At 67.5% G+C, this 55,485-nt stretch carries 60 protein-coding genes (2 of these 60 cut by a window edge); 28 read left to right on the forward strand and 32 right to left on the reverse strand.

Features of this window, described 5'->3' with window-relative positions; translation table 11 throughout:
• On the reverse strand, positions 1-243 hold the beginning of the coding sequence (locus tag JW805_17370; GenBank protein MBN2973780.1) for an acyl-CoA dehydrogenase family protein. Its footprint begins 918 nt before the window's first position; the window shows 243 of its 1,161 coding nt (coding positions 1-243); it begins with the start codon at positions 241-243; its stop codon lies off the left edge, out of view.
• Positions 244-459: 216 nt separating this feature from the next.
• Here JW805_17370 and JW805_17375 point away from each other — a divergent pair, with 216 nt between their 5' ends.
• From JW805_17375 to JW805_17385, 3 genes are all read left to right on the forward strand, one after another.
• The gene (locus tag JW805_17375) at positions 460-1,473 is read left to right on the forward strand and encodes a quinone-dependent dihydroorotate dehydrogenase (protein MBN2973781.1); all 1,014 of its coding nucleotides are present in this window, start codon (positions 460-462) and stop codon (positions 1,471-1,473) included.
• Positions 1,474-1,646: 173 nt separating this feature from the next.
• Positions 1,647-3,296 carry a gamma-glutamyltransferase gene (gene ggt / locus JW805_17380; GenBank protein MBN2973782.1) on the forward strand — a complete coding sequence of 550 codons (1,650 nt, stop codon included), beginning with the start codon at positions 1,647-1,649 and terminating at the stop codon, positions 3,294-3,296.
• Positions 3,297-3,443: 147 nt separating this feature from the next.
• Positions 3,444-5,246 (forward strand): long-chain fatty acid--CoA ligase, encoded by a 1,803-nt coding sequence (locus JW805_17385; protein ID MBN2973783.1) that lies wholly within the window; start codon positions 3,444-3,446, stop codon positions 5,244-5,246.
• A gap of 28 nt (positions 5,247-5,274) precedes the next feature.
• Here the strand turns inward: JW805_17385 and JW805_17390 are convergent, their stop codons facing one another.
• The gene (locus tag JW805_17390) at positions 5,275-6,285 is read right to left on the reverse strand and encodes a hypothetical protein (protein ID MBN2973784.1); all 1,011 of its coding nucleotides are present in this window, start codon (positions 6,283-6,285) and stop codon (positions 5,275-5,277) included.
• A gap of 116 nt (positions 6,286-6,401) precedes the next feature.
• On the reverse strand, positions 6,402-7,484 hold the full coding sequence (locus JW805_17395; protein ID MBN2973785.1) for a hypothetical protein: 1,083 nt from the start codon (positions 7,482-7,484) through the stop codon (positions 6,402-6,404).
• Between the two features lie 136 nt (positions 7,485-7,620).
• Between JW805_17395 and JW805_17400 the strand changes: the two genes are divergently transcribed.
• From JW805_17400 to JW805_17455, 12 genes are all read left to right on the forward strand, one after another.
• Positions 7,621-8,895, forward strand: coding sequence for a multidrug effflux MFS transporter (locus tag JW805_17400; protein ID MBN2973786.1), 1,275 nt, complete (start codon positions 7,621-7,623; stop codon positions 8,893-8,895).
• A gap of 46 nt (positions 8,896-8,941) precedes the next feature.
• Positions 8,942-9,286: a hypothetical protein gene (locus JW805_17405; protein MBN2973787.1), complete on the forward strand. Its 345-nt coding sequence runs from the start codon at positions 8,942-8,944 to the stop codon at positions 9,284-9,286.
• A gap of 149 nt (positions 9,287-9,435) precedes the next feature.
• Positions 9,436-10,017 carry a YdeI/OmpD-associated family protein gene (locus JW805_17410; GenBank protein MBN2973788.1) on the forward strand — a complete coding sequence of 194 codons (582 nt, stop codon included), beginning with the start codon at positions 9,436-9,438 and terminating at the stop codon, positions 10,015-10,017.
• A gap of 19 nt (positions 10,018-10,036) precedes the next feature.
• Positions 10,037-10,318, forward strand: a complete 282-nt coding sequence (locus JW805_17415) for a hypothetical protein (protein ID MBN2973789.1) — start codon at positions 10,037-10,039, stop codon at positions 10,316-10,318.
• A gap of 72 nt (positions 10,319-10,390) precedes the next feature.
• A complete protein-coding gene (locus JW805_17420) occupies positions 10,391-11,293 on the forward strand; it encodes a protoheme IX farnesyltransferase (GenBank protein MBN2973790.1) in 903 nt (300 codons plus the stop codon).
• On the forward strand, positions 11,290-11,427 hold the full coding sequence (locus tag JW805_17425; GenBank protein MBN2973791.1) for a hypothetical protein: 138 nt from the start codon (positions 11,290-11,292) through the stop codon (positions 11,425-11,427). Before JW805_17420 ends, JW805_17425 begins: the two co-directional genes overlap by 4 nt.
• On the forward strand, positions 11,427-11,951 hold the full coding sequence (locus tag JW805_17430; GenBank protein MBN2973792.1) for a cytochrome c oxidase assembly protein: 525 nt from the start codon (positions 11,427-11,429) through the stop codon (positions 11,949-11,951). Before JW805_17425 ends, JW805_17430 begins: the two co-directional genes overlap by 1 nt.
• A 351-nt stretch (positions 11,952-12,302) precedes the next feature.
• Positions 12,303-13,172, forward strand: coding sequence for a cytochrome c oxidase subunit 3 (locus tag JW805_17435; protein ID MBN2973793.1), 870 nt, complete (start codon positions 12,303-12,305; stop codon positions 13,170-13,172).
• Between the two features lie 7 nt (positions 13,173-13,179).
• Positions 13,180-13,548, forward strand: coding sequence for a DUF983 domain-containing protein (locus JW805_17440; protein MBN2973794.1), 369 nt, complete (start codon positions 13,180-13,182; stop codon positions 13,546-13,548).
• Positions 13,545-14,156, forward strand: a complete 612-nt coding sequence (locus tag JW805_17445) for an SURF1 family protein (protein ID MBN2973795.1) — start codon at positions 13,545-13,547, stop codon at positions 14,154-14,156. Before JW805_17440 ends, JW805_17445 begins: the two co-directional genes overlap by 4 nt.
• 182 nt (positions 14,157-14,338) lie before the next feature.
• The gene (locus JW805_17450) at positions 14,339-15,739 is read left to right on the forward strand and encodes a threonine synthase (protein MBN2973796.1); all 1,401 of its coding nucleotides are present in this window, start codon (positions 14,339-14,341) and stop codon (positions 15,737-15,739) included.
• Positions 15,740-15,850: 111 nt separating this feature from the next.
• A complete protein-coding gene (locus JW805_17455) occupies positions 15,851-16,726 on the forward strand; it encodes a class I SAM-dependent methyltransferase (GenBank protein MBN2973797.1) in 876 nt (291 codons plus the stop codon).
• Between the two features lie 185 nt (positions 16,727-16,911).
• Here the strand turns inward: JW805_17455 and ftsH are convergent, their stop codons facing one another.
• The 7 genes from ftsH to JW805_17490 all read right to left on the reverse strand — a co-directional run bounded on the left by ftsH (position 16,912) and on the right by JW805_17490 (position 26,519).
• Entirely contained in the window at positions 16,912-18,828 is a 1,917-nt protein-coding gene (gene ftsH, locus JW805_17460; GenBank protein MBN2973798.1) for an ATP-dependent zinc metalloprotease FtsH, read from the reverse strand.
• Positions 18,829-19,218: 390 nt separating this feature from the next.
• Complete coding sequence (gene tilS, locus JW805_17465; protein ID MBN2973799.1) at positions 19,219-20,229, reverse strand: tRNA lysidine(34) synthetase TilS; 1,011 nt, start codon at positions 20,227-20,229, stop codon at positions 19,219-19,221.
• 66 nt (positions 20,230-20,295) lie between these two features.
• On the reverse strand, positions 20,296-21,258 hold the full coding sequence (locus tag JW805_17470; GenBank protein ID MBN2973800.1) for a tetratricopeptide repeat protein: 963 nt from the start codon (positions 21,256-21,258) through the stop codon (positions 20,296-20,298).
• An 86-nt stretch (positions 21,259-21,344) separates the two neighbouring features.
• Positions 21,345-22,328 carry a helix-turn-helix domain-containing protein gene (locus JW805_17475; protein ID MBN2973801.1) on the reverse strand — a complete coding sequence of 328 codons (984 nt, stop codon included), beginning with the start codon at positions 22,326-22,328 and terminating at the stop codon, positions 21,345-21,347.
• An 85-nt stretch (positions 22,329-22,413) separates the two neighbouring features.
• Positions 22,414-24,690 carry a phosphoenolpyruvate--protein phosphotransferase gene (ptsP, locus tag JW805_17480; protein MBN2973802.1) on the reverse strand — a complete coding sequence of 759 codons (2,277 nt, stop codon included), beginning with the start codon at positions 24,688-24,690 and terminating at the stop codon, positions 22,414-22,416.
• Between the two features lie 48 nt (positions 24,691-24,738).
• Positions 24,739-25,434, reverse strand: coding sequence for a hypothetical protein (locus JW805_17485; protein MBN2973803.1), 696 nt, complete (start codon positions 25,432-25,434; stop codon positions 24,739-24,741).
• A 65-nt stretch (positions 25,435-25,499) separates the two neighbouring features.
• Positions 25,500-26,519, reverse strand: a complete 1,020-nt coding sequence (locus JW805_17490; GenBank protein ID MBN2973804.1) for a nitronate monooxygenase — start codon at positions 26,517-26,519, stop codon at positions 25,500-25,502.
• Positions 26,520-26,685: 166 nt separating this feature from the next.
• On the opposite strand from JW805_17490, the gene JW805_17495 reads away from it, so the two are divergent.
• The 4 genes from JW805_17495 to JW805_17510 all read left to right on the forward strand — a co-directional run bounded on the left by JW805_17495 (position 26,686) and on the right by JW805_17510 (position 29,970).
• Entirely contained in the window at positions 26,686-27,990 is a 1,305-nt protein-coding gene (locus JW805_17495; GenBank protein MBN2973805.1) for an amino acid permease, read from the forward strand.
• A complete protein-coding gene (locus tag JW805_17500; protein MBN2973806.1) occupies positions 27,990-28,406 on the forward strand; it encodes a YjbQ family protein in 417 nt (138 codons plus the stop codon). The genes JW805_17495 and JW805_17500 overlap by 1 nt, the downstream gene beginning before the upstream one ends.
• Before the next feature lie 91 nt (positions 28,407-28,497).
• Positions 28,498-28,974, forward strand: a complete 477-nt coding sequence (locus JW805_17505; GenBank protein ID MBN2973807.1) for a hypothetical protein — start codon at positions 28,498-28,500, stop codon at positions 28,972-28,974.
• Positions 28,975-29,187: 213 nt separating this feature from the next.
• Positions 29,188-29,970 carry a hypothetical protein gene (locus tag JW805_17510; GenBank protein ID MBN2973808.1) on the forward strand — a complete coding sequence of 261 codons (783 nt, stop codon included), beginning with the start codon at positions 29,188-29,190 and terminating at the stop codon, positions 29,968-29,970.
• Between the two features lie 53 nt (positions 29,971-30,023).
• Here the strand turns inward: JW805_17510 and JW805_17515 are convergent, their stop codons facing one another.
• Positions 30,024-30,470 carry a peptidylprolyl isomerase gene (locus JW805_17515; protein ID MBN2973809.1) on the reverse strand — a complete coding sequence of 149 codons (447 nt, stop codon included), beginning with the start codon at positions 30,468-30,470 and terminating at the stop codon, positions 30,024-30,026.
• A gap of 156 nt (positions 30,471-30,626) precedes the next feature.
• Between JW805_17515 and mgtE the strand changes: the two genes are divergently transcribed.
• From mgtE to JW805_17530, 3 genes are all read left to right on the forward strand, one after another.
• Positions 30,627-32,030, forward strand: a complete 1,404-nt coding sequence (mgtE, locus tag JW805_17520) for a magnesium transporter (GenBank protein MBN2973810.1) — start codon at positions 30,627-30,629, stop codon at positions 32,028-32,030.
• A 31-nt stretch (positions 32,031-32,061) separates the two neighbouring features.
• Positions 32,062-32,469 carry a DUF1489 domain-containing protein gene (locus tag JW805_17525; protein MBN2973811.1) on the forward strand — a complete coding sequence of 136 codons (408 nt, stop codon included), beginning with the start codon at positions 32,062-32,064 and terminating at the stop codon, positions 32,467-32,469.
• Positions 32,470-32,622: 153 nt separating this feature from the next.
• Positions 32,623-33,222, forward strand: coding sequence for a peptidylprolyl isomerase (locus JW805_17530; protein ID MBN2973812.1), 600 nt, complete (start codon positions 32,623-32,625; stop codon positions 33,220-33,222).
• 7 nt (positions 33,223-33,229) lie between these two features.
• On the opposite strand, the gene JW805_17535 is transcribed toward JW805_17530, so the two are convergent.
• Positions 33,230-33,853 carry a TlpA family protein disulfide reductase gene (locus tag JW805_17535; protein MBN2973813.1) on the reverse strand — a complete coding sequence of 208 codons (624 nt, stop codon included), beginning with the start codon at positions 33,851-33,853 and terminating at the stop codon, positions 33,230-33,232.
• On the opposite strand from JW805_17535, the gene argH reads away from it, so the two are divergent.
• The 5 genes from argH to JW805_17560 are packed head-to-tail and all read left to right on the forward strand — an operon-like array spanning position 33,834 to position 38,416.
• The gene (gene argH, locus JW805_17540; GenBank protein ID MBN2973814.1) at positions 33,834-35,228 is read left to right on the forward strand and encodes an argininosuccinate lyase; all 1,395 of its coding nucleotides are present in this window, start codon (positions 33,834-33,836) and stop codon (positions 35,226-35,228) included. The two genes, JW805_17535 and argH, sit on opposite strands and share 20 nt — an antisense overlap.
• The gene (locus JW805_17545) at positions 35,225-35,458 is read left to right on the forward strand and encodes a hypothetical protein (GenBank protein MBN2973815.1); all 234 of its coding nucleotides are present in this window, start codon (positions 35,225-35,227) and stop codon (positions 35,456-35,458) included. The genes argH and JW805_17545 overlap by 4 nt, the downstream gene beginning before the upstream one ends.
• 4 nt (positions 35,459-35,462) lie before the next feature.
• Entirely contained in the window at positions 35,463-36,719 is a 1,257-nt protein-coding gene (gene lysA, locus JW805_17550; protein MBN2973816.1) for a diaminopimelate decarboxylase, read from the forward strand.
• 9 nt (positions 36,720-36,728) lie between these two features.
• Positions 36,729-37,472: a siroheme synthase gene (locus JW805_17555; protein ID MBN2973817.1), complete on the forward strand. Its 744-nt coding sequence runs from the start codon at positions 36,729-36,731 to the stop codon at positions 37,470-37,472.
• Positions 37,469-38,416, forward strand: a complete 948-nt coding sequence (locus JW805_17560) for a zinc transporter ZntB (GenBank protein ID MBN2973818.1) — start codon at positions 37,469-37,471, stop codon at positions 38,414-38,416. The genes JW805_17555 and JW805_17560 overlap by 4 nt, the downstream gene beginning before the upstream one ends.
• Here JW805_17560 and JW805_17565 read toward each other — a convergent pair.
• The 6 genes from JW805_17565 to fliR are packed head-to-tail and all read right to left on the reverse strand — an operon-like array spanning position 38,391 to position 43,416.
• Positions 38,391-38,984, reverse strand: a complete 594-nt coding sequence (locus JW805_17565; protein MBN2973819.1) for a response regulator — start codon at positions 38,982-38,984, stop codon at positions 38,391-38,393. The two genes, JW805_17560 and JW805_17565, sit on opposite strands and share 26 nt — an antisense overlap.
• Positions 38,985-39,044: 60 nt before the next feature.
• Entirely contained in the window at positions 39,045-39,581 is a 537-nt protein-coding gene (locus JW805_17570) for an NAD(P)H-dependent oxidoreductase (GenBank protein MBN2973820.1), read from the reverse strand.
• Positions 39,582-39,614: 33 nt separating this feature from the next.
• Positions 39,615-40,013 (reverse strand): flagellar protein FliS, encoded by a 399-nt coding sequence (locus JW805_17575; protein MBN2973821.1) that lies wholly within the window; start codon positions 40,011-40,013, stop codon positions 39,615-39,617.
• A gap of 2 nt (positions 40,014-40,015) precedes the next feature.
• Positions 40,016-41,437 carry a flagellar filament capping protein FliD gene (gene fliD / locus JW805_17580; protein MBN2973822.1) on the reverse strand — a complete coding sequence of 474 codons (1,422 nt, stop codon included), beginning with the start codon at positions 41,435-41,437 and terminating at the stop codon, positions 40,016-40,018.
• A 44-nt stretch (positions 41,438-41,481) separates the two neighbouring features.
• Positions 41,482-42,606 (reverse strand): flagellar biosynthesis protein FlhB, encoded by a 1,125-nt coding sequence (locus JW805_17585; protein ID MBN2973823.1) that lies wholly within the window; start codon positions 42,604-42,606, stop codon positions 41,482-41,484.
• Between the two features lie 12 nt (positions 42,607-42,618).
• Entirely contained in the window at positions 42,619-43,416 is a 798-nt protein-coding gene (gene fliR / locus JW805_17590) for a flagellar biosynthetic protein FliR (GenBank protein ID MBN2973824.1), read from the reverse strand.
• On the opposite strand from fliR, the gene JW805_17595 reads away from it, so the two are divergent.
• Complete coding sequence (locus tag JW805_17595; GenBank protein MBN2973825.1) at positions 43,415-43,585, forward strand: hypothetical protein; 171 nt, start codon at positions 43,415-43,417, stop codon at positions 43,583-43,585. The genes fliR and JW805_17595 overlap by 2 nt on opposite strands.
• Before the next feature lie 15 nt (positions 43,586-43,600).
• On the opposite strand, the gene fliQ is transcribed toward JW805_17595, so the two are convergent.
• The 14 genes from fliQ to JW805_17665 form a co-directional block, all read right to left on the reverse strand.
• Positions 43,601-43,870 (reverse strand): flagellar biosynthesis protein FliQ, encoded by a 270-nt coding sequence (fliQ, locus tag JW805_17600; protein ID MBN2973826.1) that lies wholly within the window; start codon positions 43,868-43,870, stop codon positions 43,601-43,603.
• Positions 43,871-43,874: 4 nt separating this feature from the next.
• The gene (gene fliP, locus JW805_17605; GenBank protein MBN2973827.1) at positions 43,875-44,717 is read right to left on the reverse strand and encodes a flagellar type III secretion system pore protein FliP; all 843 of its coding nucleotides are present in this window, start codon (positions 44,715-44,717) and stop codon (positions 43,875-43,877) included.
• Entirely contained in the window at positions 44,714-44,983 is a 270-nt protein-coding gene (locus JW805_17610) for a FliO/MopB family protein (protein MBN2973828.1), read from the reverse strand. Before JW805_17610 ends, fliP begins: the two co-directional genes overlap by 4 nt.
• Before the next feature lie 15 nt (positions 44,984-44,998).
• On the reverse strand, positions 44,999-45,283 hold the full coding sequence (gene fliN / locus JW805_17615; protein MBN2973829.1) for a flagellar motor switch protein FliN: 285 nt from the start codon (positions 45,281-45,283) through the stop codon (positions 44,999-45,001).
• A gap of 5 nt (positions 45,284-45,288) precedes the next feature.
• Positions 45,289-46,266 (reverse strand): FliM/FliN family flagellar motor switch protein, encoded by a 978-nt coding sequence (locus tag JW805_17620; protein ID MBN2973830.1) that lies wholly within the window; start codon positions 46,264-46,266, stop codon positions 45,289-45,291.
• A gap of 6 nt (positions 46,267-46,272) precedes the next feature.
• A complete protein-coding gene (locus JW805_17625; GenBank protein ID MBN2973831.1) occupies positions 46,273-46,944 on the reverse strand; it encodes a flagellar basal body-associated FliL family protein in 672 nt (223 codons plus the stop codon).
• Between the two features lie 17 nt (positions 46,945-46,961).
• Positions 46,962-49,331, reverse strand: coding sequence for a flagellar hook-length control protein FliK (locus JW805_17630; GenBank protein ID MBN2973832.1), 2,370 nt, complete (start codon positions 49,329-49,331; stop codon positions 46,962-46,964).
• Between the two features lie 103 nt (positions 49,332-49,434).
• Positions 49,435-49,863: a hypothetical protein gene (locus tag JW805_17635; GenBank protein ID MBN2973833.1), complete on the reverse strand. Its 429-nt coding sequence runs from the start codon at positions 49,861-49,863 to the stop codon at positions 49,435-49,437.
• The gene (locus JW805_17640; protein MBN2973834.1) at positions 49,856-51,187 is read right to left on the reverse strand and encodes a FliI/YscN family ATPase; all 1,332 of its coding nucleotides are present in this window, start codon (positions 51,185-51,187) and stop codon (positions 49,856-49,858) included. Before JW805_17640 ends, JW805_17635 begins: the two co-directional genes overlap by 8 nt.
• Positions 51,181-51,927: a hypothetical protein gene (locus JW805_17645; protein MBN2973835.1), complete on the reverse strand. Its 747-nt coding sequence runs from the start codon at positions 51,925-51,927 to the stop codon at positions 51,181-51,183. The genes JW805_17640 and JW805_17645 overlap by 7 nt, the downstream gene beginning before the upstream one ends.
• Positions 51,928-51,984: 57 nt before the next feature.
• Positions 51,985-53,004, reverse strand: coding sequence for a flagellar motor switch protein FliG (gene fliG, locus JW805_17650; protein ID MBN2973836.1), 1,020 nt, complete (start codon positions 53,002-53,004; stop codon positions 51,985-51,987).
• A complete protein-coding gene (gene fliF, locus JW805_17655; GenBank protein ID MBN2973837.1) occupies positions 53,001-54,719 on the reverse strand; it encodes a flagellar M-ring protein FliF in 1,719 nt (572 codons plus the stop codon). Before fliF ends, fliG begins: the two co-directional genes overlap by 4 nt.
• Positions 54,720-54,722: 3 nt before the next feature.
• Positions 54,723-55,091, reverse strand: a complete 369-nt coding sequence (fliE, locus tag JW805_17660; GenBank protein MBN2973838.1) for a flagellar hook-basal body complex protein FliE — start codon at positions 55,089-55,091, stop codon at positions 54,723-54,725.
• Positions 55,088-55,485 carry the 3' end of a sigma 54-interacting transcriptional regulator gene (locus JW805_17665; GenBank protein MBN2973839.1) on the reverse strand. The gene runs 898 nt beyond the window's last position, so 398 of the gene's 1,296 nt are visible here — the last part of the coding sequence; its start codon lies off the right edge, out of view; it ends in the stop codon at positions 55,088-55,090. Before JW805_17665 ends, fliE begins: the two co-directional genes overlap by 4 nt.

Raw genomic sequence — 55,485 nt, forward strand, 5'->3', positions numbered from 1 at the left:
CGCAGGCGTCGTCCGGCCGAGTTCGATCGCAATGCGCGCTTCCTCGGCCATCGTCAGCCCGAGCCCGCCATAGTCTTCGGCGATCGACAGGCCGAACAGGCCCATCGCCTTCATCTCGTCGATAATCTCGGGCGGCACGGCATCGTCTGCCTCGACCCGCGCCTCGATCGGGCGCAGGCGGTCGGCGACGAAGCGGCGGACCTGCGTGACGAGCGCGTCGAACGTCTCCGCATCGAGAGCCATGGCTGCATCCGCTCCTTTCGATTTGGTTCAGGACTATCGCTCGATCGAGCCATTTGCAACCGTACCCGATATTCGAGATGGCGGAATCTCGGCGGACTGTTCGACGGTGCACGCCGACGCCTCGGCGACGGGCAGGGCTCGGGCTGGCCAGCGCTCCAGCGGTCGCCGAAGAACGAGATGCTTCAAACCCCGCGCCATTGGTTCTAAGCCCGTCCCATGCGCTGGTATCACCCGCTCCTCTTCGCCCTCGACGCCGAACAGGCGCACCGCCTTACCATCCGCGCCCTGGCCGCGGCGGGGAAGCGGACCGGCAAGGTCGTGACCAGCCCGCGGCTCGCGAACATCGTCGCCGGCGTGCATTTCCCCAATCCGGTCGGGCTGGCGGCGGGCGCGGACAAGGACGGCGAAGCGGTCCATGGCTTCCACGGTCTAGGCTTCGGCAGCGTGGAGGTCGGCACGCTCACTCCGCTGCCCCAGGCGGGCAATCCGAAGCCGCGGCTGTTCCGGCTGGTCGAGGACCGCGGGGTCATCAACCGCATGGGCTTCAACAACGGCGGGTTGCAGGCCGCGCTCGACCGGCTGCCGCGCGAGCGCGCCGGGGTGCTGGGCATCAACGTCGGCGCAAACAAGGACGCGACCGATCGCATCGCCGATTATGTGACCGGCGTGGCCCTGGCGAGTCGCTGCGCCGATTACGTCACGATCAACATTTCGTCGCCGAATACGCCAGGCCTGCGCGATCTGCAGCATGGGCAGGCGCTGGCGGACCTGCTGGCGGCCGCGCGCGAGGCAGCGGCGCTTACCCCCTTGTTCCTGAAGGTCGCACCCGACCTGGAGCCCGCGCAGATCGACGAGATTGCCCGCGCGGCGATCGACCACCGTATCGATGCGCTGATCGTCAGCAACACGACGATCTCGCGGCCGGCGCTGCGGTCGGGCAATGCGGGTGAGGCGGGGGGGCTGTCCGGCGCTCCGCTTGCCACGCTGGCGGGGCAGCGCCTCGCTGACTTCCGCACCGCGACCGGAGCGCGACTGCCCCTGATCTCGGCCGGCGGCATCGCGCGTGCGGACGAAGCCTATGCCCGCATCCGTGCGGGCGCGAGTTTGGTGCAGGTCTATTCGGCCTTGGTGTATGAAGGCCCGGGCCTCGCACGGTCGATCGCGACCGGGCTGGACAAGCTGCTTGCCCGCGACGGCTTCGCCAATGTCGCGGACGCCATCGGCGCCTGACCGATCCTCCCCTTGCAGGGGAGGATCATGGGCGCTTGCACGCCTCCCGCACCGCGCTAGGGTCATGCCCCATGAGAGCATTCGTCCTAGCCCTGCTCCCGCTTGTCGCGTCCTGCGCGCCGGTTGCGGATCGCCCCGCCACAGCCTCCTCTAGCGCGACCCAAGCCCCAGGCATGGTCAGCGCCGCCGATCCGCGCGCGGTCGCGGCGGGTGTCGAGATCCTGAAGGCCGGCGGCACCGCCACCGATGCCGCGATCGCGACGATGCTCGCGCTCGGCGTCGTTGAACCGCAGAGCTCGGGCCTGGGCGGCGGCAGCTTCTGGGTACGCCACCGCGTCGGCGGCACCCTCGACACGATCGATGCGCGCGAAACCGCGCCGATGGCGGCAGGGCCGCGCCTGTTCTATACCGACGCGGGGCAGCCGATGGACCACCGCCAGGCCGTGCCCGGCGGCAAGTCGGTCGGTGTCCCCGGCGCGCTGCGCGGCATGGCGCTGGCGCATCGTTCGGGCGGCAAGCTTCCCTGGGCCCGGTTGTTTCAGCCGGCGATCCGGCTGGCGAAGGACGGGTGGCAGCTGACCCCGCGCTTCGTCGATGGTCTGGCCAGAAACGGCACCCACATCACGCCCGAGCTGCGCGCGATCTTCTCGCCCGGCGGCACCGCGCTGCCCGCCGGCAGCACCGTGCGCAACCCGGACATGGCCGCCTTCCTCGAACGCCTCGCCAGCCGGGGCGCCGACAGCTTCTACGTCGGCCCCGACGCGCAGAAGCTGGTGACGACCGTCCGCACGGCACAGCGCAACCCGTCGCAGATGACGATCGGCGACATGGCCAGCTACGCCGCCAAGCCGCGCGACCCGGTCTGCGTGCCGTATCGCAGCTACCGCATCTGCGGCATGGGCCCACCGTCGTCGGGCGGCATCACCGTGCTGATGATCCTGAAGCAGCTCGAACGCTTCGACCTGAAGGCGCTGGGCAAGGACAGCGCGACTGCCTGGCACTTGTTCGCCGAGAGCTCGCGCCTCGCCTATGCCGATCGCAACCTGTACATCGGCGACCCCGATTTCGTTCGCGTGCCCATCGCCGGCATGCTCGACCCCGCCTATCTCGCCAGCCGCTCGGCGCTGATTTCGCCTAACACGACCATGGCCAGCGTCACCGCCGGCACGCCCCCGGGTGCCCCGCCGCGCGTGCGCGCCGAACCCGCCGAGACGCCCGGCACGACCAGCCTGTCGGTCGCCGATCGCATGGGCAACGTCGTTGCGGTCACGACGACGATCGAGGGGGTCTATGGCTCCGGCCTGACCGTCAACGGCATCGTGCTGAACAACGAACTGACCGACTTCGACACCGTACCGGTCAAGGACGGCTATCTGGTCGCGAACCGGGTCGAAGGCGGCAAGCGTCCGCGCAGCTCGATGGCGCCGACGATCGTCTATGACGCGCAAGGGCGGGTCCGCCTGTCGGTCGGCGCGGCCGGTGGCCCGACGATCATCGCGCAGATCGCCAAGGCGATCATGGGCGTGATCGATTTCGACCTGTCCGCTCAGGACGCGATCGCCATGGGCCTGCTCTATGCACCCGGCCCCGGCGGGGTCGCGGAATCCGGCACCGAACGCGCCGCGATGGTGCCCGCACTCCAGGCGCTGGGCGAACGCGTGACTGTCGGCGGCCTCGGCCTCAAGGCGAACGCCGTCGAATGGGTCGGCGGCCGCTGGGTCGGCGGGGCGGACCCGCGCAGCGAGGGCGTCGCCGGCGACGAGACGGGATATGTCACCCAGATCAGGCGGTTCGGCAAGGACCCGACCCGGCCGCCGGAGTGACACACCCGTTCGTGCCGAGCTGGTCGAAGCACCGCCCTTCCACCCGCGAGCGATATGCGCGGGGCAGGAAGTCCGGCGCTTCGACAAACGCAGCACCAACGGATTATGACGAGAGAATATCGGCCCGAGCCGAGCCCAGGAGAGACCATGCCCGCCGCCCCCCGCCTCCTCGAACATTTTCCCAATCTGGTGACGATGTTCTTCACGCGCGCCGCCGAAAAGGGTGACGCCCCGTTCCTGTGGGGCAAGTCCGGCGGCACGTGGCATTCGACCAGCTGGGCGGAGGCCGCACGCCAGGTCGCGGCGCTGGCCACCGCGCTGAAGGCGGCCGGCCTGCGCGCCGGCGACCGCGTGATGCTGGTCAGCGAAAACCGCCCCGAATGGTGCATCTCCGACCTCGCCATCATGGCCGCGGGATGCGTGACCGTTCCGACCTACATCACCAATACCGAACGCGATCATCAGCATATCCTGGAAAATTCGGGCGCCTGTGCGGTCATCGTGTCGACGCAGAAACTGGCGAAGGTGCTGATGCCCGCCGTCCTGCGCTCGCAGGCGCGGATCGTCATCGGCTTCGACGAACTGAAGCTCGGCCAGCCGGGATCGATCGAATTCCACGACTGGCGGACGCTGATTGCGGAACATGCGACCGATCCGAAGACGATCGCCGATGCCGCGACGATGCAGCGTAGCGATCTGGCGTGCATCATCTACACCAGCGGCACCGGCGGCGCCCCGCGGGGCGTGATGCAGCACCACGGCGCGATCCTGCACAACATCGCGGGTGCCGCGCGCGTCGTGTCGGAAGATTTCGGCTGGGACGACGAAGTGTTCCTGTCCTTCCTCCCCCTCAGCCACGCGTATGAACATACAGGCGGCCAGTTCCTGCCGATCGGGCTGGGCGCGGAAATCTACTACAGCGAGGGCCTCGACAAGCTCGCCTCCAACATCGAGGAGGTTCGCCCGACGCTGATGGTCGTCGTGCCGCGCCTGTTCGAAGTGCTGCGTACGCGGATCAGCAAGGCGATCGAGAAACAGGGCAAGCTCAGCAATTATCTGCTCGACCGCGCGATCAAGATCGGCGGCAAGAAGGCAGCGGGCAAGCCCGGCTCGCCACTCGACCTGCCGATGAAGCTGGTGCTGGAGACGCTGTTCAAACCCAAGATCGGCAAGAAGTTCGGCGGTCGCATGAAGGCGATGGTCTCCGGCGGCGCGCCGCTCAACCCGGAAGTCGGCATCTTCTTCGAATCGCTCGGCCTGACGTTTCTTCAGGGCTATGGCCAGACCGAGGCCGCACCGGTCATCAGCTGCAATCGCCCCGCCGCCGGCCTCAAGCACGACACCGTCGGTCCGCCGCTGGCCGATACCGAGGTGCGGATCGCGGAGGACGGCGAGATCCTGGTCCGCGGCGAACTCGTCATGCACGGCTATTGGCGCAACGAGGACGAAACGGCGCGGGTGCTGAAAGACGGCTGGCTCCACACCGGCGACATCGGCGTGATCGACGACAACGGTCGGATCAAGATCACCGATCGCAAGAAGGACATCATCGTCAACGACAAGGGCGACAACGTCGCGCCGCAGAAGATCGAAGGCATGCTGACGCTGCAGAACGAGATCGTCCAGGCGATGGTCTACGGCGACCGCAAGCCGTACATGACCGCGGTCATCGTCCCTGATCCGGAATGGACGCAGGAATATTGCGCCAAGTCAGGAACGGGGTGCAATTTCGCCAGGTTGAAGGAAGATCATGGCTTCAAGGCCGCGATCGGTGCAGCGGTGGAACGGGTGAACAAGGACCTGTCGCAGATCGAACGCATCCGTCGCTTCATCTTGGCCGACGAACCCTTCGCGATCGAAAATCAGCAGCTGACCCCCAGCCTGAAGATCCGCCGCCATGTCCTGCGAGAGGTTTACGGCCAGCGGCTGGACGGGCTGTACAAGGGGTAGGGGCATCGGCCCCCTTCCGGCTCGCGCGTCAGAACGAATAGGACGACATCAGCAGCAGCCCGAGCTGCGACCGGCGTTTGAACCGCAGCGTATCGCCGGCCGGCAGCGGCTGATCCTCGACGATGCCGTTGCCCAGCGTCTGCGCGTTGATGTCGACCATCGCGCCGATCCCCAGGTTGAAGCTGTCCGTGCTCTTCGACGACCGGCGCAGGCCCACCATGATGCCGGTGCCGATCGCGTCGATCACATTGTCGGTGCCGGGCTGCAGCGCGACGAACGGACCGATGCCCCATTGCGCCCGCACCGTTTCACACGTCCGCTTCGGCGGATAGACGGTCGCCCCCTTATCCGCTTCGTCCGCAGCGGCCTGCGGTGTCGGCTCGCTCCATTTCTCGCATCGGTTGTGCAAGCCCAGGAAGTCGCTGGTATTGCCGTTCAGTCGGCTGTTGACGGGCGTGAACAGATAATGTGACTCGAGCACGAAGCGCGCGGACGAATTCTCGCTGCGGTTGACGCGGACGATGTTGTTGACCAGTTCCGCCTCGCGGATGCGCTGATATTTGCCGGTGTCGAGGGTATAGGCGATGCCGACACCGAATTCGATGCCGCCGAACTTGCGTTTGTTCTCGCCGTCGCGGATGTCCTCCTGGCTGTAAGGAGTCACGGTCGTCTTCTGACTGACGGTGGTGCCGTCCTTCGTCATACTCGTCTCGGTGGTGACGGTCGCACCGCTGCTCTCGGCCGCCTCGACCAGCGCGCTCGGCACGGGCACCGCCGGCGGAGCGGGTAGGATCGTGGCGGCGGGCAGGGCAGGCACGGGGGCCCTGAGTGCTGCCAGCCGCGCGCGTTGCGCGCTCAGCGCCGCCTGCTGCGCTGCCACGGCCTTCTCGCTTTCGGCGATCTCGGCCTGCAACGCCTTCGCCTGCAACGCCTCATATGTCGCGCGCGCGGCGTCGGCCTGCTTGCGCAACTCCGCGGCCGATGCATCCTGCATCGACGTCGATAGCGCCATCCCCAGCGCCAGGACAGAAACAGCCATGTTCGGTATCGCCCCCCGTTGAAACCGGAGGCGATGCTCTCAGATCGAGGCGTCCGACGACAGGAAAGACGGCTCCGTTTTCGCGCCGGAGTCGCGCCACTCCGGCGGCGGCCGCGCTATTTCAACAGCGTCGCCACATCGACGATGCGGACATCGTGCATCTGGTCGAGATATGCGTCCAGATACGGCTTGTGCGAGGTCCCGACGATCACCAGCGTGCGCACACCGGGTTTCATCCCGATTTCGCTTCGGATGTTCGCCGCCATGCGCAGGTTGCGGGTCTCCCAATAGCCGAGATACTGCCGGCCGTACCGGCCAGCCGACGGCTCTTCCAACTGGGCGCCGAAATCGGAGTCGAAGATCAGTTTGCCCTGGTCGGGCGCGTTCAGCCGGCGGTACATCGCCAGCACGCCGTCCCCGGTGCCGAGCTTTGCTTCCATCTGCGCGCTTTCGGCCTTGCGCCGTGCGCTGGACGGGTTTTTCCAAGCCGCCATGATTGCCTCGCCGGCGGCCTTGGCATCGTCGCCGTCCGCGCTGTCGGCGCTATGATCGTCCATCGCCCAGACACGCTCCAGCCCCAGGCGCGCGGCCAGCGGTGCCGCGATCAGCGTGGTTTCGTTGCGACGGATGCGATATGTCTCGAGCTGCTCGACCAGCGTCGCATCGAGCCCGTTGCCGGCCACGCGATCGACAGGTGCGAGGCGGAGCCATTGGACGAGCGCCGAATCGCGTTCCCCCGCCGCCAGAAGCGTTGCCGCCAGCTTGCGCCTGTCCGCCGGGGTTGGATCGGCCGGCCAGGTCGCCAGCATCGCCGTCGCTGCGGCATTGGCCGCGGGCACGTCGAGCCCGGTCGCCGCTGCCGCTGCCGACACGTCGGGGCAATAGGATTTCACCGTATCGGCATAGCGCGATGGAAAGCGGCGCAGCGTATCGCACTGCAGTCCGGACAGGGATTCGACCGCGATCGCCTGGGGCCGCCATGCCGCCAGTCGGTCGATGAGCGGCCCGAGCGTGGCTGGGTCGAACGTCTTGGGAAGTCCCGACAGATGCGTCGTGCCGAGCACCGCGACCGCGTTCGGCACGCCCTGCTTCGGCCCTTTGTGCGCCCGCGGGTCGAACCGCTGCGCCTGCACCGCGCCCGCCAGTGCAACCGTCGCCAGCGCCACGCCGACCACCCCGCCCCGTGTCCAAGACTTCATCGCATTCCCCCAACGTAGTGGTTTACGCATGCAATACACCTTGATCGAGCGCAAGCGATTTGCGGATCGTTGTGCGGCACAGCGGGTTAGAAAGGGTCGACCCGCCGGTCCTGCCTGCCTAGAGCCTTTCAGACCCATGATGACAACGCTTTCCCCCGACCAGCCGCAGATCAACCGGGCGCCGATCCCGTTCGCGGAATTCGTCGCGCTCGTCGCCGCGCTGATGGCGCTGACCGCGCTCGGCATCGATTCGATGCTTCCCGCACTGCCGGCGATCGCGGCCGACCTGGGTGTGGTCGAAGACAATCAGCGCCAGTTCGTCGTCACCGCTTTCATGATCGGCTTTGCCTTCGCGATGCTGGTCTACGGCCCGGCGACCGACCGGTTCGGGCGCCGGCCAGTGCTGGTCGTGGCGCTGCTCGGCTATGTCCTGACCAACCTGCTGGCCGCGTTCTCGGGCAGTTTCGTGCTGTTGCTTGCTGCGCGCGCGGCGTCGGGCGCGATGGTGGCGGGCGCGCGTACGGTGACGGTCGCGCTGGTGCGTGACTGCTACGCGGGGCGCGCGATGGCGCGGGTGATGAGCCTTGCCTTCATCTTCTTCATGGCCGCCCCCGTCCTTGCACCGACCTTCGGCCAGCTGATCCTGCTCGTCGGCAGCTGGCGCTGGATCTTCGGCGGCATTGCCGGCGCGACGCTCCTCATCCTGCTATGGTTCCTCGCCCGCATGCCCGAAACGCTGGCGGTGGAGGATCGCCGGCCGTTCACGCTGGGATCGCTCGGCACCGGCGCGGCGCGGATCGTGAAGGACCGTTATGCGCTCGGCTACACGCTCGCCGCGACCGCGCTGCAGGGCGCGTTGTTCGGCTTCATCGGGTCGATCCAGCAGATCGTGTTCGAAGTGTTCAAGGTCCCGAACCTGCTCGCGCTCGTCTTCGCCTCCGTCGCGGGCACGATGGCGATCGGGTCGTTCGTCAATTCGCGGATCGTGATGAAGCTTGGTACGCGGCTGATATCGCACACCGCGCTCCTCGGGTTCATCGTCTTCGCCGCACTGCACCTCGCCATCGCCCTGTCGGGAGCGGAGACGCTGACGAACTTCATCATCGTGCAGGCGCTCATGATGGCATGTTTCGGGCTTGCGACCTCCAATTTCTCGGCGATGGCGATGGAGAATATGGGCGACATCGCCGGCACCGCTGCGAGTCTCCAGGGCTTCATCTCGACATTGGGGGCCGCGCTGATCGGCGCCTATGTCGGCCAGCAATACAACGGCACCACCATTCCGCTCTATACAGGCTTCACCGTGATGGGCCTGACCGCGCTCGTCATCGTGCTGCTGGCCGAACGCGGGCGCCTGTTCCGCCCGGCCTATGACAATGCGATTCGTCGCGAGGCAGTGGAACAGGCCTGACCTCCCGCCGTTCGATCACGACGAAGCAATTTGTCGGAGACGGACGATGGGTGGTCATCAGGTACAGGCGCAGGGCGCAGGCGACGACGGGTTCGACGAGGACGGCTTCGACGAAAGCCAGCGTGCCGAAATCCTCGAGGCGACGCGTGACGGGCCGAGCGACGGCACGATCCTGACCGATATCGCTCCCGACCTGGGCGACGACCCGCTCGACGACGACGATACCGACGATCTCGAAATGTTGTCGGACGAGGTCGGCGAGGAGGACGAGGACGCGCTGGCCGACGAAGACGACCTCGAGGAAGACGCGCTCCAGGAGGATTTCGAGGACGACGCCGAGGATATCGACGAGGAACTGGGCGACGGCGACGACACCGCCCTGCGGCCGTAGGCCGATCGCCCATGCTCCGGTCCAGGCCGGGGCTTTTGGCGGGCGCAAGGCTTTGACGGCAAAGGCTGCGGCCTCCACGGGGGCAGACGTGGCACGTTTTGGTCCTTTGTCGCATTGACCGGATCGCGGGGTCGGCGCAGCATGCCGCCATGCCCCGCGACGCCAGAGTCGATGCCTATATCGCTGCCGCCGCGCCCTTCGCGCAGCCGATCCTGACCTGGCTGCGCGACCGCGTCCACGAAGCGACGCCCGACACTGCCGAATCGATCAAATGGGGGATGCCCGCCTTCCTGCGTGGCGGTCGCCCCTTCGCCAACATGGCGGCGTTCAAAGCCCATGCGACTTTCGGTTTCTGGAACCGGGCCGCGGCGACCGGCCGCGAGGGCGAGGCGATGGGGCAGATGGGGCGGATCGCCTCGCTGGCCGACCTGCCCGATGCCGCGACGTTCGAAGCCATGGTGCGCGAGCGCGCTGCCGCGGGCGCGCCAACGAAGCGCGGTGCGGCACCGGCGAAGCGCGAGGTTGACGTTCCCCCAGCGCTGATGACCGCACTCGCTGCGGACGCCGCAGCCAAAGCGGCCTTCGATGCGTTTCCCCCGAGCGCCCGCCGCGACTATTGCGACTGGGTGGCCGACGCCAAACGCCCCGAAACGCGCGACAAACGCGTCGCGCAGTCGCTGGAATGGCTGCGCGAGGGCAAGCGACGGAACTGGAAATATGAAAGCTGCTGATTCGAACGGGAGATCGACGATGCGTTTTGTGGCGATGTTTCTTGCGACGACCCTGATGGCCGGCCCCGCCGCCGCGCAAGGCTCCGAGCGGTTCCTGATCAAAGCTACCCCTGACCGCTGCGCCCCGACTGCGGACAAGACGGCGGGGACGAGAGCGCGGCCATCGATGAAGCTCGGCGACCAGCCGCCCGCGTCGCAGGTGCTGACCGTCTATCGCCAGGGCCCGGACGGCTGCCCGGCGCCGGTGGTTTTGCGTAAAGGGATCGGCGCCAATCCAGAGCGTGCGCTGCCGGCGCGATAAGGGGCAAGATGAGAGCGAAGTCTTCAACCCTTTCCCCTGTCCGCACATCGGCTTATAGCGCGCGGCAACATCATGACCGCCGCCGATACCCCGCTGACCCTGCCCGCCGAATGGCGTGATTTCTTGGCGCTGACCAAGCCCCGGGTGATGACGCTGGTCGTCTTCACCGGGCTGTGCGGCATGCTTGCCGCGCCCGTGCCGATCGATCCGGTGCTCGGCTTCACCGCCATCCTGTGCATCGCGCTGGGCGCGGGCGCGGCGGGTGCGCTCAACCAGTGGTATGAGGCCGATATCGATGCGGTGATGAAGCGGACGCAGGGGCGTCCGCTGCCTGCCGGGCGGATGGACCGCCAGGCCGCGCTCCATTTCGGCGTCGGCCTCGCGATCTTCTCGGTCGTGCTGATGGGGCTGGCGGTCAATTACGCTGCGGCCGGTATCCTGACGATCTCGATCCTGTTCTACGTCCTCGTCTATACCGTCTGGCTGAAGCGTCGAACGCCGCAGAACATCGTTATCGGCGGTGCGGCGGGCGCCTTTCCGCCGCTGATCGGCTGGGCCGCGGCGACGGGGCAGGTGGCGCTGTTGCCGTTCCTCCTCTTCGCCACCGTGTTTCTGTGGACGCCGCCGCATTTCTGGGCGCTCGCGCTGTTCATCCGCATGGATTACGCCAACGCCGGTGTGCCGATGCTGCCGGTCGTCGCCGGCGAACGGGCGACGCGCACGCAGATCGGGCTTTATACGATTCCCATGGCCTTGGTTGCGGTCGCCCCCTGGCCGCTGGGGCTGACCGGCCCCATCTATGGCGTGAGCGCAAGCGTACTGACCGCGATTTTCGGTGCGATGGCGCTTCAGGTGGCGACGCGCACGACGCACGAGGGTGACAAGATGCTGCCCGAAAAGCGGCTGTTCAAATTCAGCCTCGCCTATCTCGCGCTTATTTTCGCGGCCGTGGTCGCAGACAGGTGGATGGCATGACCCCCAACGAAGAACTCGAAATCCGTCGCCGGCAGAAGAGCCGCTCGATCGTCATGGCCGTGCTGCTGGGTGCGTTCGTGATCCTGATGTTCGCGATCACCATTTCGAAGATCAAGGCCGGGATGCACCCCTGATGCAGCGGACCCATCGCACCGCGCTGATCGCCGTGCTGGGCGTGTGCGGCATGACCGGCCTGGGTTTCGCCAGCGTGCCGCTCTACAACATGTTCTGCGAAGCGACGGGCCTCGGCGGCACCACCAACCGCGGCACCCAGGCGCCTGGCGCGTCGGGCGGGAAGATCACCGTCGCCTTCGACAGCAACGTCAGCCCGAAGCTCGCCTGGGCGTTCAGGCCCGAGGTCGAACAGACGAAGGTCGACATCGGCGCGCGCGACATGGAATTCTTCACCGCGACCAACCGGTCGGACAAGCCGATCACCGGCACGGCGACGTACAACGTTTCGCCGGCGCAGGCAGGGAAGTATTTCACCAAGATCGAGTGTTTCTGCTTCACCGAACAGACGCTCAAGCCCGGCGAGACGGTGCGCATGCCGGTCATCTTCTTCGTCGACCCGAAGATCAAGGACGACCCCGACGCGCGCGACATCGACACGATCACGCTGAGCTACACCTTCTATCCGGTCGACAAGAAGGGCTGACCCCGCCGCCGTCATGCCGGACTTGATCCGGTATCCAAGGCCGCGCGCAAATCCGCGGGGGACGCGGGACTTGCCGAAGAAGAGGAAGCAGGATGTTCGTGTGCCCTGCGGGCACAAGGCGCGAAGGCGCGAAGAGGGTTGCCCCCTCGGCTGCGCAGCAACCCTTATCTGTAAGCGTTCGAGGCGTCTTGCGATCGCGATCGGCAGGTGAGCCATCTTCGCGCCTTCGCGCCTTCGCGCCTTGCGCCTCGCAGGGGCGCCCGAACCCCCTTCCTCCTTCTTCTCCCACCTTGCCCTAGCGCCCGACGCGCCCTAGAGCGGGCGGTAAACACGTCGAACAGGGACGCCACCATGGCCGGTGCCAAGAATCACGATTACCATATTCTTCCCCCCAGCCCCTGGCCGCTGATGGGGTCGTTGACCGCCGGCCTGCTGGCGGTCGGTGGCCTGCTGTGGATGAAGGACCATCATTTCGGCCCGGCCGTGTTCGGCCTGGGCTTCGCCGGCGTGCTGGCGACGATGTATTTCTGGTGGGCCGACGTCATTCGCGAGGCGCATGCCGGCGACCATACGCCTGTCGTCCAGCTGCACCTGCGCTATGGCATGATCCTGTTCATCGCGTCCGAAGTGATGTTCTTCGTCGGGTGGTTCTGGGCGTTCTTCGACTTCTCGCTGTTCCCGGCGATGGTCGGGTATACGCCGGGCGCGCATGGCGAAGCCGGGACGGTCGAATTGCTGACCGAAGGCGTGGCCCAGTGGCCGCCGAAGGGCCTGGAAGTCATCAACGCCTTCGAACTGCCACTGCTCAACACCTTCATCCTGCTGCTGTCGGGCACGACGGTCACCTGGGCGCACCACGCGCTGATCCACGGCGACCGCGACGGCCTGAAGAAGGGCCTGTGGTGCACGATCCTGCTGGGCGCGGTGTTCAGCTGCATCCAGGCATATGAATATATCCACGCGCCTTTCCCGTTTAAGGGCCTGAACTACGGCGCGTCGTTCTTCATGGCGACCGGCTTCCACGGCGTGCACGTGCTGATCGGCACCATCTTCCTCGCCGTCTGCCTGGTTCGTGCGTACAGGGGCGACTTCACGCCGCGCCAGCACTTCGGCTTCGAAGCCGCCGCCTGGTACTGGCACTTCGTCGACGTCGTGTGGCTGTTCCTGTTCGTCTCCATCTATGTGTGGGGCAGCTGGGGCGCGCCGGTCCACGGCGGCTGATCAACGCATGACCACGCCCGGCCTGGCCGGGGCGGCATTGAAGGGTCTGTGCCCCCGCTGCGGGGCGCGGACCCTTTTCGCTGGTGCCGTTCGTTTCGCTCCGCGCTGTTCGTCCTGCGGGCTCGACCTCGCCGGTTTCAACGTCGGTGACGGCCCGGCCGCGTTCCTGACTTTGGCCGTCGGCGGCCTGGTGACCTTGCTTGCGGTGTTACTCGAATTGGGCGCCGAACCGCCTTTCTGGGTTCACCTGCTGCTGTGGCCTGCGCTAACGCTCGGTTGCGTCCTGGTCGGCCTGCGGATCGCCAAGGCGGCGCTGATCACCGCCGAATACCGCCAGGCCGCGCGTGAAGGACGGTTGATAAAGGACGACGAATGAAGCGCTGGCCCTTGATCCCGACGATCGTCGTCGGGCTCGCGATCGCGGCGATGATCGGCCTCGGCGTCTGGCAGCTCGCCCGCAAACAGGAAAAGGAAGCGGCGCTGATCCAGCTCGCCGCCAACGTTGGCCGCGACGCCGTCCTATTCCCGGCAAGTGGCGTGGGCGACACGCTGCTGTTTCGCAAATCGTCGATCGATTGCCTGAGCGTCAGCGATATCGCGCGCCAGAGCGGGCGAACCGCCGACGGCAAGCCCGGCTGGCGCGTGATCGCGGCCTGTCGCACGCCGGGCGCGGGCGTCGTTCCCGTTCAGCTCGGCATCGCGAGCGATTTCAACGCGACGCCCGAATGGTCGGGTGGCCCGGTTACCGGCTTTCTCAGCCACGCCCCCGATTCGCGGCCGCTGATCTCCAGCCTCTTCGACCATAGCCCGAAACGGCTGATGCTGGTGTCGGACGCCCCACCGATCGGGCTGACCGCCAATCCGGGGCCGGACCTGTCGGCGGTGCCGAACAACCATCTGGCCTATGCGGTGCAGTGGTTCCTGTTCGCGGGGATTGCGGCGGCAATCTACGTCCTCGCGCTACGTGTGCGGCGGCGGCGCTAGGCCAGCGCTCAAGATCGTCATCCCGGAGATGGCGGGGCTCAACAGTCGCTGAAGGACGTCAGACTCACCAACGTCAGCCGAAATTGATTCCCGCCTTCGCCGGAATGACGTTACCCGCCTTTACCCACCCCAGCTCCAAGCTTTCTTGCCCCTCGCCCGCCCGCCCGCTAGGCCGCGCCATCATGCGCTATCAGAGCACCCGCGGCACCGCCCCGACCCTCGACTTCCGCGACGCGACGCTGGCCGGACTCGCCAGCGACGGCGGGCTGTACGTGCCCGACGCGTGGCCGACGCTCAGCGCGCAGGAGATCGCCGATCTCGCCGGCCTGTCCTATGCCGACACGGCCGCGCGGATCATGGCGCCGTTCGTCGGCGACGCGCTGACCCCGGACGAATTGCGCGCGATGTGCGCGGCCGCCTATGGGCGGTTCAGCCACGCCGCAGTGACGCCGCTCGTCCAGCTCGACCAGCGCCATTTCCTGCTCGAGCTGTTCCATGGACCCACGCTGGCGTTTAAGGACGTCGCGTTGCAGTTCCTGGGGCTATTGTTCGAACGCTTCCTGACCGGCAGCGACACCCACCTGACCGTCGTCGGCGCGACCAGCGGCGACACCGGTTCGGCTGCCATCGATGCGCTGGCGGGCCGCGAACATGTCGATATCTTCATGCTGCACCCAGAGGGCCGGGTGAGCGACGTCCAGCGTCGCCAGATGACGACGGTTCTGGCGCCCAACGTCCACAACATCGCGATCCGCGGCGATTTCGACACAGCTCAGGCGCTGGTGAAGGCGATGTTCAACGACCCCGACTTCTCGGGCCGCTTCGCGCTGAGCGCGGTCAATTCGATCAACTGGGCGCGGCTCATGGCCCAGGTCGTCTATTATTTCTACGCCGCCGTTCGACTGGGCGCACCGGACCGGGCGGTCGCCTTTTCGGTCCCGACCGGCAATTTCGGTGACGTGTTCGCCGGCTATGTCGCGGCGAAGATGGGCCTGCCTGTCGCCAGGCTGATCGTCGCGACCAACGTCAACGACATTCTGCACCGCGCGCTGTCGGCGGGCGATTATTCGGCCGGAACCGTCACGCCGACGGCGGCGCCCAGCATGGACATCCAGGTCAGTTCGAATTTCGAACGCCTGTTGTTCGACCTGGCCGAGCGCGACGGTGCGGCGCTTGCGGAACAGATGCGCGGCTTCGAAGCGACCCGCGCGATGCGGCTGACCAATGCGCAGGCTGAGGGCGCCTCCGCCCTGTTCACCAGCGCCCGCGTCGAGCCCGGCGATATGTCGGAAACGATGCGCTGGGCCTGCGCGGAGACGGGCCTGGTCATCGATCCCCACACCGCCATCGGCCTTGCTGCCGCGCGGACCGCCGATCTGCCCGCCGGTACGCCCGTCGTGACGCTGGCGACGGCGCATCCGGCCAAGTTCGGCGACGCGGTCGAGCGCGCGACGGGCGTCCGCCCGACTTTGCCCGCCCGCGTCGGCGACCTGTTCGAACGCGAAGAGCGCTACGACACGCTCGACGCGACGTTCGAAGCCGTGACCGCCTATATCGCCGAGCGCGCGGTGGCGAAGGCGTGAATCATAATTCTCCGTTCGTGCTGAGCTTGTCGAAGCACCGCTCTTTTTCTTGACCTTCGCGTGCGGCGCGAGGAACGGCCCTTCGACAGGCTCAGGCCGAACGGATTTGGAATGCAGGATTTGATCTCCCTCATCGGCGAACCCTGGGCCGACTACGGCCTGATCGATTCGGGCCATGGGCGAAAGCTCGAACGCTACGGCCGATTCCGCTTCGTCCGCCCCGAACCGCAGGCGATGTGGGCGCCCGCCTCGACCGACTGGCAGGCGGATGGCGAGTTCCTTCCCGGCGCGGACGAAGACGGGGGCGGGCGATGGGAATTGTCGCGCGACGTGCCCCGCGACGGCTGGCCGCTGACGTGGCGCGAGGTTCGCTTCACCGCGCAGAACACGCCGTTCCGACACCTCGGGTTTTTCCCCGACATGGCGCCGGTCTGGGACTGGATGCGGGCTCGGATTGCGGGTGTTGGCGATCCCGAATGCCTCAACCTGTTCGGCTATACCGGCGTCGGCACGCTGGCGCTGGCGGCGGCGGGCGCGCGGATGGTGCATGTCGATGCCTCGAAGAAATCGGTCGACGCCGCCCGCGCCAACGCGGCGCTGTCGGGCATGGCGGACAAGCCGGTGCGTTGGCTGGTCGAGGATGCGGGCAAGTTCGCCGCACGCGAAGTCCGGCGGGGCCGGCGCTATGACGGCGTCATCCTCGATCCGCCGAAATGGGGTCGCGGCCCGAATGGCGAGGTGTGGAAGCTCGAGGAACATCTGCCGAGCCTGATCGCCGACTGCCGCAAGCTGATCGATGCCGACTCGCGGTTCCTGTTCCTGACGGTCTACGCGGTACGCCTGTCGGCCCTGGCGATCGGGGAACTGGTGCGCCAGCAGTTCGGCGACTTGCCGGGACGGGTCGAATGCGGAGAGTTGGGCGTGCGCGAGGAAGCGCGCGGGCTGACGCTGCCGACCGCGATCTTCGCAAGGTGGTCGCGGGATTGATCGGCGCCGCACCTTTCCAACGTCATCCCCGCGAAGGCGGGGATAAATTCTGGCTAAACGCCGTGAGACTCACTCCGCTCTCCATCAATTGATCCCCGCCTTCGCGGGGATGACGGTCAAGAGCGATTCCCCAACAAAAGACGATTGCCCAAAAAAAGGGCGGACCGAAGCCCGCCCCCTTTATCTCACGCCCCTTGCGGCGCCGGGTTGCCGAAGGGCCCGCTCGGCCGCTTGGTCTTGGGAATCGACGTGCCGCTGACCGGCACCGTCGTCGCCTTGGCGCCGGGATCAGGCCGGTCGATATCCTCGCCGGCGATCAGCCGCTTGATCTCTTCGCCCGACAGCGTCTCATATTCGAGCAGCGCCTTGGCCAGCAGGTGGAGCTGATCGATGTGCTTGCTCAGCACTTCCTTCGCACGCGTCAGGCCGCCTTCGACGATGCTCTTGATCTCGTCGTCGATCAGCTGCGCCGTGGCGTTCGACATCCGCACCGGCTGGCTCGACGAGTAGCCGAGGAAGCTTTCGCCTTCGGGCTGGGCATATTCGACCGGGCCGACCTTGTCCGACATGCCCCATTTCGTGACCATGTCGCGAGCGAGACCCGTCGCATACTGGATGTCTCCGCTCGCACCGCTCGACACCTTGTCGTAGCCGAAGATGATCTCCTCGGCGACGCGGCCGCCCATGCTGACCGCAAGGTTCGCGTACATCTTGTCGCGGTGATAGCTGTACGAATCGCGCTCCGGCAGGCGCATCACCATGCCCAGCGCGCGACCGCGCGGGATGATCGTCGCCTTGTGGATCGGGTCGCTCGCCGGCTCGTGGATGCTGACGATCGCATGGCCTGCCTCGTGATAGGCGGTCATCCGCTTCTCGTCGTCGGTCATGACCATGGAGCGGCGTTCCGCGCCCATCATGACCTTGTCCTTGGCTTCCTCGAACTCCTGCATCGCGACCAGGCGCTTGCCCTTGCGTGCGGCCATCAGCGCAGCCTCGTTGACGAGGTTCGCCAGGTCGGCGCCCGAGAAACCCGGCGTCCCGCGTGCGATGACGCGCGAATCGACGTCGGGGGCCAGCGGCACCTTCTTCATATGGACTTCGAGGATCTTGATGCGGCCCTCGATATCCGGGCGCGGCACGACGACCTGGCGGTCGAAGCGGCCCGGACGCAGCAGCGCGGGGTCGAGCACGTCGGGGCGGTTGGTCGCGGCGACGATGATGATGCCCTCGTTCGCCTCGAAACCGTCCATTTCGACCAGCAGCTGGTTCAGCGTCTGCTCGCGTTCGTCGTTGCCGTTGCCCAGACCAGCACCGCGATGACGGCCGACCGCGTCGATTTCGTCGATGAAGACGATGCACGGCGCCGACTTCTTGGCCTGTTCGAACATGTCGCGGACGCGGCTGGCGCCCACGCCGACGAACATCTCGACGAAGTCCGAACCCGAAATGGTGAAGAACGGCACGCCCGCTTCGCCGGCGATCGCGCGGGCGAGCAGGGTCTTGCCGGTACCCGGCGACCCGACCAGCAGCGCACCCTTCGGGATCTTGCCGCCCAGTCGCGCGAACTTCGACGGATCCTTCAGGAACTCGACGACTTCCTGTAACTCCTCGCGCGCTTCGTCGATGCCGGCGACATCGTCGAAGGTCACGCGACCTTCCTTCTGGGTCAGCATCTTGGCGCGCGACTTGCCGAAGCCCATCGCGCCGCCCGCGCCCGAATTCTTCTGCATCTGGCGCACGACGAAGAACGCGATGCCGATGAACAGCAGGAAGGGCAGCGACTGCGCGAGCACCGCCGCCCAGATCGACGATCCTTCCTCCGCCCGTGCCGAAACGGTCACGCCCTTCTGGCGCAACGTCGGAACCAGCGTGGGATCGGGCACCGGCAACGGGCGCGTGCGGAATGCATCGCCCGCCGTCGTCTTGCCGACGATCGCGTCGCGGCTGATCGCGACTTCCTTGACGGTGCCTTCGTCGACGCGGTCGAGGAAGGTCGAATAGGCGATCTCGCTCCCCGACCCCGCCGATCCGCGGGTGTCGAACAACTGTACGAAGAGCGCGAGAGCCAGCAGGATGCCGACCCAGATCATCAGGCTCTTCATCCAGGGATTGCCGCCGCCACCGGGGGAGGGCTGCTTGTCGTTGTCGTTCATTGCGCTGTGAGCACCTTTCTACGCACGATAAGATAGGCGAGCGTAGGTTAATGGCAATGGAACAGCGTCGATAAGGGTCTAAAGTTGGTCAGGACGGGGATCGTGATCGCCCGAAGGAACGCGCTGGCTAGGAGTGCAGCGCAGCAGGTAGCGGCGCTACCTCCAAGCAAGCGACGCTGATCAGCGCGTTCCTGCGGGCGACCGCGAAGCGGCGGGCCGATTGCCCCAGGGCGGCGTCGCTCGTCGGTCACGATGCAATAGCATCGCTCCGCTCCTCGCTTCTTGCCCTGAACCAAAATCGGCTCCGTCACGACCCCGTCCTGACCAACTTTAGACCCTTTATGATCGACGCGGTGGGGCGGGCGTGAATTGCCAGGTTTGACCGCGCGCAGCAGCAAGAACGCCTGCCAATGTCGCCTGTCCGCCAGCATCCAGTGCGTCGAGGAGCCCTTCGACATTGGTCGCCGAATCGAACCGGCCTTCGCACGAATCGGTCGCGCGGACATGAAGAATCGCTCGGCGGACCAGGCGGCGGCGCAGCTCGCGCGGCAAGCCGGTCATCTCCCACCCGCCGCTGCGGCGGCGCTCCTTGAACAGTAGGTCGGCGACGGCATCGAGTGCGACGTCGGCCTCCGCACAGGCTGCAGCGGACTGGGCGATGCTCGCGGCATCGATCGGCGCGTCGGCCAACCAGGCCCGCATCCGTGCGCGGTCGAACCGTGGATCGATGTTGCTTGGATCGTCGACGAACGGGAGGCCGAGCGTTTCCGCCACCGCGCGCAGCTCTGCCCGCCGCCAGCCGAGCAGCGGACGCGCAAGTCGCACGCCGCCCTCCCGACGCGCGGACCGGACGCCCCCGAGCCCGGTCACGCCTGCGCCGCGCCCGGCGCGCATCAGGAACGTTTCGGCCTGGTCGTCGGCATGGTGCGCGGTCAGCAGCACGCTGGCTCCCTGCGCCTGCGCCCAGTTGGTCAGCAAGGCATAGCGCAGCGCGCGCGCATCGGCCTGGATCGATTGCGGCACCCAGCCGTCGGGTGGCAGCAGGGTCGTGTGCGCGATCCCGTTCCGCGCGCACCACTCGGCGACCATCAGCGTTTCGGCAACGGAGTCGGGCCGCAGGCGGTGATCGACCGTCGCAGCGATCGTCGGACCGGTCGCGAAGGACAGCGCGAGAAGGGCCATCGAATCCGGCCCACCGGATACGGCAACCGCGATCGGTCGGGTGGGAACGCCGATCAGTGCGGCCAGGTCGGCGCGGAAGCGGTCTGTCGCGGCGGCAAAAGCTGTCTCACCCCCAACGCCTTTCGCCCCGAGCTCGTCGAAGGGCCGTTCTGTGATACGTCCGCTCATCGCTCGCGGCACGAAGAACGGTGCTTCGACAAGCTCAGCACGAACGGGTTTTGGCGTAACGCACCCTCACGAACATTTCTGCGCGGCCCGGCCCTTGGCGATATCGGCCTTCATTCCCGACGTCAGCTTCGCGCCATAGACTTCGGTCAGCTCGGTATAGACCTTGCACACATCGGCCGCCGGCTTCTTCAGTTTCACCAGCGATTGCGCCAGATAATAGAGGCTGTCGGGGGCGCGTTCGCCGTCCGGGAATTTCTTGTAGCTGTCGTAGAACGCCAGGCTCGCGAGGCTGGGCTTGCCTTCATCGAGATAGGCGCGGCCCAGCAGATTCTGCGCGAAGCTTGCGCGGCGGTGCTTCGGGTATTTGTCGGCGACCGCCTTCAGTTCCTTCTGGGCTGCTGCGTATTGCTTGGCCTGCCACAGGCGATAGCCATAGGTGTAGCCGTCCTCCGCCGGGTCGCCGGTGTTCGGGCGCGCGATCGTCGTGGCGGTGTCGTCCGCGACCGGCTCGGTCACCGCAGGGGTCGGTGTCGTCGCTGCCGGGCGGGTCGGGCGGACCGCGGGACGGGTCGGTGCCGTCGCGGGGGCCGTGTCACCGGTCGCATCGACGACGCCCGGCTCGGCCGGGCTCGTCACGAGGACTGCGGTCGCGCGGTCCTCCAGCAGCTTGATCCGGGCGTCGGTCGCCTTCTTGTAGGCAGCAAAGCCCTCCTCGAGCTGACGCAGACGATAGCCGTCCTGTTCGACCTGGCCGGTCATCGACCGCACACTGCTTTCCAGCGCGCTGACCCGCGCGGTCAGGTCGGTGATCGGGCTCGACGCCGGCACCCCCAGCGGATCGACAGTGGTCTGCGGCGCAGTGATCTGCGGCTCGACGGTCATGCCGGCACCGCCGGGGAAGACCTTGCGCTGCACCGCGCGCATTTCGCGTTCCAGCCGGTCGACGCGGCCCTCGACCGCGGTCTGGGCGCTTGCCACGCCGGTCGTCAGCATCAGCGCGGCGACGCTCGCCATCATCCAAGTACGCATGTCACACCCCCCGGTGTCGAGTTACCGAAAGCGTTGATATCGCAGAAGTCCGGGGCCTTCGCCAGTCGTCCGGCACGCAGCCCGCCTTACGGCTCGTTCGCATTGCCCGGCGTGGCGGTCGTCGGGGCCGGGATCGGCGCCGACGTGGGGGCTGGCGTCGACGGCCGCGCCGCCGGCGTGGCGCTCGACGTCGGCGCGGCGCGCGGCGTCGTCCGCGTCCGCGGCGTCGTGGTGGGAGTCGCTGCCGGTGTGGCTGATGCCGTCGCCCCGGCTTCCGTCCCGCTGCCGCGCGCCAGCAGTGCCGCCGGCGCCAGCGACACGTCCTTGATCGCGACGCGCCCGGTCCCGAGCGGCGCCACGGGCTTGCCGCCGACCGTGATCGCCAGCTTGTCGGGGCGGCCGACGTTGATCTGCGCGCCCTGCGTGCCTGCCGGAATGTCGTATCGCTCGCCGGGCGCCATCGTCTTCATCAACAGCGTCGTGTCGGCGCCGTCGTAGATGCGGACCCACACCTCGTCGGTCGCGGTCACGGTGACCTGGTCGTTGGCGGCGGGCGCGGGCGCGGGTGCGACCGTCTGCGGCACCGGTACCGCTACCTCGGCGCTGGGGGCCGGCGACGTGCTCGTCAGGCTGGGGAAGCCGCCGCGGAACAGGTCGGTGCCATACCACAGACCGACACCCGCGATCAGCAGCAGCGCGACGATCAGCCCACCCCACACCAGCCCCCTGGGGGGCGAGCGCGACGGTTCGTCGACCTGATAGGCGGGTACGCTGTGCGACGGACGGTCCCAGCTGCGGTTCAGCTCCTGGCGCACCTCGGCGACCAGCGCGACCTCGTCTACGCCGACCGCGCGCGCATAGGCGCGGGCAAAGCCCATCGCATAGGTCTGCGACGGCAGGTTCTCGTAGGTGCCGGTTTCGATCGATTCGAGGTGACGTTGCGGGATGCGGGTGCGGGCGGCGACGTCGGCCAGCGACAGGCCCTGCGCTTCGCGAGCGGCGCGCAGGCGCTCCCCGGGCCGCTGAGGGATTTCGGTCGGTCCGGACGGGCCGGGCTCGGCGTCGGTCATGATTACTCCCGCGTGTCGGCCGCGGATGTTCACTGCTTATTGCGAACTGTCAACGATTGTGCCGCGCAAAAGGGTGATAGGCACGTCAGTCGAGCTCGACGCCGCGATCGGCCGCCCACTGGGTCAGTGTCGCGCGCATGTCGACCGGCGGGGCGGCAAGCCACGCGCCCATCTGCGCGACGATCGCGCTGCGATCGAGGCTGCGGATCATCGCCTTGATCGGCCCGACGGCCGCTGGCGTGATCGACAGGCGATCGATGCCGAGCCCGATCAGTGCCAGCGCCTCCAGCGGACGGCCGCCCATTTCGCCGCAGACGGCAACCGGCACATTCGCCGCCCGCGCCTGACCCGATACGCGCGCCAGAAACCGCAGGATGGCCGGGCTGAGCCAGTCGTAGCGGACCGCCAGTTTCGGGTGCGCACGGTCGGCGGCGAACAGGAACTGGGTCAGGTCGTTGGTGCCGATCGACAGGAAATCGAGCCGGGGCAGCAGCAGGTCGAGCACTTCGGCCAGCGCCGGTACCTCCAGCATCGCGCCGTAGCGGATCTGCGTCGGCAGCTTCTTGCCGCGATCGGCCAGCCAGCTGCGCTGCGCTTCGAAGATCGCACGCGCCTGATCGAACTCCCACGGTTCGCTGACCATCGGGAACATGACGTTCAGCGTCCGGCCTGCGCCCGCCTCGATCAGCGCACGGGCCTGCGCTTTCATCAGTCCTTCGCGCTCCAGCGCCAGGCGCAGCGCGCGCCAGCCCATCGCCGGATTTTCTTCCTCTCCCTCCTCGTCATGGTCGAGATAGGGGAGTGCCTTGTCGCCGCCGATGTCGACGGTCCGGAACACCACCGGTCGATCGCCCGCGGCGTCCAGCACGTCGCGGTACAGCCGCTGCTGGCGCTCGCGCGCTGGCATGGTCGCGCTGACGAGGAACTGGAATTCGGTGCGGAACAGCCCGATGCCGTCGGCGCCGGTCAGTTCCAGCGCGGCGACGTCATCGCGCAGGCCGGCGTTGACCATCACGGTAACGCGGTTGCCATCGCGCGTCTCCGGCGCGACGCCCTTCAGCGCGGCAAAGGCGGCGCGGCGCTTCTGGCCCATCGCCAGCTTGGCCTCGAACGCCTCCTCCATCGCCTGCGTGGGTCGCACGAACAATGTCTCGCTGCCGACGTCGAGCAACAGCTTGTCGCCCTCTGCCACCAGCCGCTTGATATCCTTCGCGCGTCCCAGCACCGGCACGCCCATCGCCCGCGCGACGATGATGACGTGCGCGGTCAGCGATCCTTCTTCCAGCACCACGCCCTTCAGCCGGCGGCGGTCGTATTCGAGCAGCTCGGCGGGGCCCAGATTCTTGGCGATCAGGATCGTGTCCTCGCGCAAGCCCATCTGCGCTGCAGTGCCGAGCCGCCCAGACACGATCCGGATCAGTCGGTTGGACAGGTCCTCCAGATCGTGCATCCGGTCGCGCAGCAACGGGTCGTCGATCTGGCGCATCCGCATCCGCGTGCGCTGCTGGACGCGTTCGATCGCGGCCTCGGCGGTCAGCCCGCTGTCGATCGCCTCGTTGATCCGCCGCGACCAGCCCTCGTCGTACGCGAACATCTTGTACATCTCGAGCACGTCGTCATGCTCGCCGCCGACGCCGAATTCGGCCTGCTGCTGCATCCGCTCGATCTGGTCGCGCATCTTGTCGAATGCGGTGTAGACGCGTCGCCGCTCGGCCTCGGTATCCTCGGCGACGGTATGTTCGATGACGATGCGCGGCTGGTGATAGACCGCGACGCCCGCGCCCATGCCCTCGACCAGCTTGAAGCCCTGGATCCGCGCGGTCGCGGTCGACTGGATACGGGTGGTGGCGGCGGCCGATTCGTCGATCAGACCGGCATTGGCGATCAGCTCGCTCAGCACCATCGCGACGGTCTGCAGCGCCTCGATCTCGACGTCGGCATAGCGACGTGGTTCGACATGCTGGACCGCGAGCACGCCCACCGACCGCTCACGCCGGATGATCGGCACGCCGGCGAAGCTGTGGAACCGGTCCTCGCCCGTCTCGGGCCGATAGGCGAAGTCGGGGTGCGCCGCCGCCTCGTCCAGGTTCAGCGTCTCGACATTCTGCGCGATAGTGCCGACCAGGCCCTCGCCCAGCGCCAGCGTGGTGACATGGACCGCGCTTTCCTCGAGACCATGCGTCGCGAACAGCTCCAGCACGCCTTCGCGCAGCAGGTAGATCGAGCAGACCTCGCTATCGAGCGATTCCGCGATGATATCGGCGACCTGATTGAGCTTCGCCTGCGCGCTGGTCCGCGCCGCCATCACGTCGTGCAGGCGGACCAGGATTTCGCGGGCGGAGGCGGCAGCGGACAAGGGCATCGCTGTCTCGCTACCAGATCAGATGCGCCCGTGCGAGGGTCGTTGGGTTCACCGTGACGCTACGGCAATCCCCGCGCGTCGCGTGACAGGATCCACGGTCATCACGCTCATGTCATAGGCCAGCCGCGGGGCGCCCCGTCCCGCCTCCCACGCCGCCAGATCGGCGCGATAGGCGGCATAGCGGATAAAGAAATTGGTGAAGGGCGCATCGAGCACCGGCAGGCCGAGCGTCGCCAGCCGCTGCAGCTCGTTCGCCGGCGTCGCCGCCGCCTCGCTCGCGATCGTGGCCGCGGCGGCGCAGAACGCGTCCTGCACGGGCGGCAGCGCGAAATAATTGTAGAGCTTCGTCATCCGCCCATCGAACGCTGCCTGGCCGCCGGCGTCGCGCATCGCGCCGTCGTGCGCCTTGGCGAGCACCTTGGCGTTCGCGCGAACGAAGCCGTTGTAGGCATCGACCAGAGCCTGATCGTTGCACCGCAGCGCCGCGACGTTCAGCGCCGCGCGCAAGTGCCAGACGGTCGCCGCCTCGCCGAGCGCCCGGTTGGGCGTGTCGAACGTACCGTCGGCGAGTTGCGCGGGCAGGGTTATGTTCGCAGCCGCACCGGCCGGCGGCAGTGGCTTCGCTACCGGCACGCTCGCCACGACCGGCGGCGGGGGCGCCGCGACCACGGCCACCGGCGCCTCCTTGCGGGCGCATCCACCCAAAACGGCGGCGACAGCCGCCACGCAAACCCTGATACGCATCACCGACGCCCTTCTCGCGCCCCCTTGGGGACCAGGATGCGCCGGCGATGGTTACGATCGGGTTATCAGGCGGCCCGCGCCTCCAGCGCCTGGGCGGCCTCCGCCATCAGCGCGCCCAGGATGTCGGCAAGGGGTTCTTCCTTCGTGACCATGCCGACCGACTGGCCGGCCATCAGGCTGCCGTGCTCGACATCGCCGTCGATCACCGCGCGGCGCAGCGCCCCGGCCCAGTAGTGCTCGATCTGCAACTGCGCCTCGGCCATCGCGACCTTGCCCTCGTCGAGCAGCTGGGCGACTTCGCGCTGCTTGGCGGTGAAGGCCTCGCCGCCGGCGTTCTTCAGCGCGCGGACCGGGATGACCGGCAGGCGCGGGTCGATCTGGACGCTCGCCACCGCATCGCGGGCCGAGGCGCGGATGAACGCCTTCTTGAAGTTCGGGTGCGCGATGCTTTCGGTCGCGCACACGAACCGCGTGCCGAGCTGCACGCCGGCGGCCCCCATGTCGAGATAGCCCGCGATCGCCTCGCCGCGGCCGATCCCGCCGGCAACGAACACCGGCAGCTGCTCGGCGAGTTCGGGCAGCATTTCCTGCGCCAGCACGCTGGTCGAGACCGGGCCGATATGGCCACCGGCTTCCATCCCCTCGATCACCAGCGCATCGACGCCCGATCGCACGAGCTTCTTGGCCAGACTCAGCGCCGGCGCGAAGCAGATGACCTTGGCGCCCGTCGCCTTGATCGCCTCCAGCGACCCCTTGGGCGGCAGCCCGCCTGCCAGCACGACATGGGTGACGCCGTGGCGGCCGCAGACCTCGATCAGGTCGAATAGCTGCGGGTGCATGGTGATCAGGTTCACGCCGAACGGCTTATCCGTCAGCGCCTTCGTCCCGGCGATTTCCGCGTCGAGCAACGCCGGCGTCATCGCCCCGCACGCGATCAGGCCGAAGCCGCCCGCGTTCGACATGGCGGCGACCAGGTTGCGCTCGCTGACCCATGACATCGCGCCGCACATCACGGCGACCTCGCTGCCCAGAAATTCGCACCCGCGCGCCATGCGGCGTGCCAGCCGCTCTTGTCCGATCGTCATGATTTGCGACCTAGCGAGGTGCGGGGCGGGCGACAACTCCTCCCGGTGCTCCCGCGCAGGCGGGAGCCCAGAGCCACGCAGCGATACCCTTCGAACGCTGGGCTCCCGCCTGCGGGGGAGCACGACACGCTTTGTGTCGGCGCCATCGCGCGATAAGGGCGCGACGATGAGCCTCTCCCCCATCGACACCCCCCTCAAACGCGTCCTCGGCGTGCGCAGCATCGCCGCGGGGTCGTTCAACGGCATCGTCGGGGTCGGCATCTTCGGCCTGCCCGCACTGATCGCCGGAATCCTCGGCCCCGCTGCAATCCTGGCGTATCTCGTCTGCATCGTGCTGATCGCGCTGGTCGGGCTGTGCCTGGCCGAAGCGGGGAGCCGCGTGTCGGAGGCGGGCGGCCTCTATGCCTATGCCCGCGCCGCATACGGACCGGTCGTCTCGGGCGTCGCCGGCGTGCTGCTGCTGATCGCCAATGCCGCCGCATCGAGCGCCGCGCTCGCCCGCCTGCTCGTCGATACGCTGGCGCAAGTCTGGGCGCCTGCCGGAACACCGCTGGTCGCCACGCTGATCCTCGGCGGGCTCTACGCGACGCTCGCCATCATCAACATCCGCGGCGTGCGCGAAGGCGCCGGCGCGACGCGGATCTTCGCGATGCTCAAGCTTGTCCCTCTTCTCATCCTGATCGCGGTGGGCGCCACCATGATCCGCCCGGTCAATTTGCACTGGACGGTCACGCCCAGCCTGGAAACGATCGGCCACGCCTCGGTCCTCCTCATCTTCGCCTTCGTCGGCGTCGAAACGGGGCTGGGCACTGGCGGTGAGGCGCGCGACCCGGCACGGACGATCCCACGCGCGATTCTGCTCGCGCTCGCGACGGTCGCGGCGCTCTACATCGGGTTGCAGGTCGTCGCGCAGGGCGTGCTGGGCCCCGCGCTCGCCACGTCGTCGACCCCGCTGGTCGCGGTCGCCGTGGCGATCTTCGGCGCGCCCGCCGCCGGCGCGATGGTCGCGCTGACGCTCGTGTCGGGCACCGGCTATCTCGTCGCCGACATGCTCTCCAGCCCGCGCACCGCCTTCACGCTGGCCGGCGCCGGGCAACTGCCGCACGCGCTGACGCGGATCCACCCGCGCTACGCCACCCCCAGCGTCGCGATCCTCGCCTACAGCGCGCTCGCCTTCCTGCTCGCGGCGTCGGGCAGCTTCAAGCAGCTCGTGCTGCTCATCAGTTCGGGCACGCTGATCCTCTACCTGATCTGTTGTCTGGGTGTCCTCCGCCTGCGCACGCGCGGCGTCGCCATGGCCGGCGAACCCTTCCGCGCCCCCGGCGGCGCGCTCGTCCCCCTCGCCGCCGCCGCGCTGATCGTCGCGCTGCTGTCGACCCTCGCTTGGGCCGAAACCGCCGCGGCGCTCGGCCTGGTCGCGGTGTCGGCCGCGATCTACGCGCTGATCGACCACCGTCGGCGGCGCGGCTGATGCGCCAGGCAAGCCACGAACTGGTCGTGTCGACGCCCGGCCAGGGCCTGCACGAGATCACGCGAGACGTCGTCGCCTGGGTCGCGAGCACTGGCATCGCCACCGGCCTGCTGACCCTATTTGTCCGCCACACCAGCTGCTCGCTGCTGATCCAGGAAAACGCCGCCCCCGCCGCCCGCCGCGACCTCGAGCGCTATTTCGCCAGACTCGCGCCCGAATCGCGGGGGTACGAACACGACGACGAAGGCCCCGACGACATGCCCGCCCACCTGCGCGCCGCGCTGACCGCGGTCAGCCTGTCGATTCCGGTCATGGAAGGCCGCCCGGCGCTGGGGACATGGCAGGGGGTGTATCTCTTCGAGCACCGCACCTCGCCGCATCGGCGGCGGGTTGCGCTGCATGTGATAGGGGCGTGAGGTATCCGCTTGTGGGCGGGAGCCAGAACGCCCGCGTTGTTGGAATTGAGCAACCCTTAATGTATGGGCTGTTGATGCGAGAAGGTGCGCAATGGGCCTCGTAGGTACGACCGGCTTAGCCGCTGCCATAATTGCTGCAATAGCCAGCAGTCCGAGCATGGCCTGCTATATTGTACCCGGATCGAAGCCGCTAACAGACGAGCGGTATGATGAAATTAATCGTGCAAATTCCGCTAAGCTGACAGAGCTTTTTGAAGCAAAGATTATTAAAGATAAATCATCAGAAGGTTGGCGATTACAAGTCGGCCGGGTGTTTGCCGGTTCACTGAAGTACGGTGACGTGATAAGGGGTTATCCGAAAGGGGATACCTGCAATCCCGAGTTGCCGAAGAGTGGCGACGAAGGGTTGATCTGGGTTGGATGGGGCCCCGACGGCCCAAGTTTTCATTCCGATTTCGTCAAAGAAGCTGGCGTACGATCCTTAAAACGCATAGGATTGCTACCTGGCGACTATATCATGCCGTCTATTCGTAAGTTTCTTCCGCCTGAGCTGCCAAGGATTAGATAACGACGCGCGAATAAATACTCGCGGTTGTCGGCTATTGCCCGGAAGTACGATGTCCGCTTTTTTTTTGGCGGAAACGGGCCCTCTGATGGATACCCATCCGCCACACCTCGCCCGCAAAAAATCCAACAGCCATTTCCTACATCGCGCAAATCTGATCCATCCTGCTGGATGACGCAGACGCCTTCATGCCCGCCTGCTGCCACCGGCCTTCCCGTGGCGGTCCCTTCCACTGCGCTCGACGCCGATGGCCGATCGCGCGACGATTACGACTGGGTGCCGGTGCGCCGCATGCCCCGCAACGACGGCTGGAGCCACGAACGCCAGCGTAGCTTCATCGAGGCGCTGGCCGATTGCGGCTCGGTGCTGGAGGCCGCGCGTCAGGTCGGCATGTCGGCCAGCGGCGCGTATCGCCTACGCCGCTCGCCTGGCGGAGAGGCGTTTGCCGCCGCCTGGGATGCGGCGATCCATCAGGCCGCGCTGCATCTGGTCGATGTCGCCTTCGACCGCGCGATTCACGGCAGCGACGAGCCCGTGTTCGACAAGGAGGGTCGCCGTATCGGGCGGCGGATGCGGCAGAACGACCGGCTGCTGATGTTCCTGCTGCGCGCCCACCTGCCCGATCGCTACGCCCATGCCCATCGCGGCGAACGGCCCGAGGCATTGCCGATCCCGCCGGTCACTCCGGTTGCGCAGGCGCTGACCGCACTCGCCCCGCCGATGCCCGACGCGCCCGAAGCGCTGATGGCACCCGGCGACCTCGCCTGTGCGCTCGACCTGGCCGATCTCTACCCGGATCGCATGCCGCCCGCCGTCGCCAACCGCGAGGGGCGCGCCGACCATGACGAATGCGCGGACATGGCCTCGCTCGGGGCGGATTTCGAGGAGAAGCTGGAAGTGGCCAAACGGGCGGCCGCGCCGGCGCCGGTGACGATGCACTGGGCGGAGGACGCCCACGACCGCGACGATGACGACGGCGAAAACGGCGCTTTGGTGTGAACTTCGTGACCTTCGCCCCCTCCCCAGCACCGGCCGGGAGGGGGCGGTGTCGCTTATTCGGCGCGGGCGGAGACGATCTTGCCCGGCTTCGCGGGCGGCTCGCCCTTCGGCAGCGCGTCGACGGCGTCCATGCCCTCGATCACTTCGCCCCAGACGGTGTACTGCCCGTCGAGGAACGTCGCGTCGTCCAGGCAGATGAAGAACTGCGAATTGGCGCTGTTCGGGTCCATCGTGCGCGCCATCGAGCAGACACCGCGGACGTGCGGTTCGCGGCTGAATTCGGCCTTCAGGTCAGGGAGCTTCGACCCGCCGGTGCCGCGGCCGGTGGGGTCGCCGCCCTGCGCCATGAAGCCGTCGATGACGCGGTGGAAGACGACGCCGTCGTAGAAGCCGTCGTTGGCGAGCGTCGTGATCCGCTCAACGTGGCCCGGCGCCAGATCGGGGCGCAGACGGATCGTCACGTCGCCGGTGTCCAGCGTCATATTGAGGGTGTCGGCCATGGAATGTCTCCAAAAAATCGGTCAAATTGGGCAACGCCCTAGGCGGGTCGCGGACGCGTGGCAATGATAAGCGGCCGCGCGGATTTTTCCTGACAAAGCCCGCTCGGCGCGGCTAAGCGCTACAGGGTTCAGCAGGATTTGGCCGGGAGGGCGGGGATGAGCGAAACCGAACTTGCCCAGACGGCACCTGAGGATGCCGGTGAACTGGACGAAGACGATCGGCTGAAGCCCGAATTCGTTCGCGCGGTGCTCGATGCGGTCGACGACGGCGATGTCGAACGCGCGCGCGAACTCGTCGAGCCGCTCCACCCCGCCGACATCGCCGACCTGTTCGAGCTGACCGGCCAGGACAATCGCGCGCGTCTGGCGCATGCGCTCCACGATCTGGTCGACGCCGACGTGTTCGCGGAGATGAACGATTACGTCCGCGAGGACCTGATCGACGCGCTGGAGCCGCAGGAGGTCGCCGAACTCGCGGCCGAGCTCGATACCGACGACGCGGTCGCGATCATCGAGGATCTGGGCGCCGACGAACAGCGCGAAGTCTTGCGCGCGATGGAGCCCGACGATCGCGCGGCGATCGAGGAGGCGCTGAGCTACCCCGAGGAATCCGCCGGCCGCCTGATGCAGCGCGAGCTGATCGCGGTGCCCGAACACTGGACCGTCGGCGACGCGATCGACTATCTGCGCCGTAACGATGATCTGACGACCGATTTCTGGGAAATCTTCGTCGTCGATTCGCGGCACAAGCCGATCGGCAGCTGCCAGTTGTCGTGGATCCTGCGCACGCCGCGCGGGATCGCGATCGCCGACGTCATGAAGCGCGAACAAACGCTGATCCCGGTCGACATGGACCAGGAAGAGGTCGCGCTGCGCTTTCAGAAATATGCGCTGATCTCCGCTGCGGTCGTCGATTCGAGTGGGCGGCTGGTCGGCATGATCACCGTCGACGACGTCGTCCACATCATCCAGGAAGAAGCCGGCGAGGACGCCCTGCTGCTGTCCGGTGCGGGCGACGGCGACATCAACGAACCGATCCGCGAATCCTACAAGGCGCGCGTGCGCTGGCTGATCGCCAATCTGGGCACCGCGCTGGTCGCCGCGACGATCATCACGATGTTCGAAGGAACGATCAGCCGCATGGTGGCGCTGGCCGCGCTGATGCCGATCGTGGCGGGTGTCGGCGGCAATGCCGGCACGCAGACGATGGCGGTGACCGTCCGCGCGCTGGCGACCAACCAGCTGACGCGGTCGAACACCCTGCGCACGATTCGGCGCGAGATCGCGGTCGCGCTGCTCAACGGCGCGACCGTCGCCGCGGTAATCGGGATCGCGGTCGCGCTGTTCTACGCCAACGCGCTGCTCGGCGGCGTGATCGCGACCGCGATGCTCGCCAACATCGTCATCGCCGGGCTGTTCGGCGTCGTCGTGCCCCTCACGCTCGAACGGCTGAACCTCGACCCGGCCGTCGCCTCGTCGATCTTCGTGACGATGACGACCGATTCGATGGGCTTCCTCGTCTTCCTGGGTCTGGCATCAGCCAGCGGCCTGGTGGGTTGAGCGCCGCGGGCGGCGTCCCCAGATGGGGGCGGTGCCGCTCCATCTGACAAAGGTCGCCTTCGGGCATGATTCGCTCCCCTCGCTGGAGGAGCGCGCACGGCTGCGCGCCGGCGAAGGCACCGGCCTGTTGCTGACGACGCGCTATCTGCCCAAGCGGCACGAGGAGATCGCCGGGCAGGGCTCGCTCTACTGGATCATCAAGCACCAGCTGGTTGCGCGCTCCCCGATCATCGGCTTCGGCGAGGCGGAGGGCGGGCGTATCGCGATCCGGCTAGGGCGCGAACTGATCCCGGTCCAGCCGCGCGGCAAGCGCGCGCATCAGGGCTGGCGCTATCTGGAGGATGCCGATGCGCCGATCGATCTGGGTGGCGGGGCGGAAGGCCTCTCGGCGATGCCGGCAACGTTGGTTGGAAAGCTGAGCGAATTGGCGCTCATATGATGTCAGTCGTTCCCGCGAAGGGGCACCCCGCAGCATATTACTTTGCGAAGACCCCGACGGTGGGAATCAATAGTCGCTGAGCGCGGTAAGGCTCACTACGTTCAGCCAGAATGAATTCCCGCCTTCGCGGGAATGACGGTGAGAGGCCAGACTATGTTCGCTCCCTTTGTCCTTGCCGCACTGTTGCAGGTGGCGCCGGTTGCACCCGCCCCGACCCCGACCCCGACCCCGCCACCCGCCCCGGCGACGGTGAAGGTCGTCATGACCACCACTGCCGGTCCGATCACGCTTGCGCTGGAAAAGGAACGCGCGCCGGTCACCACGGCCAATTTCCTGCGCTACGTCGATGCCAGGCGGCTGGACGGCATCACCTTCTATCGCTCGATGAAGCTGCCGTGGAACGCCGGGCTCATCCAGGCGGGGCAGCGCGACATGGCGAAGCGCTATCCGAGAATCGCCCACGAACCGACCTCGAAGACCGGTCTGACCCATAGCGACGGCGCGATCTCGATGGCGCGGCTGGCGCCGGGGACGGCGACCGCCGACTTCTCGATCGTCGTCGGCGACATGACCGGGCTCGACGCGAAGGCCGACGACCCCGGCTTTGCGGTGTTCGGCCGCGTGGTCGAGGGGATGGACGTGGTCAAGACGATCTGGAACTCGCCCCGCTCGCCGACCAAGGGCGAAGGCGTGATGAAGGGTGAGATGCTCGAGCCGCCGGTCAAGATCCTGACCGTGCGGCGCGTGCCCTGACCCGGCTTTACTTCGCCTCCGCCAGCAGCTCCGCTGCCTCGGCGCCCGTCCAGTCGTAATCGCCGACCATGCGCCATATCTCGCGCCCGTCGGAGCCGTAGAGGATCGTCGTCGGCAGCGTCGGCGTGACCTTCGGGATCCACGCCATCTTGGCATCCGTTCGCACGTCGAGCGCCCCCAAGCCCTTGCCCTGCACGAACGGTCCGACCTTGGTTGCATCCATGTCCTGGCTGAGCGCGACGACCGCCAGCTTGCCCGCTTCCCGCTTGGCGAGCGCGTCGAGCGTCGGCAGTTCCTTCACGCACGGCGCGCACCACGTCGCCCACAGGTTGAGCAAAACCGGCTTGCCCTTGAAGTCGGCCATCGATCCCGTCCTGCCGTCGAGGCTCGCGAAAGAGTTGGCTGGCGCGACTTCGCCCTTGTGGCTGCGGTCGACTTCGCGCGCGGTCGCGGCGGGTGCGGTGTCGTTCGACGGTGCGACCTCGTCCGGGCTGACCTCATCCGGACTTGCGGCGGCGGTAGCGACGTTTTCTTGTGCGGGGGCGCTCGATTGCCTATCGCAGCCCGCGGCCAGCAGGGCCACCAGGATCACAGGGTAAAGCGATACGCGCATGAGTTCCTCCAACAGCATGTGGGGCGGCAGGTTCGCCGAAGGACCCTCGGCGGTGATGCGCGCGATCAATGCCTCGATCCCGTTCGACAAGCAAATGTGGCGGCAGGATATTGCAGGCTCCAAGGCGCATGTCGCGATGCTGGCCGAAACCGGCATCGTGTCGCGCGAGGATGCCGACGCGATCACCGCGGGGCTGGAAAAGGTCGCCGACGATTATGCCGCCAACGGCGTGCCGGAGGATCTGGCGCTCGAAGACATCCACATGCTGACCGAGGCACGGCTGGCCGAGGCGATCGGGACCCCCGCCGGCCGCCTGCACACCGCGCGCAGCCGCAACGATCAGGTCGCGACCGATTTTCGTCTGTGGGTACGCGACGCGATCGACGAGACGATGGTCGCCCTCGGCGCGTTGCTCGATGCGCTGATCGCGCGCGCCGACGAGCATGCCGATGCGGTGATGCCGGGCTTCACCCATTTGCAGAGTGCGCAGCCGGTGACTTTGGGCCACCACCTAATGGCGTATCACGACATGATCGCACGCGATCGGTCGCGGTTCGCTGATGCCCGCGCGCGGCTCAACCGCTGTCCGTTGGGCGCGGCGGCGCTCGCCGGCACCGGTTTCCCGATCGACCGCGAGATGACCGCGGCGGCGCTGGGCTTCGACGGTCCCACCACCAACAGCCTCGATTCGGTCAGCGATCGCGACTTCGCGATCGAATATCTGACCAGCGCCAGCCAATGCGCGCTGCACCTGAGCCGCCTGGCCGAGGAATTCGTGCTGTGGGCGTCGCAGCCGTTCGGATTCGTGTCCCTGAGCGACCAATGGTCGACCGGCAGCTCGATCATGCCGCAGAAGCGCAACCCCGACGCGGCCGAGCTGGTGCGCGGGCATTCGGGGCGGATCGTCGGGCTGATGACTGGCCTGATGATCACGATGAAGGGGCTGCCGCTCGCCTATTCGAAGGACATGCAGGACGACAAGCCGCCGGTGTTCGAGTGCCATTCGCTGCTCGCGCTGTCGATCGCGGCGATGACCGGGATGGTCGGAAGCGCGACCTTCCGCACCGACCGGATGCGCGGCGTGGCCGAGGCTGGCTTTGCGACTGCGACCGACCTCGCCGACTGGCTGGTGCGCGAAGCCGGCCTGCCGTTCCGCGAGGCGCATCACGTCACCGGCCGCGCGGTGGCGCGTGCCGAGGCTCTGGGCGTGAAACTCGACGCGCTTCCGATCGAGGAACTGACTGCGATCGACGCGCGGATCGATGCGCGCGTCTATGATGTGCTCACCGTCGACGCCTCGGTTGCCAGCCGCAAGAGCTTCGGCGGCACCGCCCCCGACCGCGTTCGAGCGGCAGTCGCGACAGCGCGGGCCGCGCGGGAGCAGGAGGCATGAGGGTTCTCGTCGCTGTCGGCCTGTTCGCACTGGCGGCCTGCGGGTCGCGCGGTGACCTGAAACCCGCGGCGGGCCAGTCGCTGCCGGTGAAGCCCTATGGCGCGACCGCCACGCCGACCGCGACCGACCTGATGCAACCCACGACCCAGGCACGCCCACGCCGTGGCGACGACCTGCAGCAGACGAGCGACAAGCGCGCCCGCGATGAATTCGACCTTCCGCCGAAGTGAGACGATGGACGATTTTGCCCCCAAGAACGGTGTGCTCCACGCCGAAGACGTGCCCCTGACCCGCATCGCGGAGGAGGTCGGCACCCCCGTCTATGTCTATTCGCGCCGCACCTTCGAGCGCCATGCCCGCGCGTTTCGTGAGGGGCTTGAACAGGCCGGCAGGGTGCATCTGGCCTATGCGATCAAGGCCAATCCAAACCTCGCGGTGCTGCGGATCATGGCCAACATGGGCTATGGCGCCGACGTCGTGTCGGTCGGCGAGATGCGCCGTGCGCTGGCGGCGGGCATGAAGCCTGCGGACATCGTTTTCTCCGGTGTCGGCAAGACAGTCGCGGAACTGGAAGCCGGGCTCGACGCCGGGATCGGCCAGTTCAACCTCGAGCTGGAAGAGGAGGGCAGCGTCCTTGCGTCGCTCGCCGCCAAGCGCGGTCAGCGGGCGCCGGCGGTGCTGCGGGTCAACCCGGACGTCGATGCGGGCACCCACGCCAAAATCTCGACCGGCAAGGCGGAGAACAAGTTCGGCGTCGCGATCAGCGATGCGGTCGCGATCTTCGACCGGCTCGCGCCGCTGGAGGGTCTCGACCTACGCGGTGTCGCGATCCACATCGGCAGTCAATTGCAGAGCCTGGCACCACTGGAGCAGGCCTATGTCCGCATCGGCGCGCTGGTCGCCGAACTGCGCGCGCGCGGCCATCAGATCACACATGTCGATCTTGGTGGTGGTCTGGGCGTGCCGTATCGGCCCGACGACGTCTTCCCCTCGCCGGCCGAACTCGGTGCGATGGTCGCACGCGTGACAAAGGATTGGGGTGTCACGCTGATGTTCGAACCCGGCCGCGTGATCGCGGGCAATGCGGGTGTGCTGCTGACCAAGGTCATCTGGGTGAAGCCGGGCGTGGGTGACCCCTGGGTGATCGTCGATGCGGCGATGAACGACCTTGCCCGGCCGGCCCTGTATGACGCGTTCCATGATTTCGTTGCGGTCGAACCGAACGGCGAGCGCATCACGGCGAACATTGCCGGACCGGTGTGCGAAAGCGGCGACACCTTTGCCAAGAACCGCGAGATCGATGTGGTGAAGAGCGGCGATCTTGCCGTCTTCCGCACCGCCGGGGCTTACGGTGCGACGATGGCCTCGACCTACAACAGTCGCGCGCTGGTGCCCGAAGTGCTGGTCGACGGTGATCGCTACGCCGTCGTCGCTGATCGCATCGCTGCCGAAACGGTTATGGGCGCGGAACGAGTGCCGGATTGGTTGTGACGGCGTAGGGTGCACAGCCTTCCCGTCTTCCTCCGCCTGACTGGCCGCGCGGTTGTCCTCGTCGGTGACGGCGAGGCGACAGACGCGAAGCGGCGGTTGCTCGAACGCGCGGGCGCGCGGATCGTCGGCGAGGAGGCGACGGACGCTGCCTTGGCCGTCGTCATCGACGACGATGCGGCGGTTGCCCGGCTGAAGGCGCGCGGGTTGCTGGTCAACGTCGTCGACCGGCCCGCCCTATGCGACTTCACCCTGCCGGCGATCGTCGAACGCGGCGACGTGCTGATCGCGGTTGGAACCGGCGGTGTGTCGGCGGGGCTTGCCGCGGCGCTGCGCCAGCGGCTGGAAGCGTGGTTGCCCGCAGGTCTGGGCGCTCTTGCCAAAAGTCTTCAGGCCGCGCGCGACGCGATGCGCGTGCGGTGGCCCGACAGCGGCGATCGACGGCGCGCGATCGGGGCCGCCCTCGCACCCGGCGGCCCGCTCGATCCTCTGGATCAGCCGATGGCGGTCGAGGCATGGCTGGCGGATGCCGGCACCGTCGCGAGCCGGGTCGAAACGCTGGTCGTGAACGACGATCCCGACCTGCTGACGCTGCGCGACGCGCGCCTGCTCGCGCTGGCCGATCGCATTCACCACACCCCCGATGTGGCATCCGCGATCCTCGACCGGGCGCGTGCCGATGCGGTGCGGATCGAGGCTCCCCTGCCGGAAGTGACGGAACCTGGCCTCACCTTGTGGGTAGAGAGGCGACGATGAGCGGTTTCGCCTATGCCCTTCGCGACGGCCGCGCCGAGGAGATCGACCTCACCTCCGCCCCGTCCGCCTCCGGTGACATGATCTGGGTTCACCTGTGCGTGTCCGACGAGCATGCGCGCGCGTGGTTGAGCGAAGAAGCCAAGCTGCCGGACTATGTGATCGAAGGTCTCGTCGCCGCAGAAACCCGCCCGCGCTGCACCCCGATGGACGATGGCGCGCTCATCAACCTGCGCGGATTGACCGAGGCGGATGTTGGGAGCGACCTGCTCGCCTCGGTGCGCATTTATGCCGGTGCGGGGCGCGTCTACACCGTCATGCGTCGGCCGCTGAAGGCGCTGGATGCGGTCAAGCGCGCGGTGGCCGCAAGCACGATCCTCGATCCGGGCGACCTGATCGCCGAATTTGCCAGCGCCATCACGGAGGAACTCGATCCCGTCGTCGCCGATCTGGGCGACCGGCTCGACGTCTGCGAGACGCAGATCGAGGCGGTGCGCGCCTTCCGCCTGCGCCAGCGCGTCAATCGCGCACGGATCGAAGCGATCGGGTACAGGCGCTTCCTCAACCCGCAGCGTGCAGCCCTCGAAAAGCTGGCCGCGCTGCCCGCCGACTGGTTGCAGGACGACGACCGCGTCCACCTCTCCTCCGCCGCCGATCGCGCCGCGCGTATGGCCGAGGAGGTGGAGGCGATTCGCGAGCGCGCCGGGTTGATGCACGAAACGCTGACCGATCTGCGCGGCGAATTGATCGACCAGCGGAGCCTGGTCATTGCGATCGCAGCGATGGTGTTCCTGCCGCTGACCTTTCTGACCGGTCTCTACGGGATGAACGTCGAAGGGCTGCCCTATGCGAAGGAGCCGTGGGCATTCGACGCGATCCTCGGACTATGCGCGATCATCTCGGTCGCGATCGTCGGCTGGTTCAGCTGGCGGCACTGGACCCGCTGAGCCGCTCGACCTCGTCGCTCAGGGCCTGGATCGAGGCGATCAGGCGGGTACGATCGGCATTGCTGACGGCGAGTTCCGCGCGTGCCTCGCCCAGTTCGATCGCACGCTGGGCAATGCGCGCGTCGAGCGTGGCGTTGGATCGCTTGAGGTCGGCCAGCCGCGCCGAACGCGCCAGGACCCGGTCGATCCGGGCGGTCAGCAGCTCGAAGGAAAAGGGCTTGGCGATCCAGTCGTCGGCGCCCGCGGCCAGCGCCTCCACTGCCGCGGTCGGGTCGCTGCGGCCCGTCACGACGACGACCGGCAGGTCCGCCGTCGCGTGCGCGGCGCGCAGTGCGGCGAGAACATCGACCCCCGACACTTCGGGCATGACCATATCGAGCAGGACGAGGTCGATGCCGCCGCCCGCAACGACGGTCAGCGCCTGGCGGCCCGTGTCGCATGGAATGACGACGAACCCGGCCTGACCCAGACGACGCGATAGCACGTCCAGGTTCGTACCGTTGTCGTCCACGACCAGAACCGTGGGGGCGGCGGGGCGGTGGGCGGGCAGGGGCCGGGCGTCGATCATAGCCCGGCGACGGTAGGGCAGGATGGTTAATGGCGCGTCAACGCCCACCCGGCGCCACGGTCAGCGCTTCAGGAAATCCAGCATCTGTCCGACCATCGTCGCCAGCTGCGGCTCGGCCCGGTCGATTGCGTCGGGTCCTTCGGCGGTGTTGATCGCCACGCCCAGAGGCGTCGGCCAGCCACGCAGCGCATGGGTGATGCTGCGCAGCCCGATCAGCGTGGCGACGGCGGCCTGCCAGCCGGCGGCGGTCGCGATATGGCCCACCGGCAGACCATGGAAATAGGGGCGTTCGTCCTTCGCCATCAGCTCGACGTGGTCGAGCGCGTTCTTGACCATACCGGAAAAGGTGCCGTGATAGCCGGGCGATCCGATGATGATGCCGTCCGCGGTCCGCAGCGCTGTCAGGAACGCATCCAGCGTCGGATTTCGGTCGCTCTGGCCAGGCTCGAAATTGGGAAAGGCGATCGCGTCACCGGTCAGCAGCGTCGTACGGGCGCCGCGACTCTCGGCGATCGCCAGCGCCCGGGCAAGCGCGGTTCCGGTGGAGGATTGCGGGCGGCTGGTCCCACCCAGGGCGACGATATGCGGCTGGTTCATCGCCGCTCTCGCTAGCGGCTGAATCGCCGTACGTCACGCGCGGCGCGCGGATTCCCAGGCGCCGGCGATCTCTTCCAGCGTGCTCGCGACCGCCAGGAACGGCGCCGGGTCCATGCCCAGGCTGGCGTTGACGATCTCCTTGCGCGATCCCTGATACACCCGCGACAGCGTGCGCGACAATTCGCCGCCGTTGTCGAAATCGAGGCCGTTTTCGAGCGCGAAGAGCACCGACAGCGCGCGCGTCACACGCTCGCTTTTGACGTCGTAGCGGCGATTCTCCGCCGCCCAGGCTGCCGACCGCAGCGCGCGAACACATTCGGTGTAGAGCAGCGAGACGAGCCCGGCCGCATCCTGACCCCCGGTGCGACTGACCAGGTCGACCGAACGATAGGTCGCTTCGGGACGGGCGAGGGCGCTTGCGTAGCGGGCCATGATCAGCTCTTGTTCCAGGCGGCGATCTGATTATCGAGCATGCTCTGCGTCGCCTTGTACGCAGCGACACGCGAATCCATTGTCGAATATTGCTGTGTCAGGCGCGCGGTCGCCTTTTCCTGCGCGGCCGTGAGCTTCGTTTTCTCCTCGGTCAGCGCCGACTGCGCCTTGCTGTAGCGTGTCTGCGCCGCACCAAGCCCAAAGGCGAAGCTGGTAACCGTCGACGACACCGCATTCAGCGCTGCCGACAGGCCGTCCTTCGTCGAGCGAACGCCGCGATCGGTGAACATGGCCTCGACCGCCGCCGGATTGGACGCCAGGACCGATGTCAGCCGTTTGGAATCGACGCTCAGCAGACCGTCGCGGCCAGTCGTGACGCCGAGTTCGGACAGCGTCTTTGGACTGCCGTCGGTGGCGCCGGTCAGATCGGTCAGGGTCAGCGAGCGCAGCTGCCGCTTCATTTCCTGTGCCGCGGGATCGCGGGACAGCTTTCCGCTGACCGGATCGGTCGCGGCCTGCACCATCTTGTAAAGCTCGTTGTACGTGGTGACGACATCGTTGACCGCCTGGGTCAGCGCGGCCGTCGATGGCGTACTGCCGAGCGTGACCTTCGTGCCTTCGACCGCCGACTGCAGGTCCAGCTTGATGCCGGGGACCAGGTCGGAGATGCTGTTGCTGCTGCGTGAAACGGGTACGCCGTCCACCAACAGTTTTGCATCGGCGGCGGTCGTCATGATCTTCGCGTCACCGCGCGTGACCTGCATCGCGGCGACGAAGTCGCTCGAGCCCGTTGCCGCGATCGAGAAGGTCTGGTCGATTCCGGTCGCGCTTTTCAGTACGAGCCGGTCGCCGTCGCGGTCGCTGATCACCGATGCGGTCAGCCCGGCGTTCGGCGTCGCATTGATCTTCGCCGCGATCGCGCTCGGGGTGGTTTCCGCCGCGCTGTCGAAGCTGATGTCGATGGTGCGCGCGCTCGGCTGCAGGACGCCATTCGCATCGGGTGCGTAGAATTGAATGCTGATGCCGCTCTTGCCGGAGTCGGTGTCCACGCCGAGTTCCTTGCCGGCCGTCAGCACGCCGGTGGCGGCGACCTGAGCGGATGCCAGGCTCTTGACCTCGACCGTCGCCGACAGGTCCGACACCTGCTTGCCGCTGATGACGCTGGCCTTCACGATCGAGGTATTGCTGCTGGTCGCCTGCGACGCCAGCGTGCCGCCCTTGACCAGGCTCGACAGCGCTGTGGCGAATTGCGTCATCCCGCTCTTCAACTCGGAGACGGCGGAGACCTGCGCCGTCAGCGTCTCGGTACGCGACTCGATCTGCTTGGTCTTGGTCGAGAATTGGGCAGCGACCAAGCTGGTGACGAGCGCGGTGACGTCGATGCCCGATCCCGATCCCAGCGTCTTTGCAATTGAATCGACCACGAGCGTCCCCTTCCCTCCTTAAATCGACCGGCGGCGGCGAAAATTTAGCGTTGTTTGACGCCGTTCTCGTCGAATTTCGCGGTATCCGGCACGGTAACCAGCGGTTGGATGCCGCCGGCGGCCTGATTGACGCCGAAGACGAAGGCAAGGACGGTCGCGACCGCGAGATACAGGTCGTCGCGGATCTCTTGGCCCTCCTTGCTGGTGTAGTAGATACCGCGAGCAAGCGTCGGATACTCCAGCACCGGCACGCGCATTTCGGCGGCAAGTTCGCGGATGGCGAGCGCGGTCGCGCCGCGCCCCTTGGCAACGACCACCGGCACCTGGTCGCGGCCCGCATCGTAGCGCAGCGCGACCGAAAAGTGGGTCGGGTTGGTCAAGACGACATGCGCCTCGGTCATCGCCTTGCGGAAACCGCCCTTCAGGATCTCGCGCTGGCGCTGGCGCAGATGCGCCTTGTTCTCCGGATTGCCCTCGGCCTGCTTGTGCTCGTCCTTGATCTCGTCCTTCGACATCCGCAATTGCTTGAGCAGCTGGAAGGCCTGCAGCGGCACGTCGATCATCGCGATCAGCACCAGCCCGCCGGCCATGACGAACAACAGCGTCAGGAACGTGCTGCCGAGTTCGTCGACCGCGCGGTGGAAGTCCGCGGTGACCAGCCCGAGCGACGACTGCGCCATCGACCAGAGCATATAGACGCCGATCGAGCCGAGGAGGGTGACCTTTAGCAGCGATTTGGCGAGTTCGATCCAGCCGTTGAGGCCGAAGATGCGCTTCAGGCCGGATAGGGGGTTCAGCTTGGACGGCTTGGGCGCCATCAGCTTGGGGTTGAAATGCAGCGCGCCGAGGCCCGCCTGACTGAGGACTGCGCCGAGCAGCGATATGGCGAAGAGGACGAGGATCGACGGCATCAGCTTCGCCCCCGCCTCGGCCAGCGGGCGGAAGGGTTCGAAATGTTCGACGTCTTCGCGCCCGAAGGTGAAGCCGGCGGCCATCACGCCCTTCAGCGCCGCCAGCATGCCGGGCCCGAGCATCGCGATCCAGGCGCAACCGATCAACATGCCGAGCGCCGAGGCAAACTCCTTGCTGCGCAGCAACTGCCCATCATCAAGCGCCTTTTGACGGCGCTTGGGTGTCGGGGCTTCTGTCTTTTCGCCGCCTTCGCTCATTTCGGCAGACCCTTAGCCGAAGACCAGCGTGGCGGTCATGTCGAGCGCTTCACGGACGATGACCTGCATATAGTCGCCCATCGCGGGCAGGCCGATCATCAGGGCGACGACGCCGACGGCGAGGCTTGCGGGCAGGCCGACGGCGAACAGGTTCATGGCAGGCGCCGAGCGGGACAGCATCCCGACGACCAGGTTGAGACTGAGCAGAAGGAAGCCGACCGGCAGCGCCAGCAGCAGGCCGGCCAGGAAGGCATATCCGCCGAAGAAGGCGATGTTGCGCAACCGCTCCGGGGCGATCCACGCCGCGCCGGGGGGCAGCGCTTCGTACGAGCGAACGATCAGGTCGACGAGAACCAGATGTCCATCGACCGACAGGAACAGCAACGTCAGCAGGATCGACAGGAACTGACCGATCGCCGGCGACGAGGTGCCGTTGAGCGGATCGACTGCCTGCGCAAAGCCGATGCCCATCGACGTGCCGATCAGCTCGCTGGCGACAAGCGGGGCGGCGAAGGCGATCTGGATGATGAACCCGATCGCCAGGCCGACGAGGATCTCGGCCGCGATCGAGACAAAGGTGGTGAGCGCGAAGACTTCGGTCGGGACGGCAAACGACTGGCTGTTGAGCACCAGTATTCCGATTGCGCCCGACAGCGTGATGCGCACGGGGAGCGGCACTGCGACGGCGCCGAACACCGGGGCTGCCACGAAGGCGGCGCCGACGCGCACCATCGTGAACAGCAGCGCCCAGAGCTGGGGCTCGATCGAGAGGCCGAAGCCTAACATGGCGCAGCCAGCGAGAGCGCGCATGTTGCGCGCCACGCAGGCGAGCCTGGCCGGCGGGTGTGCAGCACCCGACCGACGACGCGGCTTTGCCGCGTCGGGACTGCCCGCGGATCACCGCGCCGCGGCAAAGCCGCGTCGTCGGCCGGCGGCCAAGCCGACGCCGGCCGTGATTGCGCCGGACGCGCGGTCGTAGCCGCGCTGGCGCTGCTCATCTTACGAGCTCGGGGATGCGTTCGAAGATGCTGGTCATGAAGTCGCCCAGCAGGCCCAGCATCATCGCGCCGAACACGACCAGGCTGACCGCGACGACGATCAGCTTGGGCACGAACGTCAGCGTCTGTTCGTTGATCGACGTCGCCGCCTGGATCATGCCCAGGATCAGGCCGGAGACGAGCGCGGGGATCAGGATCGGTGCCGACACCAGCGCCAGGATCCACATCGCCTCGCGCGCGACGGTCAGGAAATAATCGGCGTCCATGGCGCTAACTCACGAAACTGTTGGCGAGGCTGCCCATCGTCAGTGCCCACCCGTCGATCAGGACGAACAACAGCAGCTTGAAGGGCAGCGAGATGATCTGCGGACTGAGCATCATCATGCCGAGCGACATGAGGACGGTCGCGACGACCAGGTCGATGACGATGAAGGGCAGGAAGATCAGGAACCCGATCTGAAACGCGGTCTTCAGTTCCGAAGTGACGAAGGCCGGCAGCAGGACAGAGAAGGGTACGTCCTTTGGGTTCGCGTACGGGCCGCTCTTGGCGATGCCCGCAAACATCGTGACGTCCTTCACCCGCGTCTGCTTCAGCATGAAGGCGTGGAAGCTCTCGCCACCGCGCTCGATCAGCTGGGTCGCGTTGATCTGGCCCGCGGCATAGGGCTTGATACCGTTCTCGTTCACCTGGCTGACGACGGGCGCCATGACGAACAGCGACAGGAACAGCGACAGGCCGATGATGACCTGGTTGGGCGGCGAGTTCTGCAGGCCCATCGCCTGACGCAGGATGGCCAGCACGATCACGATCCGCGTAAAGCTGGTCATCATCAGGATGATGCCCGGCAGAACCGTAAGCAGCCCCATGATGATGAGGACTTGCAGGCTCAGGCTGAGCGGCGCCTGTCCGCCGCCGAGCTGGCCGAGCGCACGGTCCATGGCGTCGCCGACGCCGGGGGCGGCGGGTGGCACGGGAGCGGCCGGCGCCGTCTGGGCAAAGGCGGGGAAGGCGACCAGCAACGCGGTCAGAATCGCGAACACGATCACCAGCCCGCGGACGATGCGGCCCGAATTGCTGCGCATGTCGGGAAGGACGGCTTGCGCGAAGGTCACAGGACGTCCGCCCCGATGCCGGCCTTGTCGATCAGGGTCACGCCGCCGCGGCCGACCGAGATCAGCAGCCGGCGGCCTTCGAAATCGACGACGGCGAGGCGCAGGCCGGGAGAGATCATCATCGTCTCCTTCACCTTCAGCATTCGCTCGCCCTGGTTGCCGGGCATACGCGCTTCCAGGCGGCGCCACAGATACAGGCAGCCGACCAGCAGGCCGCAGACCAGGGGCAGCAGCACGACCAGCTTCCAAATATAGGACCACATCATCGCCGGGGCGTCCTCTTAGCGCGTACGCTTGTCGGGGCTGACCAGCTCGGTCATCCGCACGCCGAACTTCTCACCGACGGTGACGACTTCGCCGCGACCGATGAGGGTGCCGTTGACGAACACGTCGAGCAGTTCGTTGGCATGGCGGTCGAGCTCGATCACGCTCGCTTCGCCCAGCGCGAGCAGTTCGCGCAGCGTCAAGCTGGTCGAGCCGATCTCGACGGTCAGCTTGACGTCGACGTCCTGCAGCAGCCGGAAATTGGCCGCCACGGAGGCATCGACGGGAAATCCGCCGGTCATGTCGTTCATCGCTCGTCCTCTTCGTAAGCGTCGTAAGTCGGGTGGTCTTCGTCATCGCCATCGCGATTGAGCTTGGTGATGCGGATCGCGGCCTTGCCGTTCGACGTGCCGACGATGCCCAGGCCCAGCCGGTCCTTGCCGACCATCACGGGCACTTCCTGGCCGAAGCTGACGGGCACGACGTCGCCCACCTTCAGCTCCATCAGATCGGCCAGCGACATAACCGGTTCGGCCAGCACCGAACGGATCGGGAAACGGACGTTCATCGCCGCGCGGGTCAGGTTGCCGCGCCACTTGGGCTCGACCGACGACCGGCTCATGACCTTGCCGGTCAGCGTGGGCGCGAACGGCTTCAGCGCGGCGACCGGATAGACGATGTCGATGAAGATCGGTTCGCCGTCGCGCGCGGCCAGGCCGAAGCGGGTGACGATCATCGCATCGTCGCCGTCGAAACCCTGCAGCATCGCCGGCGATCCTTCCGGATTGCCGGGCTGGAATTCCAGCCGCTCCATCGTGCCCCAGGCGATCGTCAGCGGCTTGGCGATCATGCCGCCCAGCCGGACGATCATCGCCTCCGCGGCGGGCGTGAATTCGCTCGGCAGCGTGCGGGGGCGCTCGCCGGTGCCGCCGAAGAACAGGTCGAGCGTCTCGAGTACGAAACCGCCGTCGAACATCACGAAGGCGCGCGCGTCGGTCGGCGCCATCGCCATCGGCAACCAGGCGGTCAGAAGTCCGTCGCGCTCGGCCGAATAATCGGCGAAGCGCTGGACGACCAGCGGCTCTGCCCAAGTGCGCAGGTTGCGCCGCAGCACGGGCTCGAACACCGCGCGCAAGGCCCGCGCAAGGCGCGCGGACAGATGCTGCAGCGTGTGGAGATCGCCGAACGGATTGAGATTCGCGACGCCGAGCGACGGGGCGTGTGCCGCCGTCGCTCTGGGCCGTTCGCGCCGCTCGATCGTGTCGGTTGCCGTGCTGTTAACCATGCACGTTCACTGAACAACGAAATTGGTAAAGTAGACGTTACTAATCCCTCCGAATCCTTCTTTTTGTTTCAGAACGCCGTTGATGGCCTGGACCAGCTGCTGCTGCAGCGCCTCCTTGCCCGCCTGGGTGAAGACGGCTTCCTCGTCGGTGTTGGCCAGCGTCATCAGCACCGCGGAGCGCACCGCGATCTCATGCGTCTTCAGGTTGCCGATGACCCGGTCGTCATAAGGCGTCGATACGGCGATCCCGACCTGGATGAAGTGCGTGCTTTCCTTCAGGTTCGAGGTGAACTCCTTCTCCATCGTGAAGTAGTTCGACGCATAATCGTCGCCGCCGCGGCCCTTGGGGGTGGGCAGGTGATCACCCTCTTCGGCCTTCGCTGCGCCGTCCTCACCCTCGGCGCCGCCATGGCCGCCGCCCCCACCACTGCCGCCTTCGCCGCCTTCTCCGCCGGCGTCGGCGCGCTTTTCCTCAGACTTGGGGACCAGCTTGGGCTTGTCCGGATCTTCGGCCTCTTCCTTGTGACCGCCGATCAGGCCGCTGGAGGCCGCGTACAGGCCGGCACCGACACCGCCGCCGACCAGCGCCAGCAGGACGACGACGATGACGAGTATCTTGACGATACCGCCCTTCTTCTTGGGCTTCGCGCCTTCGGGCGCTTCGGGTTTATCGCTCATGGTTCAGTTCCCCTGTTTCAGGCGATTCGCGTGTCTTGGTTGGCCGGGTCGCTGGTTGCGCCCGAATCGGTGGCGGCAGACGCCGGACGGCGCGGCGTCGGCGCGGCCTGCTGGGCGTCGCGACGATTCGAATCGGCAAAGCCCGGGTTGGTGCCGGTGCCGGTGCCCGTCTCCACTCCGGCATGCGACAGCTTCAGCCCGCGGGCCTCGGCCATGTCGTTCAGCCGCGGTGCAGCGTCGGCCAGCATCGTGCGGGCCTGAGCCGTGTCCGCACTGATGCGGACCTGATACTGCCCCGATTCATCGCGACGGACCGCGATGTCGACGGTGCCGAGCGCATCCGGCGACAGCGTCAGCCGGGTTTCGCCGATCGCACCCGATTCGTCGCGCAACGTCTCGATCCTGTCGATCATCGACATCAGCCATTCGCCGCGCGACATATCGAGCGTGTTGGCGTGCGCGGCCGCGGTGGCAGGCACCGCGACGCTCGGCGTGGCGGTCGCGGTCGCGGGACCGGCGCCGCTCATCAGGCTGACCGGCAGGGCGTCGCTATCCGCATCCTCAACATCCTTCGCCACCTGCGGCGCGGCGAACATCGCTTGGGCAAAAGCCTGTGCGGCGGGCATCACGTCGCTCGGCAGCGGCGTCGGGGCGGCGGCTGGCAGCGGCACGGTGGTGACGTTGGCCGGCGCGACCGGGCGGACGCTCTCCGTTATGACATCGCGCGGTGCAGCCGGGATATCGGCAGCGGGCCGAACTGTGGGCGAAACCGGCGCCGCGGCCGCCAACGCGGCGCGCACCTCGGGCGCAACGGCTGCGGCAGGCACTGCGTCGGCGAGTGGTGCTGCTGGCGCCGACACCGGGGCCTGAACCGATCGCTCGGGGGCCGCGGTTGGGGCGAGTGGAAGCGCCGCCGGCGCATCGACGCCCGATTCGCGTTGGGAGGTGACGGCGGCCGAAGGCGCCGACGCGACGGAGAGCGGCGATCGGACGGTCGGCCGGATGCCGGCCAACGGCGGTGCGGCCAGGGCGGGAGGGCTGTCCGTAGTCGAAGCGCGGCTGGTCGCTGCCGGCGTGGCAATGGCCGGTGTCGGGGCGACCGCGACCGCCGGTGCCTGCGGCTGCGGCTGCAGGATCGGCTGAGCGGCTGGCGGGACCGTTGGAGCGTCGCTGTCCGTGACTGGATCAATCGGGGTCGGAACGGCGAAATTGACAGCAGGCGTCTCGGCCGGCGCGAGAGCGGCGCTCGCCGATGGCGCAGCGATCGGGCGCGTCCGGGGCGCCACGGAGGCGGGTGCGATCGGTGATGACGCGGGTTCCGACCTAGCCGGCGCGGCCGGCGGCTGAGCCGTTGGGGAAGCGGCGTCGGGACGAGCTACGACCGACGCGGCGGCGGTGGCCGCGGAATCGGCCCAAGGCGCCGATAGGATTCGCGGTGCCGCTGCGGGCGCTGCGGTTTCGGATGCTGGAACGATCGGTGTCGTGCTCGTCGCGGCGGTGGGTGCAGCCGGCATCGGCGCCGACAGCGGCTCCGATGTTACGAACACGGTCTCGGTCGTCTCCGCCTGCCGCATTGCGGGTCTGGACGCCACGACCGGCGTTGGCACGACGGTGGCCGCGACTACGGGCGCTGGCTCCGCTGGTATGGCAGGCTCGGCGGGCTGCCGCTTGCGCGGCGACGGGTCGCTCGTCTCCGATTGGCTATCGGACGGGGCCGGGTCGCCGTCGACGACCGGTGGCATCGGATCCCGGGCCGCTGGAACAGTGGCAACCGCGACCGGATCGATAGCCGTGCGGCGTGCGCGGCCCTTTGCCGGGGCTGAGTGCAGGGTCGATGTCGGGGCCGCCGTTGTGACGTCCTCGGCAGCGGGTTCGGTCGGGGCGTCGAGCACGGGCGCGGGCTCGGCATCGGTGATTGCGATCGCAATCGGTGCCGTCATGGTGGGAGGTGCCACGATCGACGCGGGCGTCAGCCTCGGTGCCGACGAGGACGGATTGCCCGGCGTTACCGGCGCGGTTGCGACGATCCGCAGGGTCGGGATCGGAGCGGTCGCCTCGGTCGGTCGAGCCGGCATCTCCGCCGCGATGATCGTCGGTATCGTCGCATCGGCAGTCACCCCCCGCACCACAGTGGGGATGGGCAGAGGCGCGACCGTCGTGGGCGTGATGATCGGATCGGTGGGCATCGCCGCATCAATCAGCCCCTCCGGCAGATCGCCGACCAGCGCGGCGATGTCGGGCGGCAAGCTGTTGCCGGTCGCGGCAAGCCCTGGCCGGGGCGGCACGATTTCGATCACGCCTGGGACAGCGTCTGCCGGCGGCGTCCCGACCGCCGCCCCGCCCGCCAGATCGGCAAGCGCCAGCGCGAAGTCGCTGGTCGTCGTCATCGGCGACCCACTCGCCCGGGCCGGGCTCAGCAGCGATGACAGCGATAGGGTGGTCGGTTGAAGCATTACAGAAGCGATCCTGAGACGAGACGTCACGGGATGCTCAGCAAGAAGTGTGCCGATTTTTCTTGAAATGCGGCGCGTCTTCCATCGCGCGCAATTCCTTGCGCACCGCCTGCGCTCCGGCCCGGGCGATCAGCTTCTCGATCGCCGATTGGTCGCGGCGTGCTTCGCGCGTCGCTTCGCGCGCGCGTTCGACGCCGGCTTCGGCCATCGCGCGGCGGGTTTCGGCGGCAACGGCGGAGGCGTGCAGGCGCTCGCGATAATAAGCGGCGGCGGCAAGGTCGGCGGCGAACCCGCCGGCGTTCGGGCGCGGGGCGACATTGTCGACCAGCCGCTGGATCCGGTGGGTCAGTTCGGTTTCGCTGTCGAGCTTGGCGTTGGCCGCCGATTCGCCTGCGCGCGTCAGGTTCAGCTGCAACGTGCGGACGCGTAGCAGCCGGTTGAGTTTCTGCGTGTGCTTGTCAGCCATCGCCGAAGACGCCGGTCAATTCCATAACCGCATCATCGAGCGACACGACCGCGTCGTAATCCTGGCGGACATAGTCCATCACCGCGGGGTGATAGGCGATCGCCGCATCGATCGCAGGGTCGGCGCCAGCGCGATAGGCGCCCATCAGCACCAGATCGCGATTCTCTTCATAAGTCGCCAGATGCCGGCGCAACACACGCGCAGCATGCTGATGAGGCTTCGAGGTGATGTCGGTCATCACGCGGCTGACCGAAGGGCCGACGTCGATCGCAGGATAGACGCCGCGTTCGGCCAGCGCGCGGTTCAGGACGATATGACCGTCGAGGATCGAGCGCGCCGAATCGACGACCGGGTCGTTGCCGTCATCGCCGTCCGCCAGCACCGTGTAGATCGCGGTGATCGACCCGCCCGAGATGGCGCAGGTGCCCGCGCGCTCGATCAGGTTCGGCAGCATCGCGATGGCCGACGGCGGATAGCCGCGCGCGGAGGCGGGCTCGCCTAGTGCTAGGCCGATCTCGCGGCCGGCATGCGCGACACGCGTGAGCGAATCCATGATCAGCAGCACGCGCTTGCCCTCGGCGCGGAACGCTTCGGCGATCGCGGTTGCCCGCAACGCGCCACGGATGCGCAGCACCGGGGAGTGGTTGGCCGGGACCGCGACGACAACCGAGCGCGCACGCGCCTCGCCATGGATCTTGGTTTCGAGGAAGTCGGCGACTTCGCGGCTGCGCTCGCCGATCAGCCCGACGACGACGACATCGGCCTTCGCGGCGCGGACCATCATGCCGAGCAGCACCGACTTGCCGACGCCCGATCCCGCCATGATGCCCACGCGCTGGCCCTGGCCGATCGTCAGCAGGCCGTTGATCGCGCGCACGCCGACATCCATCGGTTCGAGCACGCGCCCACGGTCGAGCGGCGACTGAAGCTTGCCCGCCAGCGGCCAGCGCGTGGCCCCGCGAATCGGCCCCTTGCCGTCGATCGGCTTGCCCGACCCGTCGACCACGCGGCCGAGCATCGCCGCGCCGACCTCGGCTTCGCCGGGAGGTCCGACCGGCCGCACAGGCGCGTTGGGCAGCAGCGCGGCCGGGCCGCCCAGGTTCATCAGGATCGTCCGGCCCGAGCGGAATCCGATCACTTCGGCCTCGACCATGCCATGGTCGCCGCCGCCGATGGTGCAGATGGTACCGACCGGCAACGACAGGCCGACCGCTTCCATCAGCAGGCCGTCAAAGGAGGCGAGGCGCCCGGCGATCGACGGACGCGGCGCGAAATCGCTCGCGCCCAGGGCGTCGAGATAGCGATCGGCGAAATCGTTCAGCATGCTGGCGGCGCGATCCGGTCGATGGCGGACGTCAGCTGTTCGAGCCAGCGGTCGGGGCCGTCCTCGACGATGGTCGAGGCACTTTCGAGCACGAAACTGCCGCGCATCACGCTCGGGTCACCGACCGGGAACAGCGAACCAGGCAGGCGTCCCTCGACCAGTGCCACGTCGGCGGGATTAAGCCGTAACAGCGCGCTTTCGGCCGAGTCCGCCAGTGCATCGGCGGCCGATTCGATCCGGCCCGCAAGCAGTTCACCCGACACGCCGACGTCGCCGACCAGCCGCGAGACGAGCAGCAGGACGGTCTGGCGCAACTGGCGTGCCAGCCGCTCGCGATCGAAGGCGACACCCTGGCCGAGGGCGACACCCAGCGATTCGACGAACGCGCGGTCGCGACCGGCGTCGGCGGCGGCCTGCGCCAGGCCCGCGGCGAAGCCTTCGGCATGGGCGGCGGCGCGGACGGCGGCGATGTCGACGAAGTCTTCGTCGACAGCCGTCGCGTCGGGGTCACTGGGATTCCAGCCCTCGTTCTGCCGGTTGTCTGGATCGAACGGCGTGAAATGGCGCGGTCCGCCCTCGCCCTGTGGCGAAAAGCTCTTCGGTTTCGGTCCCGATCCCGGCGTGTTCGGCTTGCCGGTCAGGTCGCGCGGCTCGAACCCGCCCGGCACTGCAAAGGCGGCGCTGAGCGCAGCGGCGGCCGCGTCGTGACGGCTGACGAAACCGGCGTGGAAGTCGGTCATGCGGCGGGGCGTCCTTGCGGATCAGAAGGGCAGGTGGGGGCGGTGTGCCGGCACGCGTCAGACATAGTCGTCGTCGCCGCCGCCCATCATGATCGTGCCGTCCTTGGCGAGCCCGCGCGCGATGGCGATCACCGCCTTCTGCGCATCGAGCACTTCGCTCAGGCGCATTGGCCCGCGCGACTCCATCTCGTCGCGGATGCCGTCGGCCGCGCGGCTCGACATGCAGCCGAGGAAGCGGTTGCGGATCGGCTCCTCGACGCCCTTGAGCGCACGAACCAGCGTATCGGTGTCGACGTTGCGGATGAGCGTGCCGAGGCTCTTGTCGTCCAGATCGAGCAGATTGTCGAAGACGAACATCGCCTCCTCGATCGCGCGGGCGACGTCCTTGTCGATCTTGTGCAGCTTGGGCATCACGCGGTTCTCGGTCGCCTTGCGCGCCGACTGCATGATCTTGGCCGCTTCCTTCGTTCCGCCGAGCTGGAGCGCGGCCGAGCTCGCACCCGTCCGGCCCGCGCGATTCGACAGCATCGCGTTCAGCGTATCGACCGCCTCGGGCGTGATCGGCCCCAGCTTGGCGACACGGTGGAGGATCTCGGGCTGGACATGCTCGGGCAGGATTTCGAGCACCTTGGCCGCGACCGTCGCATCGAGGTTGGCGAGGATGATCGCGGCGACCTGGGGATGTTCGGTCTCGATCATCGTCGCGATCTCGGTCGCGTCGAGCCAGTCGAGCAGATCGATCTGGCACGCCGCCTCGGTCGGGGTAATGCGCGCGAGCACGCTGTCGGCCTTTTCGGGGCCGAGCGCCTTGGTCATCATGCCCTCGATCTTCGGGCGCGGGTCGAAACCGATTGCGGTGCGGTGCCGGGCATGGCCGACGAAATCGTCGAGCACGTCCTCGACCTCCGCCTCGCTCACGTCGGCGACGTTGAACATCGCCTTGCCGAGCTGGCGGACTTCTTCCGGATCGAGCTTCTGCAGGATCGCGGCGGCTTCGTCGTCACCGACCAGCATCATCAACACCGCGGCGCGCTCGACGCCGGTGTAGGTACGCCCGCCCCCCTGGATCTCGGTCACTGCGCCTCTCCGGTCTTGATCATGTCACGGACAGCGAGCGCGGCGCGGGTCGGATTTTCACGGGTGAAGCCGCGGACCAGGCCGACGCGTTCGTCGTAATTGCGGGCATTGTCGAGCATCTCGATCGAGACCGTCGGCGTTTCCGCCGCTGCCTTGGCCGCACTTTCGGCATCGTCCCCCTGTAGCGCCGGATCGGCGTTGGGATTGGCGAAGGCCAGCTTGGCGGGATCGCCGGCCGCATCGTCGCGCTTCTTCATCAGCGCCTTGGCCATCGGTCGGACACCGAGCAGCAGGACGAGGAGCGCGATGACCAGTGCCGTCGCATGGCGGAGCACCATCGGCACCCATTCCGCCTGGTACCAGGCCGGCGCCTCGACCCCCTCAATCGCCGATCCGGTGAACTTCTTCGACAAGACCTGCACCTGATCCTGGCGCTGGGCATTGTAGCCGACCGCCGCCTGGACGAGCCCGGTGATCTGCTGGATTTCTGCCGGCGTCCGACGACCCTTGTCGGGATCGCGCAGCAGGACGGCGACCGACAGGCGACGCACGCTGCCCGGCGCATTGCGGGTCACCGACACTTCGCGGCCCAGGTCATAGTTGCGGGTGAAGCTGTCGGACTGCTTCATCGCATCGGTCACCGGGCCGGCCGGCGTCGCGCCGTTTGTGGCGGCACCATTGGGCGGCGGCTGGGTCGCGCCATTGGCCGGCGTGGTCAGCGTCGATGCGGCCGGCACCTGGTTGCTGAGCGCACCCGGAATGCCGCCCGGGGGGCCGGCGTTCGGCTGATTGCCGGTCCAGCTGCCCTGTTCGGCGCGCAGCGCGCCCTGCTTCTCATAGCTTTCACGCGTCGCCTGGGTTTCGTCGAAATTGATGTCGGCCTGGACTTCGGCGGTGAAGTTGCCGGCGCCGACCAGCGGAGTCAGCAACTGGGCGACCTGCGCCTTCACCTTCTCCTCGACCTGGCGCTGCATGGCGATACGCTTGTCGGCTTCACCGGTCGCGCTCGATCCATCGGACGTGCTGAGCAGCGTGCCCATCTGATCGACGATGGTCACCGCATCGGGCTTCATTCCCGGCACCGATGCGGCGACGAGGTTGATGATCGAGCGGGTCTGTGCGTCGCTGAGGACGCGGCCGGGCTGGAGCTTCACGACGACCGAGGCGGTCGGGGCGGCGCGGTCGCGGACGAACACGGTCGATTCGGGCGTTGCGAGATGGACGCGCGCCTCGGCCACCACGTCGATCTCTTCGATCGAGCGGGCGATCTCGGTCTCGCGCGCCTGTTTGACGCGTTCGCCTTCGACGGCGCGGCTGACGCCCATCGGCAGCTGGTCGAGCAGCGCATAGCCGCCCGGCGCCGCCTTCGGCAGGTCTTGGCCCGCCAGCAGCATCCGCGCCTTGTGATAATCTTCTTCCGACACGGTGACGTTGCCGGAGCCGTCGACGCCGTTGTCGATGTTGGCCGTGTCGAGCGCCTGGACGACGGCGGCCTTGTCCGAGTCGGCGAGACCCGCGAACAGCGCCTTTTGCGGCGGCGTGCGCAGCGTCGCCCAGGCGAGCGCGGCGGCGGCGATCAGGCCGACCAGGAAAATCAGCGGCAGGCTGCGCTTGACCGCAGGCTGGGTCATGAAGCCCGTGACCTGCTTCAGCGGATTGGCGAAGCGCGGTTCGGTCGGCACGGCGCCGGGCGAGGGGATGATCTGCGTGGCCATGGATTACACCGGCATGCTCATGATGTCCTTGTAAGCCGACAGCAGCTTGTTTCGGACCTGAAGGGTGGCTTCGAAGCCGACGGACGCCTGCTGACGCGCGAGCATCACCTTTGCGATGTCGATCGTCTCGCCGCGTTCATATTGCGCGCTCAGCTCGCTCGCCTGCGTCTGCGCCTTGTTCACGCTTTTCAGCGCGTCGCCCAGCGTATCGGCAAAGCTGGTCGGCTTGGTTGCCTGTGTCGCATCCGTTGCCGCCGACGGATTGCCGCTGTCGGCCGCGCGGGCCAGCGCCTGGTTGCGTTCGAGGATCTGGCTTCGAAGGGCCATCACCCGGTCGATGCCCATGGCACCGCCGACGGGACCGACGCTCACAGTGCGGCACTCCGGCTATGCGGGGCGGCGATCTGCTCGCCCTGCTCGCGGGCCTTGGCCAGGCGGTAGCGCAGTGTGCGCTCCGAGATGCCCAGGCGTTTGGCGGTTTCGATCCGGTTGCCGCCGCAGGCGGCCAGCGTCTCGCGGATCGCGGCGAATTCGCTCATCTGGACGACCTTGCCCAGGGTCTTGTGATCGACCGTCTGCGGCTCGTCGTCATTGCTGACGGTCTGGGTCATCATCGGCGCGGCCGGGGTCGGGCGGTCGAAGATGATGTCGGTCAGCTCGATCCGCTCGCCGCGGGCAAGCAGCATCGCGCGCTGGATGACGTTCTCGAGTTCGCGGACGTTGCCCGGCCAGTCATGGGCGAGCAGCACGTCGAGCGCTTCGGGGG

The organism is Roseomonas aeriglobus, assembly GCA_016937575.1.
Taxonomy (GTDB): Bacteria; Pseudomonadota; Alphaproteobacteria; order Sphingomonadales; family Sphingomonadaceae; genus Sphingomonas; species Sphingomonas aerigloba.

What these genes read in the sequence shown, in the direction of transcription:
- JW805_17595 (MBN2973825.1), top strand. Translation starts at nt 43,415, where the DNA reads ATGTTGCGCGCCACGCAGGCGAGCCTGGCCGGCGGGTGTGCAGCACCC.
- JW805_17635 (MBN2973833.1), bottom strand. Translation starts at nt 49,863, where the DNA reads ATGGCTGACAAGCACACGCAGAAACTCAACCGGCTGCTACGCGTCCGC.
- JW805_17415 (MBN2973789.1), top strand. Translation starts at nt 10,037, where the DNA reads ATGCGTTTTGTGGCGATGTTTCTTGCGACGACCCTGATGGCCGGCCCC.
- fliR (MBN2973824.1), bottom strand. Translation starts at nt 43,416, where the DNA reads ATGCGCGCTCTCGCTGGCTGCGCCATGTTAGGCTTCGGCCTCTCGATC.
- JW805_17430 (MBN2973792.1), top strand. Translation starts at nt 11,427, where the DNA reads ATGCAGCGGACCCATCGCACCGCGCTGATCGCCGTGCTGGGCGTGTGC.
- JW805_17630 (MBN2973832.1), bottom strand. Translation starts at nt 49,331, where the DNA reads ATGACGACGACCAGCGACTTCGCGCTGGCGCTTGCCGATCTGGCGGGC.
- JW805_17410 (MBN2973788.1), top strand. Translation starts at nt 9,436, where the DNA reads ATGCCCCGCGACGCCAGAGTCGATGCCTATATCGCTGCCGCCGCGCCC.
- ggt (MBN2973782.1), top strand. Translation starts at nt 1,647, where the DNA reads ATGGTCAGCGCCGCCGATCCGCGCGCGGTCGCGGCGGGTGTCGAGATC.
- JW805_17575 (MBN2973821.1), bottom strand. Translation starts at nt 40,013, where the DNA reads ATGGCCCGCTACGCAAGCGCCCTCGCCCGTCCCGAAGCGACCTATCGT.
- JW805_17560 (MBN2973818.1), top strand. Translation starts at nt 37,469, where the DNA reads ATGAGCGGTTTCGCCTATGCCCTTCGCGACGGCCGCGCCGAGGAGATC.
- JW805_17385 (MBN2973783.1), top strand. Translation starts at nt 3,444, where the DNA reads ATGCCCGCCGCCCCCCGCCTCCTCGAACATTTTCCCAATCTGGTGACG.
- JW805_17545 (MBN2973815.1), top strand. Translation starts at nt 35,225, where the DNA reads ATGAGGGTTCTCGTCGCTGTCGGCCTGTTCGCACTGGCGGCCTGCGGG.
- JW805_17625 (MBN2973831.1), bottom strand. Translation starts at nt 46,944, where the DNA reads ATGAGCGATAAACCCGAAGCGCCCGAAGGCGCGAAGCCCAAGAAGAAG.
- JW805_17450 (MBN2973796.1), top strand. Translation starts at nt 14,339, where the DNA reads ATGCGCTATCAGAGCACCCGCGGCACCGCCCCGACCCTCGACTTCCGC.
- JW805_17485 (MBN2973803.1), bottom strand. Translation starts at nt 25,434, where the DNA reads ATGCGTATCAGGGTTTGCGTGGCGGCTGTCGCCGCCGTTTTGGGTGGA.
- JW805_17535 (MBN2973813.1), bottom strand. Translation starts at nt 33,853, where the DNA reads ATGCTGTTGGAGGAACTCATGCGCGTATCGCTTTACCCTGTGATCCTG.
- JW805_17420 (MBN2973790.1), top strand. Translation starts at nt 10,391, where the DNA reads ATGACCGCCGCCGATACCCCGCTGACCCTGCCCGCCGAATGGCGTGAT.
- JW805_17405 (MBN2973787.1), top strand. Translation starts at nt 8,942, where the DNA reads ATGGGTGGTCATCAGGTACAGGCGCAGGGCGCAGGCGACGACGGGTTC.
- lysA (MBN2973816.1), top strand. Translation starts at nt 35,463, where the DNA reads ATGGACGATTTTGCCCCCAAGAACGGTGTGCTCCACGCCGAAGACGTG.
- JW805_17610 (MBN2973828.1), bottom strand. Translation starts at nt 44,983, where the DNA reads ATGATGTGGTCCTATATTTGGAAGCTGGTCGTGCTGCTGCCCCTGGTC.
- tilS (MBN2973799.1), bottom strand. Translation starts at nt 20,229, where the DNA reads ATGAGCGGACGTATCACAGAACGGCCCTTCGACGAGCTCGGGGCGAAA.
- JW805_17490 (MBN2973804.1), bottom strand. Translation starts at nt 26,519, where the DNA reads ATGACGATCGGACAAGAGCGGCTGGCACGCCGCATGGCGCGCGGGTGC.
- JW805_17400 (MBN2973786.1), top strand. Translation starts at nt 7,621, where the DNA reads ATGATGACAACGCTTTCCCCCGACCAGCCGCAGATCAACCGGGCGCCG.
- ftsH (MBN2973798.1), bottom strand. Translation starts at nt 18,828, where the DNA reads ATGAAGAGCCTGATGATCTGGGTCGGCATCCTGCTGGCTCTCGCGCTC.
- JW805_17500 (MBN2973806.1), top strand. Translation starts at nt 27,990, where the DNA reads ATGCGCCAGGCAAGCCACGAACTGGTCGTGTCGACGCCCGGCCAGGGC.
- JW805_17445 (MBN2973795.1), top strand. Translation starts at nt 13,545, where the DNA reads ATGAAGCGCTGGCCCTTGATCCCGACGATCGTCGTCGGGCTCGCGATC.
- fliF (MBN2973837.1), bottom strand. Translation starts at nt 54,719, where the DNA reads ATGGCCACGCAGATCATCCCCTCGCCCGGCGCCGTGCCGACCGAACCG.
- JW805_17375 (MBN2973781.1), top strand. Translation starts at nt 460, where the DNA reads ATGCGCTGGTATCACCCGCTCCTCTTCGCCCTCGACGCCGAACAGGCG.
- JW805_17645 (MBN2973835.1), bottom strand. Translation starts at nt 51,927, where the DNA reads ATGACCGACTTCCACGCCGGTTTCGTCAGCCGTCACGACGCGGCCGCC.
- mgtE (MBN2973810.1), top strand. Translation starts at nt 30,627, where the DNA reads ATGAGCGAAACCGAACTTGCCCAGACGGCACCTGAGGATGCCGGTGAA.
- JW805_17440 (MBN2973794.1), top strand. Translation starts at nt 13,180, where the DNA reads ATGACCACGCCCGGCCTGGCCGGGGCGGCATTGAAGGGTCTGTGCCCC.
- JW805_17530 (MBN2973812.1), top strand. Translation starts at nt 32,623, where the DNA reads ATGTTCGCTCCCTTTGTCCTTGCCGCACTGTTGCAGGTGGCGCCGGTT.
- JW805_17585 (MBN2973823.1), bottom strand. Translation starts at nt 42,606, where the DNA reads ATGAGCGAAGGCGGCGAAAAGACAGAAGCCCCGACACCCAAGCGCCGT.
- JW805_17515 (MBN2973809.1), bottom strand. Translation starts at nt 30,470, where the DNA reads ATGGCCGACACCCTCAATATGACGCTGGACACCGGCGACGTGACGATC.
- JW805_17495 (MBN2973805.1), top strand. Translation starts at nt 26,686, where the DNA reads ATGAGCCTCTCCCCCATCGACACCCCCCTCAAACGCGTCCTCGGCGTG.
- JW805_17455 (MBN2973797.1), top strand. Translation starts at nt 15,851, where the DNA reads ATGCAGGATTTGATCTCCCTCATCGGCGAACCCTGGGCCGACTACGGC.
- JW805_17390 (MBN2973784.1), bottom strand. Translation starts at nt 6,285, where the DNA reads ATGGCTGTTTCTGTCCTGGCGCTGGGGATGGCGCTATCGACGTCGATG.
- fliN (MBN2973829.1), bottom strand. Translation starts at nt 45,283, where the DNA reads ATGACCGGCGGATTTCCCGTCGATGCCTCCGTGGCGGCCAATTTCCGG.
- JW805_17640 (MBN2973834.1), bottom strand. Translation starts at nt 51,187, where the DNA reads ATGCTGAACGATTTCGCCGATCGCTATCTCGACGCCCTGGGCGCGAGC.
- ptsP (MBN2973802.1), bottom strand. Translation starts at nt 24,690, where the DNA reads ATGCCCTTGTCCGCTGCCGCCTCCGCCCGCGAAATCCTGGTCCGCCTG.
- JW805_17505 (MBN2973807.1), top strand. Translation starts at nt 28,498, where the DNA reads ATGGGCCTCGTAGGTACGACCGGCTTAGCCGCTGCCATAATTGCTGCA.
- JW805_17425 (MBN2973791.1), top strand. Translation starts at nt 11,290, where the DNA reads ATGACCCCCAACGAAGAACTCGAAATCCGTCGCCGGCAGAAGAGCCGC.
- JW805_17470 (MBN2973800.1), bottom strand. Translation starts at nt 21,258, where the DNA reads ATGCGTACTTGGATGATGGCGAGCGTCGCCGCGCTGATGCTGACGACC.
- JW805_17435 (MBN2973793.1), top strand. Translation starts at nt 12,303, where the DNA reads ATGGCCGGTGCCAAGAATCACGATTACCATATTCTTCCCCCCAGCCCC.
- JW805_17395 (MBN2973785.1), bottom strand. Translation starts at nt 7,484, where the DNA reads ATGAAGTCTTGGACACGGGGCGGGGTGGTCGGCGTGGCGCTGGCGACG.
- fliQ (MBN2973826.1), bottom strand. Translation starts at nt 43,870, where the DNA reads ATGGACGCCGATTATTTCCTGACCGTCGCGCGCGAGGCGATGTGGATC.
- JW805_17620 (MBN2973830.1), bottom strand. Translation starts at nt 46,266, where the DNA reads ATGGTTAACAGCACGGCAACCGACACGATCGAGCGGCGCGAACGGCCC.
- JW805_17475 (MBN2973801.1), bottom strand. Translation starts at nt 22,328, where the DNA reads ATGACCGACGCCGAGCCCGGCCCGTCCGGACCGACCGAAATCCCTCAG.
- JW805_17565 (MBN2973819.1), bottom strand. Translation starts at nt 38,984, where the DNA reads ATGATCGACGCCCGGCCCCTGCCCGCCCACCGCCCCGCCGCCCCCACG.
- argH (MBN2973814.1), top strand. Translation starts at nt 33,834, where the DNA reads ATGAGTTCCTCCAACAGCATGTGGGGCGGCAGGTTCGCCGAAGGACCC.
- JW805_17570 (MBN2973820.1), bottom strand. Translation starts at nt 39,581, where the DNA reads ATGAACCAGCCGCATATCGTCGCCCTGGGTGGGACCAGCCGCCCGCAA.